The sequence below is a fragment of the Micromonospora olivasterospora genome (genome assembly GCF_007830265.1).
Classification (GTDB): Bacteria; Actinomycetota; Actinomycetes; order Mycobacteriales; family Micromonosporaceae; genus Micromonospora; species Micromonospora olivasterospora.
In genome coordinates, this window is record NZ_VLKE01000001.1 from 1,550,236 (window position 1) to 1,607,339 (window position 57,104).

Consider the following 57,104-nt stretch of genomic DNA (forward strand, 5'->3'; position numbering starts at 1 on the left):
GGTGCCGGTCGGCGAGGTGCACCGGGCCAAGCGGGTGCCCGCGGCCCGGCGGCCGACGGCGGCCGCGGTGGTGGCGCTGGAACTCGCCGCCGACGAGGCGTGGCCGGCCCCGAACCGGGGTCGGCTGGGCGACTGGCGGCTGCGCAGCGCCGACGGCTGGACCGGGCGGGCCAACTCGGCGCTGCCGGTCGGCGACCCGGACCGGCCGCTGCCGGCCGCGCTGGACGCCGTCGAGCGCTGGTACGCCGAGCGCGGGCAGCCCGCCATGGTGAACACGCCGCTGCCGCTCGCCGCGCCGGTCGGCGCCGAACTGGACGCGCGCGGCTGGTCGGGCCGGCCGCCGGTGCTGGTGCAGACCGTGGCGCTGGCCGCGCTCCCGCCCGCCCCGCCGGCCCGCGCCGACCTGCCCCCGGTCGCGCTGGCCGCCGCGCCGTCGGACGACTGGCTCGCGGTCGCCGCCGGCCGCAAGGGGGGCCTGCCCGACGCCGCCCGGCACGTGCTCACCGCCGTGGACCGGGTCCGCTTCGCCGAGGTGTACGCGGACGGCGAACTGCTCGCCGTCGGCCGCGGCACCGTCACCGGTGCGGGGCGATGGCTCGGCCTGACCCTGATCGAGGTGCTGCCGCACGCGCGCCGGCAGGGCCTGGCCACCCGGGTCCTGCGTGCCCTGACGGACTGGGGTGCCGGGCTCGGGGCGACCCACGCCTTCCTCCAGGTCGAGCAGCGCAACACCGCCGCCGTGGCGCTCTACCGGTCGCTGGGCTTCGCCACCCACCACACGTACGTGACGCGGGTGCGGCCCTGAGACGGGCGGGGCGTCAGCGGCGGACCGGGCGGCGGGGCTTGGCCGCCTTGATCTCCGCGTACCGCTGGAGCTGCACGGAGCGGTGGTCGCGGCCCAGCGCGGTGAGGGTGAGAAAGCCGACCAGGACGCCGGCCCCGGTGGCCGCCAGGTAGAGCCAGACCTGGAGGAAGAAGGTGCCCGCGCCGTTGCCGAACGGGTTGGCCCCGACCAGCAGCGGCCCGACGAGGACGGTGAGCAGCAGCGCGATCGCCACGGCGGCCGCCACGTCACCGGCCCAGCGGGACACGGGGCGGTCCTGCCCCCAGCGGAACGCGGTCACGGCGAGGACCACCCCGATCGCGAGGAACATCGCCCACGTGACCCGGTCGGCGGCGCTGTCGTCGCCCTCGAAACCGAGCTTGATGACCACCCGGGCGACCACGTTGACCGCGAACAGCGAACCCGCGAGCACGCCGACCGCCCGCCACCGACCCTTCATCGCACGCCTCCCGCCGCACCGCCCGCCCCGCCGACGGGCTCCTGGCAGGAATGTCTACCACCGCGAGCCGAGCGCGTCATCACCCGTCGCGACGAACCGGCGGCGGGGCGAGGACCTGTCGGAAACCCATGACCGCGAACGTCATCGCCCCCGCGACGATCATCACCAGGCCGACCCAGTTGTCCCCGGAGAGCAGCAGATCCCCCTCGCGGGTCCGCACGGCCGCCGCGCCCATGAGCACGAACCACGGCGTCGCGGGCAGCGCCAACGCCCACCGGCGGCCGACCGCCGCGTGGGCGAACCACGCCAGCGCGACGTTGGCGAGCACGGCCACCGCCACCGACACGCCGATCAGGTGCCCGGCCACCCGGACGGTGGACAGGATCAGCTCCAGCACGCCGGTGACCGTTGCGGCGGCCACGGCCACCACCCCGCCGGCCACCCGCAGGGCCACGTCCAGCAGCCGCCGGTGCCCGCCCGGCGCGGGCGGGGCGGCTTCCGGCGGGACGACCGACATCGGCGCGGCGGGGAGCGTCACCGGACGCCGGCCGCCACGACCGGGGCCCGACCGGCCTCGCCGTCGAGGCCGAGCCCGGCGAAGAGGTCCTCCTCCCAGCCGTACGGGCCGACGCCCGGTCCCTTCTCGCCCACGGCCAGGGTGAAGTACTCCACCCCCATGAACTCGGCGCCGAAGTTCCCCGCGATGGCGTAGAGCCACGAGGTGGCCGGGATCTGGGTGGCGTGCGCCCGCATCGCCGCCTCCTTCGCGGCGTGCCGGTCGGTGGCGTCGACCCGGGCGGCGATCTCCGGGTCCGGGGTGCCGAACGGCAGGTCGTCGATGTGCTCGATGCCGGCGAACGGATTGTCCGACGACTCGGCGAAGTGCGTCATGCCGGCCTCCAGGACGCTGCGCGGCATCGCCGTCCAGTAGACCTTGGCCGGGGCGATCCCCTCGGCGGCGGCCAGCTCGACCGCCCGCATCGCCACCCGGTGCGCCTGGATGTGGTCGGGGTGGCCGTAGAAGCCGTTCGGGTCGTACGTGACCAGCACCTGCGGGCGCACCTCCCGCATGATCTCCAGCAGGTGTCCGGCGGCCTCGTCGAGGTCCGCCCGCCAGAAGGCCCGGGGGTGCTCGTTGGTGGCGAGCCCCATCATCCCGGAGTCGCGGTAGCGGCCCGCCCCGCCGAGGAAGCGGTGGTCGGTCACGCCGAGCGCGGCGCAGGCCTCGGCCAGCTCGCCGATCCGGTACCCGCCGAGCTGGTCGGCCTCGGCGGCAACCAGCTGGGCCAGCTCCGGCACGTGGACTTCGCCCTCCTCGCCGAGCGTGCAGGTCACCAGCGTGACGTGGGCGCCGAGCGCGGCGTAGTGCGCCATCGTCGCGCCGGTGCCGATGGACTCGTCGTCGGGGTGCGCGTGGACCAGCAGGAGGCGGCGGTCGGGCAGCGTCGTCACGACCGTCACTCTAACCGGCGGTTCACCCCCCGCCGTCCCCGACGCGTCCCCGCAGGTCGCCCACATCACCCCCGGGCCCGCTCTACGATCCGACGTGTGGACTTTCCGGAGCTGGCCGCCCGCACCCGCCGGTTCAGCCACGGGGCGCCGCGCGCCGTCTCCGTGGCCGACGACGGCTCCCGGGTGACGTTCCTGCGCTCGGCCGGCCCGGAGGAGCCCGCCGACGCGCTCTGGCTCCTGGACACGGCCACCGGCGAGGAGCGGCTGGTCGCCGAGCCCCGCGCCCTGCTCGGCGCCGACGCCGACCCGGCCGCGCTCTCCCCCGGCGAGCGGGCGCTGCGCGAACGGCTCCGGCTCAGCGCCGCCGGCATCGGCTCGTACGCCCTCGACGCGGCCGGCCGGGTGGCCGTCTTCGCGCTGGCCGGGCGGCTGTTCCGGGCCGACCTCGTGCACGGCGACGTGATCGAGGTGGCGGCCGTCGGGCCGGTGCTCGACCCGCGCCCCGACCCGACCGGCGAGCGGCTGGCGTACGTCACCGACGCGGCCGACGGGGTGCGGCGGGGTGAGCTGCGGGTGGTGGCGCCGGACGGCACCGACACCATGCTGGCCGGCGAGGACGGCGGGGTGACGTGGGGCCTGCCCGAGCACATCGCGGCCGAGGAGTTCGACCGGTACCGGGGCTACTGGTGGGCCCCGGACGGGCGTTCCGTGCTCGCCGCCCGGGTCGACGAGTCGCGGCTGCCGCGCTGGCACCTGCACGACCCGGCGGATCCGGCGAGCCCGCCGACCGTCGTCGCGTACCCCGTGGCCGGCGGGCCGAACGCCGAGGTCAGCCTGCACCTGCTCGACCTCGACGGCGGCTGGGTCGACGTGCACTGGGACCGGGAGACCTACCCGTACCTGACCTCGGTCGACTGGGCCGACGGCAACCCGCTGATCACGGTGCTGCGCCGGTCCCAGCAGCACGGCCTGGTGCTCGCGGTGGACCCGCGCACCGGCGAGACGCAGGTGCACGCCGAGCTGGCCGACCCGCGCTGGGTGGAGCCGATTCCCGGCACGCCGGCGCACCTGCCGGACGGCCGGGTGCTGGTGGGCGGCGAGCTGGCCCACGACGGGTACGACGCCCGCTGCCTGTTCGCCGACGGCACCCTGCTCACCCCGCCCTCGCTGTACGTGCGCCGGGTGGTGGGCCGGCTGCCCACCGGCGGCGGCCCGGCCGACCTGCTGGTCGAGGCGAGCGAGGGCGAACCGAGCCAGCGGCACCTGTACCGGGTCCGGACGCTGATCGGCGGCGGCGTGGACGCCCGGCGGATGAGCGGCGCCCCGGGCTGGCACACCGCCGCGGTGGGGGGCGACACGCTCGTGGTCGGCACGGCCTCGCTGGACCAGTCGGGCACGACCTGGTCGGTGTGGCGGGGCGACCGGGAGGTGGCCAAGCTCCGCTCGTTCGCGGCGACCCCGCCGTACGCGCCCCGGCCGCTGATGGTGCGGGTCACCGACCGGCGGCTGCCCAGCGCGGTGCTGTACCCGACCCAGCACGTCAAGGGCACCCGGCTGCCGGTGCTGCTGGACGTCTACGGCGGCCCGGGGCACCAGGAGGTGACGGCCACCCGGTCGGCCTGGCTGGAGCGGCAGTGGTGGGCCGAGAACGGCTTCGCGGTGGTGACGGTCGACAACCGGGGCACCCCCGGGGTGGCCCCGTCGTTCGAGAAGGCGGTGCACCGGCGGGTCGCCGACGTGGTGCTGCTCGACCAGATCGACGCGCTGACGGCGCTGGCCGGCAAGCACCCCGACCTGGACCTCGGGCGGGTCGGCGTCCGGGGCTGGTCGTTCGGCGGCTGGCTGGCCGGGCTGGCGGTGCTGCGCCACCCGGAGCTGTTCCGGTGCGGGATCGTGGGCGCCCCGGTGACCGACTGGGCGCTGTACGACACCGCGTACAGCGAGCGCTACCTGGGCATGCCGGAGGACGGGGCGGACGTCTACGCCCACCACTCGCTGGTGGAGTTGGCCGCCGAGCCGCCGGTCGAGGGGGAGCGGGCCCGGCCGCTGCTGCTCGTACACGGCCTGGTCGACGACAACGTGGTGGCCGCGCACACGCTGCGGCTGTCGGCGGCGCTGGTGGCGGCCGGGCGCCCGCACTCGGTGCTCCCGCTCACCGGCGCCACCCACATGGCGGCGGGCGGCCTCGCCGAGCGCCTGCTGAAGCTGGAGCTGGACTTCCTCCGCACGCACCTCGGCTGACACGGTGCGGCCCCCTCGCACCGCGTTGGGCGAGGGGGCCGGGTCCGCGCCCGAGGGCGCGGCGTCATCGCGGAACGGTCACTGCTTGACGTACGCGTTCACGAAGGACGGGTAGCCGAAGACGCTGGAGATGAAGATCCCGCCGACCCTGGACCCGTGCACGTTGTAGGCCACGTCCACGAAGAGCGGCACCACCGGGGCGTGCTCCTTCATGATCCGCTGGTCGAGCTTGGCCCACTCCGGCCCCTGCTTGGCCGGCTCCAGGGCGAGGATCCGGTCGAACTCGGCGTTGATCGCCGGGTCGTTGAAGTACGACTGGTTGCTGTTGCCCTCGGCCTTGATGGTCCGGCCGTCGTAGAGCACCGGCAGGATCGACGCGCCGCTCGGCCAGTCCGCCGCCCAGTTGCCGATGTACAGGTCCCAGGGGTTGTCCTTCTTCTTGACCTCGTCGAGCTTCGAGTCGTCCGGGATGTTCCGGACCGTGATCTTGAAGCCGGCCCGCTCCAGGTTGGCCTTGAGCTGGGTGCCCATCTGCTGCTCGGTCGTGTTGTCCGCGACGCCGAGGACCAGCTCCGGGGTCTGGCCGCCGAGCAGCTCCTTGGCCTTGTCGAGGTTGCCGGTCGGCCCGGCCGGGTACGCGTCGTACGCCTGGTAGCCGATGGTGGCCGGCGGCATCAGGGTGGTCAGCGGCTGGGCCACGGTCTGGCCGCCCAGCGCCTTGACCATGCCCTCCCGGTCGATGGCGTAGTTCAGCGCCTGCCGGATCTTCAGGTCGGTGATCCGCTGGTTGTTGATGACGAGCTGGTTGGCGCTCGGCGTCGGGGAGAGGATCGTCCGCGACTTCAGCGCCGCGTCCTGCGCCACGCGGGCGACCAGCGAGGCCGGCACGACGTTGAAGGCGATCGCGCTCTGGTCCGCGCCGTTGTCGGCGATCACCCGGTTGTTCGCCGCGTCGGCGGTCGGGCCGAAGCTCCACACGATCTGGTCCGGGTACTGGTGGCGCACCGCGTCGGTCTTCGGGTCCCAGTGGGGGTTGCGGTCCAGGGTGAGCTGGACGCCGACCTGGTTCTTCGCGACCTTGTACGGGCCGGAGGAGAACGGCCGCTGGTCCAGGTTGACCCCGGTGTCCTGGTCGGGCTTCAGCGGCGCGGAGGTGGGCAGCGACACCGCGAACGGCAGGTCACAGCGGGGCTTGGCGAACTCGAAGCGCAGGGTCTTCGCGTCCGGGGCGGTCAGGCCGGGCGGCAGGGAGCCCTTGTTCTTCTTGAAGTCCCACTTGGTGTCGAACTGCGGGCTGTCGGCCAGCCACTCCTGCACGTAGGTGGGGCCGCCGGTGAGGTCCGGGTCGAAGGACCGGGCGATGCCGTACGCGATCTCCTTGGCGGTGATCGGGCTGCCGTCCTCGAACTTCACCCCGTCCTTGATCTTGAATTCCCAGACCTTGCAGTCGTTGTTGACGTTCGTGCCCGGCGTCTCGGCCAGGTCGCCGACGAGGACCAGGCCGCCCTTGCCGTCGTCCTTCCACGTGGTCAGGTAGCGGGCGAAGAGCGGGTTGGTCATCAGGCCCGCGAACGAGTACGTCCGCTGCGGGTCCAGGTGGGAGATGGGGGTCTCCCGGATGATGGTGAGGGTGCCGCCCTTCTGCGCGCCGGCCACCTCGGCCGCCGGACCCTGCGAGTCCTTCGGGTCGCTGGCGATCACCCCGGTCTGCTGCCGGTTCGTGTCCACCGTGGTGCCCTCGCCCGTGTTCTCCGAGCACGCACCCAACGCCACAACCAGAGCGATCGCGCCGCCTGCGGCGGCCGCCACGCGTGGTCGCATATCCTACCTCCTCCACCCAAATGCCGCCGGGCGGAAACGCCGACGTCCCGAGGATCGTAAAGAAGAAAACCTGCAAGTTGTGTAACAGTTGGCGATAACTTTCATCGCCGGCGCGTGCTGGTCAGCGCAGCCGCACCCGGGGGTCGATGGCGGCGTACAGCAGGTCCACCACGATGTTGGCCACCACCACGAACACCGCGGCGATGAGCACGGTGGCCATGATGGTGGGCAGGTCACCGGCGCGCACCGCGTCCACGGCGGTACGCCCCAGCCCCTGGATGCCGAAGGTCGTCTCGGTGATGACCGTGCCGCCGAGCGCGCCGCCCACGTCCAGCCCGGCGATGGTCACCACCGGGGTGATCGCCGCGCGCAGCGCGTGCCGGCCGTACACCTTGGGTTTGTTCAAGCCCTTGGCCCGCGCCGTGCGGACGAAGTCCTCCGACAGCGTCTCCAGCATCTGGGCCCGCGACAGCCGGGCGTAGATCGCGGAGAAGAGGAAGGCCAGCGCGAGCCAGGCGAGCACCAGCCCGCTCGCCCACTTCACCGGGTTGTCGAACAGCGAGGTGTAGCTCGGCACCGGCAGCAGCCGCAGGTTGTAGACGAACACCAGCAGCAGCACCGCGCCGACGAAGTAGAGCTGCAACGACGCCCCGGTCAGCGAGAAGCCGATGGCCAGCCGGTCCAGCCAGGTGCCCCGGCGCAGCGCCGAGACCATGCCGAGGCCGACGCCGAGCAGCAGCCACAGGATCGCCGCCGGGATCACGATGCTCAGCGTCACCGGCAGCACCCGGGCGATCGTGTCGCTGACCGCCTCGTTGCTCACGTACGACCAGCCCAGGCAGGGCGCGTCGCACCGGCCGCCCTGGGCGCTGCCCAGGTCCCGCCCCGTGACGATGCCCTTCATGTAGCCGGCGTACTGGGTGACCAGCGGATCGCGCAGGCCCAACTCCTGGCGGACCCGCTCCAGCCGCTCCGGGTTGCAGTTCTTCGGGCACATGCCGCTGACCGGGTCCCGGGGCAGGGCGAAGAACATCAGGAAGCTCAGGACGCTGACCGCGAACAGGGTGAGCGTGGCGGACAGCAGCCGCTTGACCAGGAACCGCGCCATCAGAGCCTTCCTTCATTCGCGACTGCGGGGCTCCGCTTCGCTGCACTCCTCGCGCTCATCGGCAGCCTTCCTTCATTCGCGACTGCGGGGCTCCGCTTCGCTGCACTCCTCGCGCTCATCGGGACACCCCCTACCGGGACGACTTCGGATCGAGCGCGTCGCGCAGCGCGTCGCCGAAGAGGTTGAAGGCGAACACGAGCGCGAAGATCGTGATGCCGGGGAAGAAGACGTACGCCGGGTCCGTCTGGAGGTAGTCCAGGCTGCGGTAGATCATCCGGCCGAAGCTCGGCGTCGCGTCGGTCAGGCCGACCCCGATGAACGACAGCGCCGCCTCGCTGGTGATGAACTGCGGCACCGCGAGCGAGAACGACACCAGGATCGGCGCCCAGATGTTCGGCAGGAGCTGACGGAACAGCATGTGCCCCAGCCCGGCGCCGCTGGCCCGCGCGGCCTCCACGAACTCCCGCTCGCGCAGCGCGATGACCTGCCCGCGCACGAGCCGGGCGGTGCTGGTCCAGTTGAACAGCGCGAAGATGCCGATGAGCACGCCGATCTGGAACGCGGGCGGCACCGCCTCGCGCTCGCCGTAGAAGCGCAGCGCGACCGTCGGGGTGATCGCCAGCGCGATGATCAGGAACGGCATCGCGAGGGTCAGGTCCGTGATCCAGTTGAGCACCGCGTCGAGCCAGCCGCCCAGGTAGCCGGCGAGGGTGCCGAGCACGATGCCGATGGCCGCGGTGATCACCGCGGCGGTGAACGCGATGAACAGCGACGTACGCAGGCCGTGGACCATCCGGATGAAGATGTCCCGGCCCAGGCCCGGCTCCAGCCCGAACCAGTGCTCGCCCGTGACGCCCCCGGCGTAGCCGAGCGGCATGCCGAAGCCGTCGAGCCGGTGCTGGAACTGTTCCCGCGGGCCGACCCCGTACAGCGCCTCGATCAGCGGGACGGCGAGCGCCACCAGCACGAAGAACGCCAGCATGCCGGCGCTGATCATCGCCGTCCGGTCCCGGCGCAGCCGGGCCCAGGCGAGCTGGCCGGGCGACCGCCCGACGAAGCCCTTCGGATTCGCCTTCGGGTCGGCGCCGTCGCCGGAGGACTCGATCTCCGCCAACGCCACGCCCTCGACCGGGGACAGGCTCACCTCGTCACCTCCTCGGCGCCGACGCCGACCGCATCCAGTTCGGGAAAGTGGCAGGCGGTGTGCTGGCCGCCCGCCGCGGGCGGCTCCAGGGCCGGCTCCCGCGTGGCGCAGACCTCCTGCGCCTTCCAGCACCGGGTGCGGAACCGGCAGCCCGACGGCGGGTCCAGGGGCGTCGGCACGTCGCCGGCCAGCCGGATCCGACCGCCCGGGCCGAGCGCGGTCACGTCCGGGATCGCCGACAGCAGCGCCCGGGTGTACGGGTGCTGCGGCCGCTCGTAGATGTCCGCCCGGTCGCCGATCTCCACGATCTTGCCGAGGTACATCACCGCGACCCGCTGGCAGAAGTGCCGCACCACGGCCAGGTCGTGGGCGATGAAGACGAACGCCAGCCCCAGGTCGCGCTGCAGGTCGCGGAGCAGGTTGATCACCTGCGCCTGGATCGAGACGTCCAGGGCGGAGACGGGCTCGTCGGCCACGATCAGCTTCGGCCGCAGCGCCAGCGCCCGGGCGATGCCGATGCGCTGCCGCTGCCCACCGGAGAACTCGTGCGGGTAGCGGTTGTAGTGCTCCGGGTTGAGGCCGACCAGCTCCAGCAGCTCCTGCACCCGCTTCTTCACCCCGCCGGGCGGGTCGATGCCGTTGACCTGCAACGGCATCGCCACGATCCGGCCCACCGTGTGGCGGGGGTTCAGCGAGGCGTACGGGTCCTGGAAGATGATCTGGAGGTCCTGTCGCAGCGGACGCAGCTCGCGCCGCCCGGCGTGCGTGATGTCCCGGCCGGCGAACTCGATCCGCCCGGCGGTCGGCTCCAGCAGCCGCACCAGCATGCGGCCGGTCGTGGTCTTGCCACAGCCGGACTCCCCGACCAGGCCGAGCGTCTCGCCGGGGCGTACCTCGAAGTCCAGGCCGTCGACGGCGCGCACCACGCCCTTGGTGCGGAATCCGTCGCGCACCGGGAAGTGCTTGGTCAGCCCGCTGACCTTCAGCAGGGACTCGGTCATCTGGGCCTACCTATGTTCGCGACTGCGGGACTCCGCTTCGCTGCATTCCTCGCGCTCACTACTGGACCCGCCTTGTTCGCGACTGCGGGACTCCGCTTCGCTGCATTCCTCGCGCTCACTACTGGACCCGCCTTGTTCGCGACTGCGGGACTCCGCTTCGCTGCATTCCTCGCGCTCACCGAGCCACCCCCACGTGTGCGACGTCCTCCCGATACAGCCGGGTGCGCTCCTCGGCGGGCAGGTGGCAGGCGACCAGGTGGCCCGCCTCGCCGGCCGGGCGCAGCCCCGGCACCTCCGTCCGCGAGCGCTCGCCGTTGCGGTCCGCGTAGCGGCAGCGGGGGTGGAAGGCGCACCCCGGCGGGAGGTTGATCAGGCTTGGCGGATTGCCGGTGATGGGCACCAGGTCCGCGTCCGCGTCGCCGTGCAGGGACGGCACGCTGGAGAGCAGACCCCAGGTGTACGGGTGCTGCGGCCGCCGGAGCACCTGTTCCACGCTGCCGTGCTCGACGGCCCGGCCGCCGTACATCACCAGCACCTCGTCGGCGACCTGGCTGACCACGCCGAGGTCGTGGGTGATCAGGATGATCGCGGAGTGGAACTCGCTCTGCAGGTCGGCGAGCAGGTCCAGGATCTGCGCCTGCACGGTGACGTCCAGCGCGGTGGTCGGCTCGTCGGCGATCAGCAGGTCCGGGTCGTTGACCAGGGCCATCGCGATCATCGCCCGCTGCCGCATGCCGCCGGAGAACTCGTGCGGGTACTGGTCGTACCGCTTCGCCGGCTGCGGGATGCCGACCCGGCCGAGCATGTCCACGGCCCGCTGCCGGGCCTCCCGCCGGCCGGCGCGCGGGTGGTGCACCCGGTACGCCTCGGCGATCTGCCGGCCCACCGTGTAGTACGGGTGCAGCGCCGACAGCGGATCCTGGAAGATCATCGCCATGTCCCGGCCGCGCAGCCGGCGTACCTCCTCCTCGGGCAGGCCGACGAGCTGCCGGCCGCCGACGGAGATCTCGCCGGTGATGGTCGTGCGCTTGGCGTCGTGCAGGCCGAGGATCGCCAGCGAGGTGACGCTCTTGCCCGAGCCGGACTCGCCGACGATGCCGAGCGTGCGCCCCCGCTCCACGGCGAAGGAGACCCCGTCGACCGCGCGGACCGTGCCGTCCTCGGTGCCGAAGCGCACCCGCAGGTCGCTCACCCGCAGGTACGGCCCCTCACCGCCCCGCTGCTCCGGCACGCTCGGGCCGTCGTCCGGTTGGCCGGACGGCGCCGGTGCGGGCTTGTCCACGACCGCCTCCCTCAGTGACGACGTGAAGAGAACCTACAACACATCACTGAGGGCGAAAATAAGCTACAAGCGGCGAGCTGTCAGCGGGGCCCAGCGTAACGACTCCACAACGCCGTCACTACCCCTGAACTGGGCCTTCCCTCGCCACGACCTGTCGGCCTCCGCCGCACGTCGCACTGCGGGTGCGACGATGATGGTTGCTGACACAGGAGGATTTACGCCGCCGCCGGCATCGAGTGGTACCTGCTGGTCGAGCAGGACACCGGCTCGCTGCACCTCTACCGACGCCGGGGCGCCCACTACGCGGAACACTCGGCGGCGAAACGGGGCGAGGTGCTGGAGCTGACCGGGCCGGTGCGGGCCAGCATCCGCCCGGAGGATCTCGTCCCCTGACCGGCGGCGGTGAGGCGGTCGGGCTGGTCGCGTGACCCGCCCGTTCAGCAGGGGTCAAGATGATTCACCTACATCAAACCTCACTCCGCGCTCGTAATGCACTTGAACATCAAGCCTGGGCGCAGGATGTCGCGGTGCCGGAGTATCGCAGGGTAACTGATACAGAGTGGGTGTACAACGACTTCTGAATGAGGCTGCGGGCATGGCTGATCTCGTCCGATGGCAGCGCGGCCAAGACGTTCTCCAGCGGATTCACGCGGCGCGCGTGGTCGAACCCCTGGACGTCATTTTCCGACATCCCCGTGATGCCTTGAGAGTTGTCGACCGCGAGCGTGGTCGTGGGCATGCCAGCACGGTCCGATGATTGCTCACGCTGCGGGCGGTACAGCATTTTGCGAGCCATCCCGTAGTGAGCTGCGGACAGCTTCCGCCGTTCTTCGTAAATGTCGTGCGCCGCGACCAGGACGGACACGGTCAGGTCGTCGAATGGTTGGGGTTTGGCCATGCTGCGCTGAATGACCTCGGCGAGCGTCGGCGCGTCGGCCGCCTGGTCCAAGCGCTTTCCTTCAGCGGACATCATCGACCCGGACCGAGCGCGCACCCATTGCTTGTGTCTGGTCTGCGGCATACCGAATATGGCGTCCCGTGCCAGCGACTCCACTTCATGTGGGCCGCTTGGAGCCTCCGCCTTAGATTCCCACGGCACACCGAACTGTCGTATCTGGTTCATAAAAACGTCAACGGAGAATTCTCCCCGTGGATCCTGCCCGCGGCTAAACGTCGCCATCCGCTGACGAAAGCTCCGCAGGAACGAGTGACTAGCGAGTAGACGCGACAGTGACTCTTCCGACAGCGCTGACACCGTGCCAGAAACGATCGGGTCCAGCGACCCGTTGGCCGCGGAGCCGAGTGCCGCGCCGACTTTGAATAGTTCCCACAGCATCACTTCGCTGGCAGTGCCGGTCCACGTACGTACCCGTGGGCCGTCGAATATGCCCTCGGACCGGCTGTGCAGGTCACCATCGAGGCGGACCTCGACCGTAGGAACGTTCCAACTGATGATCGACGTGAACGACTGCCACGGTGGGTGCCCAGAAGCAGATTGGACGGCGAGGCCGGCGTAATAGTGGCGGAAAGAAAGGTCGCCAGCCGTCGTACTGTCGAGCACAGCGTCGGTGCGGCCGTGGACTAGTGCGAGTCGTACCAGGGCACTGCCCCAGAAGCCGAGATCGACGAGTAGTCGCCGACAGGTCGGCGGGGGCACGTGGTCCGGGCGCGCCGGCAGCGCAGCGAGACGATGGCTCATGTCGGCGGCGAGCTGCCCGAACGCGGCAAGGCTGTCGAGTGCTTCGGTGATGCGCGCCGGTAGATGATCGAGAGTCCAGCGGGAGATCGGTTCGGAGTAGGTATCCATGCCGGGGCCGTCCATCGATAGAAGCGAGTGGGACGCGAAGGTCGGCGCATCAGGTGAGCACCGGTCATGCGATCGTCATCACCGACTGAGTGATCAGTCAATCATTCGATTGGCCCGTCTGTCTCGCCAGCTACCACCGCTCGCCTCACGGCCAACGCCGCCGCTCGGGCGCGACGAGGACACGTCGTCACGCGCGCGGAGCGCGCCGACCGCGGCGCTCTGCACAGTCTTTGGTTCCACGCCCGACAGCGGTCCTTCCACGAACTGCCCGGCGGTCGCACGTGGCTCCGCCCGCACGAAGACGTCGAGGATGCCGGTCCGGTCGCCTAGGGTCGGGGCCATGACCGGATTCGACGCGGCGTCCGCCGCCGTGCAGGCCGCCCTGGACGCGGGCGCCCGGTACGCCGACGCCCGGGTGATGCACCGCCGGTACGAGTCGATGTCCGCCCGCAACGGCGAGATCGAGGAGCTGACCCAGGACGAGAGCCTGGGGCTGGGCGTCCGGGCGCTGGTCGGGTCGAGCTGGGGATTCCACGCCGTACCCGAACTGTCGGGCCCGGCGGCCCGCGACGCCGGCCGGCGCGCCGCGCGGATCGCCACCGCGAGCGCGCGGGTCCCCGGCCCGCCGATCGACCTGGTGCCGAGCGCGCCGGCCACGGCGAGCTGGTCGTCCCCGTGCGAGGTCGACCCGCTCGGGGTGGCCCTGTCGGACAAGGGCGACCTGCTGGTCGGCGCCACCGCGACGATGGCCGCGCACGGCGCGGACGTGGCCGAGGGGCTCTACCAGATCTGGGACACGGCGAAGTGGTTCGTCTCCAGCGAGGGGCACCGCATCGACCAGCGCACGGCCTGGAACTTCACCGGCGGCGCGTCCGGCTGACCTGTCGGATCGGCGGTTTTCCGGCCCCCGGAGACACGGGGCAACACCCTGCGCGAACAGCCTGCGGAGATCGGCGTAACGTGTGTCAATTAGCTGCGCCGGTACGCCTGGTGCGGTCGGTGGGGCCGCGTGACGTGCAGCGGGATGCGGGTTCGCCGGTCCGCGTGCCGACCGGAACATGATGCCGCCCGTTGAGGGCCCGTCAGGGAGACGACTCGAATGACATCAACGGCAACGAGGCCGCGGGGAGCGCGAGCGCGCGCCGCCATAGCGGCGAAGACGTTGCGGACGGACCGCTGGTGGTTTGCCCCACTGATCACCGTCGTCGGTCTCACCGCCTGGGTCGCGTACGCGACGGTCCGGGTCTTCATGCACGACCACTACTGGGTCGACGCGTACCACTACCTGACCCCGTTCTACTCCCCCTGCGTCACCGAACGGTGCGTCGAGGGCTCCTCGCACTTCGGCAGCTTCCTGCCCGGCTGGTGGATCGTCCCGGACGCGGCGCTGACCCTGCCGTTCCTGCTGCTGTTCCGGCTGACCTGCTACTACTACCGCAAGGCGTACTACCGGTCGTTCTGGCTGTCGCCGCCGGCCTGCGCCGTGCCGGACGGGCACCAGTCCTACGGGGGCGAGACCCGGTTCCCGCTGCTCGGGCAGAACCTGCACCGCTACTTCTTCTACGCCGCCGCGATCATCTCGCTGATCAACACATGGGACGCGATCCTGGCCTTCCACTCGCCGAAGGGCTTCGGCTTCGGCCTGGGCAACATCATCCTGCTCGGCAACGTGGTGATGCTGTGGGCGTACACGATCTCCTGCCACTCCTGCCGGCACATCATCGGCGGCCGGCTCAAGCACTTCTCCAAGCACCCCGTGCGCTACAAGGCCTGGACGGGGGTCTCCTGGCTGAACGTCCGGCACATGCAGCTCGCCTGGATCACCCTCGGCACCCTGGCGCTGACCGACTTCTACGTCATGGCGGTCGCGGCCAACTGGTTCCCCGACCTGCGGTTCATCAACTAGAGGGCCTGACATGACCACCACGAATCGCATCGAACGACACCACTACGACGTGGTCGTGATCGGGGCCGGCGGCGCCGGCCTGCGCGCGGCCATCGAGGCCCGGCTCGCCGGCAAGAAGACCGCCATCATCTCCAAGTCGCTGTTCGGCAAGGCGCACACGGTGATGGCCGAGGGCGGCGCGGCGGCCGCCATGGGCAACGTGAACGCGCGCGACAACTGGCAGGTCCACTTCCGGGACACCATGCGCGGCGGCAAGTTCCTCAACAACTTCCGGATGGCCGAGCTGCACGCGAAGGAGTCGCCGCAGCGGATCTGGGAGCTGGAGACGTACGGGGCGTTGTTCGACCGTACGAAGGACGGGAAGATCTCCCAGCGCAACTTCGGCGGGCACGAGTACCCGCGGTTGGCGCACGTCGGCGACCGGACGGGCCTGGAGCTGATCCGCACCCTCCAGCAGAAGATCGTCTCCCTCCAGCAGGAGGACAAGGCCGAGTTCGGCAGCTACGACGCGCGGATCAAGGTCTTCGCCGAGACCACGATCACCGAGCTGCTGCTCGACGGCGACCGGGTCGCCGGGGCGTTCGGCTACTACCGGGAGTCCGGCGAGTTCGTCCTGTTCGAGGCGCCGGCCGTGGTGCTGGCCACCGGCGGCGTCGGCCGGTCGTACAAGGTCACCTCGAACTCCTGGGAGTACACGGGGGACGGTCACGCGCTGGCACTGCGCGCCGGGGCGACGCTGATCAACATGGAGTTCCTGCAGTTCCACCCGACCGGCATGGTCTGGCCGCCCTCGGTGAAGGGCATCCTGGTCACCGAGTCGGTGCGCGGCGACGGCGGCATCCTGAAGAACTCCGACGGCAAGCGGTTCATGTTCGACTACGTCCCCGACGTCTTCCGCAAGCAGTACGCGGAGACGGTCGAGGAGGCGGACCGCTGGTACACCGACCCGGACAACAACCGGCGCCCGCCGGAGCTGCTGCCCCGCGACGAGGTCGCCCGCGCGATCAACAGCGAGGTCAAGGCCGGTCGGGGTACGCCGGCCGGCGGCGTCTACCTGGACATCGCCTCCCGGCTGCCGGCCGACGAGATCAGACGCCGCCTTCCGTCGATGTACCACCAGTTCAAGGAACTGGCCGACGTCGACATCACGAAGGAGCCGATGGAGGTCGGCCCGACCTGCCACTACGTGATGGGCGGCGTGGAGGTGGACCCGGACTCGGGCGCCGCGTACGGCACCGTGCGCGGGCTGTTCGCGGCCGGCGAGGTCTCCGGCGGCATGCACGGCTCCAACCGGCTCGGCGGCAACTCCCTGTCCGACCTGCTGGTCTTCGGCAAGCGGGCGGGCGGCCACGCGGCCGCGTACACCGACCAGCTCACCGCACGCCCGAAGGTGTCGGTGGCGGCGGTGGAGACCGCGGTGGAGACGGCGCTCGCGCCGCTGCAGCGGGACACCGGGGAGAGCCCGTACAAGCTCCAGCAGGACCTCCAGGCGGTGATGGGGGATCTGGTCGGGATCATCCGGCGGGAGGGCGAGCTGGCCGACGCGCTGGAGCGGCTCGCCGAGCTGCGCGAGCGGGTGGCGAAGGTCAGCGCGGCTGGCGGCCGGCGCTACAACCCGGGCTGGCACCTCGCACTGGACCTGCGCAACATGCTGGTCGTCTCCGAGTGCACGGCGAAGGCGGCCCTGGAGCGTCAGGAGTCGCGCGGCGGGCACACCCGGGAGGACTTCCCGAAGATGGACCCGAAGTGGCGCCGGGTGAACCTGGTCTGCTCGCTGGACGGCGACGCCGTGCGGCTGACCCAAAAGCCGCTGCCGAAGCTGCGGCCGGAGCTGATGAGCCTGTTCGACCGCGCGGAACTGGCCAAGTACCTGACCGACGAGGAGCTGGCCGAATTCGACGCCCTCGCTGAGGAGGCGGGCAAGTAATGGGAACCAAGCGTCACTTCCGGGTCTGGCGGGGCGACGAGAGCGGCGGCGACCTGCAGGACTACCAGGTCGAGGTCAACGAGGGCGAGGTCGTCCTCGACGTCATCCACCGGCTCCAGGCCACCGACGCGCCGGACCTGGCCTGCCGGTGGAACTGCAAGGCCGGCAAGTGCGGCTCGTGTTCGATGGAGATCAACGGGATGCCCAAGCTGGGCTGCATGACCCGGATGTCGACCTTCGAGGAGAACGAGACGGTCACGGTCACCCCGCTGCGCACCTTCCCGGTGATCCGGGACCTGGTCACCGACGTCTCGTTCAACTACGAGAAGGCGCGGGAGACCCCGGCGTTCGCGCCGCCGCAGGGGGTGGCCCCGGGCGACTACCGGATGCAGCAGGTGGACGTCGAGCGCTCGCAGGAGTTCCGCAAGTGCATCGAGTGCTTCCTGTGCCAGAACACCTGCCACGTGATCCGGGACCACGAGGAGAACAAGCACGCCTTCTCCGGTCCGCGCTACTTCATCCGGGCCGCGGAGCTGGACATGCACCCGCTCGACGCCCGGACGGACCGCAAGGAGTACGCGCAGGCGGAACAGGGCCTCGGATTCTGCAACATCACTAAGTGCTGCACCGAGGTCTGCCCCGAGCACATCAAGATCACCGACAACGGGATCATCCCCATGAAGGAACGGGTCGTCGACCGCAGGTACGATCCCCTTGTGTGGCTCGGTAGCAAGATCTTCCGGAGGGGTCAGGTGCCTCAGACCAACGTGACCAGCGCCCAGCACGGCGGCGCGGGGCTCTCCGCAGGGCACTCTGGCGTCCAGCGTGGCGCGTCGGCGCACTTCAGCCCGGCGCCCGGCGGCGTGCACTCGCACGCGGGCGGTTCGCACGACCCGCACGCGGAGGAGCAGGCCCAGACGGGCGTCAACTGGCACCGCGAGGTGCCGCACCCGACCGCTCCGGCGGTGGGGGAGAACGGCCGGCTGCCGCTGACGGAGCTGACGTTCGACCGGGCCGCCGCGCCGTCGCCGTTCGGCGACGACGTGAAGTTCCCGCTCCCGCCGGGGCACCTGAACTTCGCCCACCCGGAGCAGGACAAGCACTGAGCGAAATGACGACGACGGGGGCCACGGCAGATGCCGCGGCCCCCGCCCCGTTCCCGGCCCCTCGTCCCGTTCCACCCCGCGCCGATCTTGCACTTACCGCCCCGACAAAAGCCGCATCGCGCCCATTTCGGGGGCCAAAAGTGCAAGATCGCGGGGAAGGGAGGCGCGGTCAGGGGTTGGTGAGCAGGGGGCGGAGGGCGGCGACGATCGGGGCGTCAGCGGGGAGCCAGGTGACGGTGTCGAGTTCGGCCGCGGAGAGCCAGCGCAGCGCGGAGTGCTCCAGGGCCTTGGGCTGGTCGCCGTGGAGCAGGCGGGCACTGTACACCTTCAGCACCGAGCGGCCGTGGGCCATCCGCACGTTGCGGCCGACCCGCTCGCCGACCTCGACGCGTACGGCCAACTCCTCGGCGCACTCGCGGACCAGCGCGGCGGTCTCGCTCTCCCCCGGCTCAACCTTGCCGCCGGGGAACTCCCACATCCCGGCGACCTCGGGCGGTGCGGACCGGGCGCATGCGAGCACGCGCCCGTCCGCGATGATCGCCGCCCCGACGATGACCTTGATGTCCCGCCGTTCGGCGTGTCCGTTGTCGCTAGCCCGTTCGGTCCGCACGGGCGTTCAGGGTGCCAGATCAATCGGCGGTTTGGGTAGCTTGACCGGCCGCTAGGGCAGTAGAAGTGGGAAGTGTGGGCGTGGACACACCCTCGGGTCGGACGGAAGACTGGAAGCACCGACAAGACACGGGACGGCGACGATTTGGCCACAAGCCGGCAACGACGCCTGGGAGGTGCGGTGATGCGGGTGCTGTTCAGGGGACGCGCGAAGCACGACTACCTGAGCGACGCCCTGAATCTGCTGACCGGGTGGACCAGGGAGGGCGAGCAGATCCGGCGCACGCTGGTGATCGACGACACGCAGCACGCCGCCCTCACCGAGCGGGTGAAGGTGGTCGCCGACGCCCTGCACCTGCGCCCCGAGATCAGCCGCCGGGACGACCAGACCCAGATCCGGGTCGGGCACGGCGACGGGGAGCCGCTGACCGAGGGCGAGGTCCTGCTGGCCGCCCGCATCGAGGACGCGTACCGGGCCGTGGCCGGCTCCTGACCGCCCCGCGACACCGAGCCTGATGCGCGACGGGGAGTTCCTCGATCCACTGCTGGTGCCCGGCTACGACGCCGAGTGCCGCTGGGGACCCGACGACGACTTCTTCCTGGCGGTGGTGAACGAGACGCCCGCTGCCCGCGTACTGGACCTGGGCTGCGGCACCGGCCGCCTCACGCTCGCCCTGGCCGCCGCCGGGCACACGGTCACCGGCGTCGACCCCGCCGGCCCGTCCCTGGCCACCGCGCGGCGCAAGCCCGGCGCCGACCGGGTCACCTGGGTCCAGGGGACGTCCCGGGCGCTGCCCGACCGGGCGTACGACGTCGCCCTGTTGACCAGCCACGTCGCGCAGGTCTTCGGGTCCGACGACGAGTGGAACCGTACGCTCGCCGACCTGGCGCGGGCGCTGGTGCCCGGCGGCCGGCTGGCGTTCGACTCGCGCGACCCGGCCCACCGGGCATGGGAGCGCTGGAACCCGGTTGACTCGCGGCGCCTGATCCGGCTGCCGGACGGCCGCCCGGTGCGGGCCTGGACGGAGGTCACCGGGGTACGCGACGGGGGGGCGGTCGTGTCCGCCGTCGTCCTCTGTGGCGCGCTGGTGGTCGGTTGCGGGGGCCTGTTCGCCCTCTTCGGCCCTGCGAACTACTTCGGCTGCGGCACCGAGCGTCCCGGCGGGATCACCGCCGCCGACCTGGTCGAGCTCTACCGGTTCGACCGCGTCTGACCGGCGGGCGGTTGGCGCAGGCCGCCTACCGTGGGGTGCATGGCCAACGCGACGTACGACCGCAAGGAGCAGTTCCAGCAGATCCAGAGCGGGCTCCTCGACGGTGAGCAGATCATCGCCGTCTACGACGCCATCGGCACCGGGACGGGCTTCATCGGCCTCACCGACCGGCGGGTGATCATCCAGGACCGGTCCTTCGTCGGCAAGCGGTACGCGATCACCAGCATTCCGTACTCGAAGATCACCAGCGTGAGCGTGGTGAGCAACAAGTCGTGGGGCGGGTCGTTCTTCTCCACCGGCGCCATCGCCATCCACGTCGGGACGCACACGTACGAGGTCGAGTTCCGGGGCGCCCAGAAGAGCCACCACGTGCACAACGTGATCCTGCACTACATCTCCTGACCGCGGGCAAGATCGGTTGGGTCCTGATGCAGGGATACTGGTCCGCATGCGCTGGCGAATCTCCACGCCGACCTGGATCCGGCAGGCCGCGGGCGCGCGGCGGCTGCGCCTCCTCGCCCTCGCGGCGCTCGCCGGGGCGGTGCTCGCGACGACCGGTACGGCGGCCAGCGTGGCGTGGGTACGCGGGGACGCCGAGGGGCACCTCTTCGCCGAGCGCGACGTCCCCGAGGCGCCGGTCGCCCTCGTGCTGGGCACCAGGGTCGACCCGGACGGGACCCCGTCGCCGTTTCTCACCGCGCGCCTGGAGATCGCCCGCCGCCTGCTCGCCGCCGGGAAGGTGCAGGCGATCCTGCTCTCCGGTGACAACATGCACCATGACTACAACGAGCCGGACGCGATGCGCCGCTGGCTGCTCGACCGGGGCGTCCCGGCGCGCCGGCTGGTGCCGGACTGTGCGGGCTTCGACACGTACGACTCGTGCGCCCGCGCGAAGCGGATCTTCGGGGTGGACCGGGCGACGGTGGTGACCCAATCCTTCCACCTGCCCCGGGCCGTGGCGGTGTGCCGGCGGCTCGGCGTCGAGGCCAACGGGGTGGGCGACGACACGGCCAGGGCGTACGCCAGGACGTGGCGGGTGAGCGCCACCCGCGAGTACGGCGCGTGCGTGAAGGCGGCGCTGGACGTCCTGTCCCGGCGCGACCCCGTGCACCTCGGCCGCCGGGAGACCGGCGTCGACGACGCACTGGCCGGCGGGTAGCCGACGGGGTGGGGCCTAGCGCGTCGGATCGGTCACGAGGGTGGGAGAGCGCTCGGCAAGCTCGCTGAGCACCTCGGCCGCCGTGGTCGCCTTCATGCGCTCCAACTCCTCGGTGGTGATCCCGACGACGGTCAGGAACCGCGCCGAGCCGTACGGGGAGTCGATGGGCGGCAGTTCGGGATCGGCGGCGAAGGCCACTGCGCGGAGTCGGGTTGTGTCCTCACCGGTGATCGGGCCGCCCGGGTCCATGCGATGCCCCTCGGCAAAGGACTTACCGCTGGTGAACACGTAGCCGACCAGTCGCTCGGGCAGACGCAGGGACCACGCGGGCGGCTGGTCGGCGTCCATGGGGACGCGCATCGTCAGCTCGTATCCCCAGCCGCTGACATCCGGGTTGTCGCTGCTCTTGGCGAACAGCTCGGTCATCCCGAGGGTCACCAGCAACCAGTGGCCGGCGGAGCGGTACGCGCCCAGGCCGTAGAGGCCGTGCCCTGGAAGGTTGTTGGTCCCCCAGTCCAGCGGGTCCTCATCGGCCACCCTGGTCGCCACGGCCGCCTCGATCGCGGCCCAGCCAGGAACCTCGTTTCCCCACCTCGGACATCAGCTGCCCTCGCTAGGCTTCGCGGCGCCGATCGCCTGGGCGCAGCCAGGCGAGATCATCTGTCGAGTGCACTGTGCACTCAGCCGCCATGCCGGTCAACCCGAGAAGGTGACGCAGTAGATCTGCCCTCGGCTGTTCAACCACGCGCCTTCGGCACGACAGTCCGACGGATGGCGCGCGGTCCGGGTGATCTCGGCACTGTGGGCGGTTCCGCAGCCGACCACCTTCGCCCGGCCACTCACCTCGCGCAGCCCGCCGGCCTCGGCAATGCCCGTGTCGTCGCCCGCCAGGAAGCACGTGCCGACGCGGAAGGGACCGGGGTCCTGGTACGAGTGACGGACGCCGAGGAACGCGACCACCCCGAGCGCCACCACCACCGCGGGCGGCGTGATCCACCATGCGATCCGCCGCCGGCGTGCCTTGTCGTGTTCGATGTGGTTACCCACTTCCACCGTCGGGTTGCGCCCCGGCGTGCCTCCGAGCGCAGAGGCAGCCTGCTGACCTGCGAGAACCGCCGGATTCAGACGTTGAAGCGGAACTCCACCACGTCGCCGTCCTGCATGACGTACTCCTTGCCCTCGATGCGGACCTTGCCGGCCGCCTTCGCCGCCGCCATCGAGCCGGCCGCGACCAGGTCGGCGTAGGAGACCACCTCGGCCTTGATGAAGCCGCGCTGGAAGTCGGAGTGGATCACACCCGCGGCCTCGGGGGCGGTGGCGCCGACCGGGACGGTCCAGGCCCGCGCCTCCTTCGGCCCCGCCGTCAGGTACGTCTGGAGCCCGAGCGTGCGGAACCCGACCCGGACGAGCTGGTCGAGGCCCCGCTCGGACTGCCCGATCGACTCCAGCAGCTCGCGGGCCTCCTCCTCGGGCAGGTCGACCAGCTCCGACTCGATCTTGGCGTCCATGAAGACCGCCTCGGCCGGGGCGACGAGGGCGCGCAGCTCGTCGAGGAACTCGGCGTTGGCCAGCTCGGCCTCGTCGACGTTGAAGACGTACAGGAACGGCTTGGTGGTGAGCAGGTGCAGCTCGCGCAGGTGCTCCAGCTCGATGCCGGCCGCCGCCGCGCCCGCGTACAGCGTGGTGCCGCCGTCGAGGACCTCGACGGCCTTCTGGGCAGCGGCCACCGCGGCGGCGCGGTCCTTGCGGAGCTTGGCCTCCTTCTCCAGGCGGGGCAGCGCCTTCTCCAGCGTCTGGAGGTCGGCCAGGATCAGCTCCGTGTTGATCGTCTCGATGTCGTCGGCCGGCGAGACCTTGCCGTCGACGTGCACCACGTTCGGGTCGGAGAAGGCCCGCACCACCTGGCAGATCGCCGACGCGTCCCGGATGTTCGCGAGGAACGCGTTGCCCCGCCCCTGCCCCTTCGAGGCGCCCCGGACCAGGCCGGCGATGTCGACGAACGACACCGGCGCCGGGAGCACCTTCTGGGAGGAGAAGATCTCGGCCAGCTTGCCCAGCCGCTCGTCCGGCAGCCCGACGACGCCGACGTTCGGCTCGATGGTGGCGAACGGGTAGTTCGCCGCGAGCACGTCGTTCTTGGTCAGCGCGTTGAACAGGGTGCTCTTGCCGACGTTGGGCAGGCCGACGATCCCGATGGTGAGGCTCACGGGCCGCCAGTCTACGCGGCCGTCCGGACCGGCCTCCGGCCGCCGCGCGCTCGGCGGGCGGCCGGGCCTCAGGGCAGGTGGCGGCCCCGCCCCCTCCGGCGCGGCGCTCGACAACTCCCGACCGGCCGACGCCGGCTCGGGGGCGCCGATCTGCCGGCGGACGGCCGGGGACAGCTCCCGCGCCGCGGCGGCCGGCAGGGTGAACCGGTGCGCGGCGGCCGGCCCGGCCGCCTCGGACTCGCCGAGCATCCAGCGCACCTCGTCCGCCGTCCAGCCGAGCCGGGGGCGGCCGGCGATCTCCCGGACCAGGCGCAGCCCCACCCGCGTGTCGTCGTCGTAGAAGCGCATACACCAGTGGTGTGCCCACATGCCGAGGGCTCGCCGGCCGGCGGCGTCGAGCGACGCGACGAGCCGCCCGCAGGCCGTGTCCCGGAACGGCCGCCCGGGCTCGGCCGCCCGGTCCCGCTCCAGTGCGCCGTACGCCGCCGGCGCGACCGCCCGCATCCGGTCGTAGAAGCCCTGGACGACCGTACGGTCGAACCGCGCCCGCCCCGACCGCATCAACGGACACCTCGCCCGGCCACGCTCGCCATCGCCGCACCCCTTCTTGAGTTGGTGGCGGGACCGTACCGGCCCCGACCGACACTTTCGGGGACACCGGGCGCGAACGATCCTCTTCCCCACCGGAAGCACCGAGAAGGCGCCCTCCCTGACGAGCCAGCACGGCGAGGTCCGATTTCCGCGAGCCGGGCGGGTCGGCGGCGGGGCAGTATCGGTGCCGTGGAGTTGGACTTCGAGCGTTGCTACCGGGCCGTCGACAGCCGCGACCAGCGGTTCGACGGCTGGTTCTACACCGGCGTGACGTCGACCGGGATCTACTGCCGGCCGTCCTGCCCGGCGAATACTCCGAAGCGGCAGAACGTCCGGTTCTTCCCCTCCGCCGCCGCGGCGCAGGGGGCCGGGCTGCGCGCCTGCCGCCGCTGCCGCCCCGACGCCGCCCCCGGCTCGCCGGAGTGGAACGTCCGGGCGGACACCGTGGGCCGGGCCATGCGGCTGATCGCCGACGGGGTGGTCGACCGGCAGGGCGTGCCGGGGCTGGCCGCTCGGCTCGGCTACACCGAGCGGCACCTGCACCGGATGCTGCGGGCCGAGCTGGGCGCCGGGCCGCTGGCGCTGGCCCGCGCGCAGCGCGCGCAGACCGCCCGAATCCTGATCGAGACGACCGGGCTGGGGATGGCCGAGATCGCGTTCGCGGCCGGGTTCGGCAGCGTGCGGCAGTTCAACGACACGATCCGGGAGGTCTACGCCGCCGCCCCGTCGGAGCTGCGGGCCGCCCGGGGACGGCGGCCGGCGGCCGGCGGGGCGGGCACGATCACGCTGCGGCTGGCGTACCGGCCGCCACTGCACGCGGCGGCGCTGCTGGACTTCCTCGCGCTGCGGGCGCTGCCCGGCGTGGAGGAGGTGCGCGACGGGACGTACCGCCGGGGGTTGCGGCTGCCGCACGGCGCGGCCGAGGCGGCGCTGACCCCGGCGGACGGGTACGTGGCGGCGACGCTGCGGCTGGCCGACATGCGCGACCTGGCGCCGGCGGTGGCCCGGTGCCGCCGGCTGCTCGACCTCGACGCCGACCCGGGCGCCGTGGACGACGCCCTGGCCGCCGATTCCGCCCTCGCCCCGCTGGTGGCCGCCGAGCCCGGGGTGCGTCTCCCGCGCGCCGTCGACGGCTTCGAGATGGCCGTCCGCGCCGTCGTCGGCCAGCAGGTCTCGGTACGCGCCGCCCGCACCACCCTCGCCCGCCTCCTGACGACCGCCGCCACCACCCCCTCGGGTGTTGATCATGGAGTCGACGGCCGTTCTGAGGATCCCGCCGACCGCCAACTCCGTGATCAACCCGGGAGGAAAGGTGGGCTGCGGGGGTTTCCCAGTGCCGGGGAGGTGTTGCGGGTCGGGGATGGCGGGTTCGGGATGCCCGTCGGGCGGCGGGAAACCATCCGGGCGGTGGCCCGGGGCGTCGCCGACGGGTCGCTGGACCTCGACCCGGGCGGGGACCGGGAGGAGAGCGTGCGGCGGCTGCTGGCGGTGCCGGGAATCGGGGCGTGGACGGCCGGGTACGTGGCCATGCGCGCCCTCGGCGACCCGGACGTCTTCCTCCCCACCGACCTGGCCGTACGGCGGGGCGCCGCCGCCCTCGGCCTGCCCGACGCCCCGAAGGCCCTCGACGCGTACGCGCAACGATGGCGCCCCTGGCGCTCGTACGCGGTCATCCGACTGTGGAGAGCAGCATGACGACTGTGGAGAACAGCATGGACAGCACGCTCGACGGCACCGTCGTCGACACGCCCGCCGGCCCGCTGAGCATCCTGACCGGCCCCGGCGGCGCGGTCCGGGCGGCCGGCTTCACCGCCGAGCCGGAGTCGCTCGTACCGCTGGTGCACCCGGCCCTGCGCGGCCCGGTGCGGCACCGGGCCGACCTCGGCCCCGTGACCCGTGCCGTCGCCGCGTACCTCGGCGGCGACCTGACCGCGATCGACGCGGTGCCCGTCGAGCAGCACACCGGGGGCGCGTTCATGGCGCACGCCTGGCGGGTGCTGCGCGAGGTCAAGCCCGGCCAGCCGGTGACGTACACCGGCTACGCCGAACTGGCCGGCCGGCCGGCGGCGGTACGCGCGGCGGCGGCCGCCTGCGCCCGCAACGCCGCGGCCCTCTTCGTGCCCTGCCACCGCGTGCTACGCACCGACGGCGGCCTCGGCGGCTACCGGTGGGGGCTGGACGTCAAGCGGTGGCTCCTCGCCCACGAGGCGACCCCCGGACGGTAGCCCACGGGACGACCCGCGGACAGTGGCCCGCGAGGCGACCCCCGGACGGTAGCCCGCGAGGCGACCCCCGGACGGCGGCGAGGCGCGCGCCCGTGCCGAAAGTTGACAGCTGCGACGCTCACATTTGACGCTACCGTCGGGTAGTGCCTGCGGACAGCGACGGCGACCGGCCACGGGTCGTGCTGCCGGCCGTCGCTGCGGGCCGGCGGGGCGGCGCCCGCCCGCTGCGCAACCTGTGGCGGCTGCGTCCCTACCTGCGCCCCTACGCCACCGAGTTCGGCTGGCTGCTGGCGGCGGCGCTGGCCGCGACCGCCGCCAGCCTGGCCGTGCCGCTGGTCGTGCAGCGGGTGGTCGACGGCCCCATCGCCCGGCACGACCAGGCCGGCCTGGTCCGGCTCGGCGGCCTGGCGTTGCTCCTCGGCCTGGCGGAGGCGGTGCTGATCTTCATCCGCCGGTGGACCCAGTCCTCCTCGTCGGTCGGCATGGAGGCGGCGATCCGGGCCGACGTCTACGCCCACCTGCAACGGCTGCCGGCCAGCTTCCACGACCGGTGGCAGTCCGGGCAGTTGCTCTCCCGGATCACCAGCGACCTGTCGGTGATCCGCCGGTTCCTCTCCTTCGGCCTGCTGTTCCTCGTGCTCAACCTGGTCACCTACGTCGCCGTGGTGGTGCTGCTGGTGCGGCTGCACCCGGCGCTGGGGCTGCTGGTGGCGGCCAGCGCCGTCCCGCTGTTCCTGATCAGCCGCAGGTTCGCCCGGTACTACCATGCCGCGTCCCGCCGGATGCAGGACCAGCAGGGCGACGTGGCGACCCTGGTCGAGGAGACCGCGCAGGGCCTGCGCACCATGAAGGCGTACGGCCGGGGCCCGGAACTGGCGGCCCGCTTCGCCGCCGCCGCCCGGGCGCTGCACGACACCGGCGTCCGCAAGGGGCGGCTGCTGGCCCGCACCTCGGCGCTGTTCGACCTGGTGCCGAACCTGACCCTCGGCGTGGTGCTGGTCGCCGGGGCGGTGGCCGCGGCCCGGGGCGTGCTGACCATCGGCGAGCTGGTCGCGTTCGTCAGCCTGCAACTGATGCTGATCTGGCCGGTGCAGTCGCTCGGCTGGATCATCGCCAACGGCCAGGAGGCGGCCACCGCCGCCGACCGCGTCCAGGAGGTGCTGGACACCCCACCCACCATCGTGGACGCGCCGTACGCGGTGGCCCTGTCCCGAGCGGCGGTCCGCGGCCGGCTGGCCTTCGAGGGGGTGTCGTTCCGCTACCCCGGCACGGCGGAGCCGGTGCTGCGCGAGGTGGACCTGACCGTGGAGCCGGGCGAGACGCTGGCCCTGGTCGGGGCGACCGGCTGCGGCAAGAGCACGCTGCTCTCCCTGGTCCCCCGACTGCACGAGGTCACCGGGGGGCGGATCACCCTCGACGGCCACGACCTGCGCGACCTGCGGCTGGCGTCGCTGCGCCGGCTGGTCGGGGTGGCCTTCGAGGAGCCCACGCTGTTCTCCATCTCGGTCTGGGAGAACCTCACCCTGGGCCGGCCGGACGCCGACGCCGACGAGGTACGGGCCGCGCTCGCGCTGGCCCAGGCCGACTTCGCGTACGACCTGCCGTGGGGGCTGGCCACCCGGGTCGGCGAGCAGGGGCTCTCCCTCTCCGGCGGGCAGCGGCAGCGGCTCGCGCTGGCCCGGGCGGTGCTCGGCCGGCCGGCGTTGCTGGTGCTGGACGACCCGCTCTCCGCACTCGACGTGCACACCGAGGCGCTCGTGGAGTCGGCGCTGCGGCGGGTGCTGCGGGAGACGACCGCGCTACTGGTGGTGCACCGCCCGTCGACCGTCGCGCTCGCCGACCGGGTGGCCCTGCTGGAGCGGGGCCGGATCACCGCCGTCGGCACCCACTCGCGGCTGCTGGCCACGGTGCCGGCGTACCGGGCGGTGCTCTCGGCCGAGCCGCCCACCCCGGTCGCGGGAGAGAAGGCGCACACGCCGGCCGCCGGGCCCGGCCGCGGGCTGGTGCGCTCGTGACCACGGCCGGACCGCGCCGCCCGGGCGCCGAGCCGGCCGGCGAAAGGGACGGCGAGAGGGCTGGCGGGACGGACTCCGAGCCGGTCGGCGGGACGGACGGCGAGAGGGCTGGCGGGACGGGCGGCGGGGACGGCCGTGCGGACGGCGGGTCGGCGGGCGCGCCCGTGGACGACCCGGACGGCAGGGCCGACTGGGACGTGGAGCGGTGGCGGGGGCGGGCCGTCGACCCGGAGGCGGACCGGAGCCGGGCGGAGGAGGGCACGCCGGAGGCGGTGGCGCGACTGCGCGCCCGCAGCCGCGTGCTGCTGCGGGACCTGCTGCGGCCGCACCGGCGCCGGATCGCGGCGGCCGTGGGCCTGCTGCTGGCGCAGAACGCCGCCGCGATGTCCGGGCCGTACCTGGTGATGCTCGGCATCGACCGGGCGATCGGCCCGCTACGGTCCGGGGACGCCCGCCCCCTGGCCGCGGTCGCCGCGGCCTTCGCCGGCGCGGCGCTGACCGAGTACGCGGCCCGGCGCGGCCTGCTCACCCTCTCCGCCCGGATCGGCCAGGCCGTCCTGCTGGAGCTGCGCGAGCGGGTGTACGCGCACTTCCTGCGGCTGTCCGTCGGCTTCCACGAGCGCTACACGTCGGGACGGATGGTCTCCCGGCTGACCAGCGACCTGGACTCGATCGCCGAGCTGGTCGACGGGGGCGTCGACAGCCTGGTCCTCGCCGTGCTGTCCATCCTCTCCGTGGCCGCCGTCCTGCTCTGGCTGGACCCGCCGCTGGCCGCGGTCACCCTGCTGGCGTTCCCGTTCCTGCTCTGGCTGTCCCGGTGGTTCGCCCGGGCGTCGGCCGGGGCGTACCGGCGGACCCGGGAGGCGGTGGCGCTCGTCATCGTCCACTTCGTGGAGTCGCTGCGGGGCATCCGGGCGGTGCAGGCGTACCGGCGGGAGGCCCGCAACCAGCGGATCTTCGAGGCCGTCAACGACGACTACCGGCGGGCCAGCCTGACCGCGTTCCGGCTGATCGCCACGTACTCGCCGGGGATCAAGGTGATCGGCAACGTGACCGTGGCGGCGGTGCTCGGCTACGGCGGCGCCCGGGTGCTCGCGGGCGGGGCCGAGGTGGGGGTGCTCGCCGCGTTCCTGCTCTACCTGCGCCGGTTCTTCGAGCCGATGCAGGAGCTGAGCCAGTTCTACAACTCCCTGCAGTCGGCGACCGCGGCCCTGGAGAAGCTGGCCGGGGTGCTCGACGAGCGGCCGGCGGTGGCCGAGCCGGCGAGCCCGCTGCCGCTGCCCGCCGGGTCGGGGCGCGGGGCGGTGGAGTTCCGCTCGGTCTCCTTCGGCTACCGGGCCGGCGCGCCGATCCTGTCCGCGCTGGACCTGACCGTGCCGGCCGGGCAGACCGTCGCGCTGGTCGGGCCGACGGGGGCGGGCAAGTCGACCATCGCCAAGCTGCTGGCCCGGTTCCACGACCCGGACGCCGGCACGGTCACGCTGGACGGGGTCGACCTGCGGGACCTGGCCGACGCCGACCTGCGCCGCGCGGTGGTGCTGGTCACCCAGGAGAACCACCTGTTCAGCGGCACGGTGGCGGAGAACATCCGGTTCGGCCGTCCGGGGGCCGACGACGCGGCCGTGGAGGCCGCCGCGCGGGCGATCGGCGCGCACGACTTCATCGCGGCGCTGCCCGACGGGTACGACACCGAGGTGCACCGGCGCGGCGGCCGCCTCTCCGCCGGGCAGCGGCAACTGGTGGCGTTCGCCCGGGCGTTCCTCGCCGACCCCCGGGTACTCGTCCTCGACGAGGCGACGTCGTCGCTGGACGTGCCCACCGAGCGGCTCGTGCAGCGGGCGCTGGGCACCGTGCTGCGGGACCGGACGGCCCTGGTGATCGCGCACCGGCTGTCCACCGTGGAGACGGCCGACCGGGTGCTCGTCCTCGACGGGGGACGGATCGTGGAGGACGGCCCACCCGCCCGGCTCGTCGCCGGCGGCGGCCGGTACGCGGCCCTGCACCGCCAGTGGCGCGACTCGCTGGTCTGACCCGCGGCCGGAGGGCCGGCGCAGGGCAGGCCGCCGGGCCCGGGCCGTGTCGCAGCGGGCGTTCCTGCGCAACCTGGCGCGGGGCGAGGCGTACCAGGCGGAGGCGCCGACGCTGTGGGACGTCGGGTTCGCCACCGCCGTCGCCCAGGCGGAGCTGGAGGACCGGGAGCGGCCGGGGGCGTACCACCGGCTGCGGTTCGCCGGCCCGGACGGCCGGGAGGTGCTGATCGACACCACCCGCCCCGAGCTGCTGCCGGCCTGCGTGGCGCTGGTCTGCCACCCCGACGACGAGCGGTACGCGGACCTGGTCGGCGCGGCTGTGCGTACCCCGGTGTTCGGGGTCGAGGTGCCGGTGCGCGCGCACCCGCTGGCGGACCCGGCCAAGGGCACGGGCATCGCGATGGTGTGCACGTTCGGCGACCTGACCGACGTGACCTGGTGGCGGGAGTTGGCCCTGGAGACCCGGGCGGTGATCGGCCGGGACGGGCGGCTGCTGCCGGTGCCGCCGGCCGGCGTGCCGGCCGAGCCGTACGCGGCGCTGGCGGGGCAGACCGTGGCCGGCGCCCGGCGGACGCTGGTCGACATGCTCGCCGACGCCGGCGACCTGGTCGGCGAGCCGCGCCCGATCACCCATCCGGTGAAGTTCTACGAGCGGGGCGACCGGCCGCTGGAGATCGTCACCACCCGGCAGTGGTACCTGCGCAACGGCGGCCGGGACGCCGCCCTGCGCGGCGAGCTGCTGGCCCGGGGCGCCGAGCTGCGCTGGGTGCCGGAGCACATGCGGCACCGCTACGAGCACTGGGTGGCCGGCCTGACGGGTGACTGGCTGGTCAGCCGGCAGCGCTTCTTCGGGGTGCCGGTGCCGGTGTGGTACCGGCTCGACAACGCTGGCGAGCCGGACCTCGCCCACCCTCTCACACCGCAGGAGGCGGCGCTGCCAATCGACCCGTCGAGCGAGCCGCCGCCCGGGTACGAGGAGTCCCAGCGGGGCCGGCCGGGCGGCTTCGTCGGCGACCCGGACGTGCTGGACACCTGGGCCACGTCGTCGCTGACGCCGCAGCTCGTCGGCGGCTGGGCGGACGACCCCGACCTGTTCCGTCGGGTCTTCCCGATGGACCTGCGCCCGCAGGGGCACGACATCAACCGCACCTGGCTGTTCGCCACCGTGGTCCGGTCGCACCTGGAGCACGGGGTGCTGCCCTGGCGGGACGCCGTGCTCTCCGGCTGGATCCTCGACCCCGACCGCAAGAAGATGTCCAAGTCCAAGGGGAACGTCACCACCCCGCTGGGCCTGCTGGAGCAGCACGGCTCGGACGCGGTGCGGTACTGGGCGGCCAACGGGCGGCCCGGGATGGACCTGGCGTTCGACCCGGCGCAGATCCGGGTCGGCCGGCGGCTCGCCACGAAACTACTCAACGCGTCGAAGTTCGCCCTCGGGCTGGGCGCCGCCGACGCGCTGCGGGCCCCGTGCGACAACTCCAGCTCGGCGCGTCTGACGCCGCGCCGCGACCTGGAGCTGTCGGCCACCGAGCCGCTGGACACCGCGATGCTCGCCGAACTGTCCGGCGTGGTCGCCGCCGCGACCGCCGCCTTCGACGCGTACGGCTCGGTGCACCGCTCCCCCTGGCCCACCACGTACGAGGTGGGGCGGGCGGTGCGGGGCGAGGGCGACCCGGAGCTGCTGCGGCTGGCCGGCGACCCGCTGAGCCAGGTGCGGCGGGCCAAGTCGGAGCGGAAGCTGTCGATGAAGGCGGAGGTGCCCCTCGCGGAGGCGCTCGGCCCGGCCGCCCTGCTCGACCGGCTCGGCCTCGTCGCCGGCGACCTGCGGGCCGCCGGCCGGATCGGCAAGCTCGACCTGCTGCCGGACCGCACGACGGAACTGGTCGTCGCCTGCGCCTTCTGAGGTGTCGGGCCCGCCGCCGCGCCGGGAGCGCTCACCAGCCGCGCAGCATGCGGACGCCGAGCAGCGCGGCGACGACGGCGGGCCCGACGAGCAGGGTGACGGCCTGGAGCCGGTACGGCATCCGGTGCCGGGCCAACTCCGCCGCGTTGCCGGCCACCACCACGCCGGCGAGCAGCACAAACGCGCCCCACCAGTGGAACGGGCCCGGCTCGTACAGCCCGGCCCGGATCAGCTGTAGGGTCGCCCCCACCAGGGCGCCGGCGACGGCGAGCAGGGCGACCGTCCGGTGCAGCCCCCGGGCCAGCGGGTCGTCCGGCCGCCACAGGTAGGTGCCGGCGACCGCCAGGCAGGGCAGCATCACCAGCGCGGGCCAGCCCCGCCCCATGACGCCGGCCATCAGCAGCGCCCCGTCGGCGAAGACCAGCGCCCCGAGGCAGGCGACGACGTACCCCGTGAAGGCCCGGCCGCCGCCGCGGGCCAGCAGCGGCCCGCCGCACGCGGCGATCAGCGCGCCGGGGGTCAGCACGAAGCCGGCCCACCAGTGGAACTGGCCGGTCGCCTGCGCGAGCGCCGTGGTCGCCGCCGCGGCCGCCCCGGCGACCGCCAGGCTGGTCGCCCAGTGCCGGGCGCCTGCCGGGTACGACCGCCGGGGCGCCGCCCGGCCCGTGTCCGCCACCATGGCCCCAGCCTGCCCGGTACGCCCGGCCGGGTCCATCCGGCCAGCCCTACCTTTCCCGCCGGGGCGCCCACCGCCGCCCCGGCATTTGGTGACGGTGAGGATTCCGTCGGCGTGCGGACCGTGACGACGGACGCCGCCGACGGAAGAATGGCGTCCATGTCTCTCGCCCTGTCGCGCCGCCGCGCGGTCGCCGCCGTCGCCGCCGTCCTCGCCCTCGGCGTCGCCGCCGGCCTGATGTGGTTCAAGCCGTGGACGTATGTCATCGACACCGAGGTCGACGAGCCGCTGTCGGCGGTCGTCACGGCGCCGCCGTCCTCCCCCACGGCACCCGGCGCCCCGACCGGACCGGCCCTGCTCAGCCAGGGCGAATTCGTCGCCCAGGTGTACGACACGTCGGGCACCGCGCGGATCGTCCGGGGAGTCGACGGCCGGCACCGGCTGGAACTGGTCGGGCTGGCCACCACCAACGGGCCGGACCTGCGGGTCTGGCTCACCGACCAGCCGGTCAGCCCGGGCGATCCGGGGTCGCGGGTCTTCGACGACGGCCGCTATGTCGAGCTGGGCCGGCTCAAGGGCAACCGGGGCAACCAGGCGTACGACATCCCGGCCGGCACGGACCTCACCGGGCTGACCAGCGTCTCGCTCTGGTGCAAGCGGTTCTCCATCTCCTTCGGCGCGGCCCCGCTGCGAGCCGCCGTGTAGCCGGTTCCACGCCACACGGGCCCCGCTGGCCGTCCACCGACGTGGGGTGGCACTCTCGACCGATCGCCGCACTGCTGCGAAACTGTGTGGCGGCCAGTGAGTGGGGGGTTCGATGAGCAACGGGTGGGCGCTGCCCGACGAGGTGCTTCGGGACGCGCCGGCGTACACGCCGCGTCCCGGCGAGCTGGCCGATCTCGAACTGCTGCTCACCGGGGCGTACGCGCCGCTCACCGGGTTCATGACCCGGGCGGACCTGGCCTCGCTGAACCGCCGTGGCCGGCTCGCCGACGGGACGCCGTGGCCCGTGCCGGTGGCCCTCCAGGTGCCTACGGCGCTGGCGGACGGCCTGGATCCGGCCGACCCGCAGCGCCGGGCGCTGGTGCTCACCGACGGCGAGGGCGCGCCGGTCGCGGCGCTGGAGGTCACCGACATCTGGACGGCCCGCGAGGGCGTCGCCGGGATCGGCGGCGCGGTGCGCCGGCTGGGCGACGGCGGCCACGGCCCGTTCCAGCGGCTGCGCCGCAGCCCGGAGGAGATCCGGGCGCTGCTGCCCCCCGGGCGGGTGCTCGGTGTCGTCGCCGACCGGCCGCTGCACCGGCCGCAGCTCGCGCAGATCGCCCACGCCGCCCGTACCCTGGCCGCGCACCTGCTGGTCATGATCCCGGTCGGCGAGGGCGTGACCAACGGGCTGCCCTCCGAGGCGCTGGTCCGGGCGGTCTTCGCCGCCCGGGACCGGATGCCCCCGGCGACGCTGGTCGCGGTGCCGCTGTCCCGGCGCCGCGACGAGATCAGCGACGCCCTGATCCAGGCCCGGGTGGCTGCCGCGTACGGGGTGACCCACCTGCTCTCCACCCGCGAGATGCTCTCCGGGGCCGGGCTGCGGGTGCTGGTTCCCCGCGAACTGGCCTACGACAACCGGGACGGGCAGTGGCGCTGGCGGGAGGACATCCCCCCGCGCAACCGGCGGCTGGCGCTGAGCCAGGCGGAGATCGACGACCTGCTCGACCGGGGCTTCCCGTTGCCGGAGTGGCACACCCCGCCGGCCGTGGCCAAGGAGCTGAGCCGGGCGCGTCCGCCGCGCCGGCACCGGGGCCTGGTGGTGTTCCTCACCGGGCTCTCCGGCTCCGGCAAGTCCACCGTCGCCCGGGGCCTGGCGGACGTGCTGCGCGAGAGCGGCGACCGGACGGTGACCCTGCTCGACGGCGACGTGGTGCGCCGGGAGCTCTCCGCCGGGCTTGGCTTCAGCAAGGCCGACCGGGACCTGAACGTCCGCCGGATCGGCTGGGTCGCCGCCGAGATCGCCCGGCACCGGGGAGTCGGCATCTGCTGCCCGATCGCCCCGTACGCCCAGGCGCGGGCGACCGCCCGGGAGATGGCGCACGCGGCCGGCGCCGGGTTCGTGCTGGTGCACGTGGCGACGCCGATCGAGGTCTGCGAGCGGCGCGACCGCAAGGGCCTGTACGCCCGGGCGCGCGCCGGCCTGCTCACCGGGATGACCGGCGTCGACGACCCGTACGAGGAGCCGACCGACGCCGACCTGGTGCTCGACACGACCGAGCTGACGATCGAGGAGGCCGTGCGGGCGGTCATGCACCACCTGACCGAGACCGGCTGGGTGGAGCCCCGCCTCCAGTCCACCTGATCCCCGCGCCGGTCCCGGTCCGGGTCCCCGGTTCCTGGTCCGGCGCGGCGGGAGACGACGCCGCTTCCGCGCCGGCCACCGTACGCGCTAGTGTTCGCATTTGTTGGAACACGTTCGACCGCGTGCGAGGCGGCGCGGAGAAAGCCGGAGGTGCGGGTGCTCGCGCGGCAGCGGCAGGCGGCCATCCTGGAGCGGGTCCGGGCGACCGGCGGCGTACGGGTGACCGAGCTGGCCGCCGAGTTCGGCGTCTCCGACATGACCGTCCGGCGTGACCTGGAGGCGCTGCACGAGCGTGGCCTGCTCGCCAAGGTGCACGGCGGCGCCACGGTGCCCGGCGCCGGCTCGACCGACGAGCCCGGCTTCCGCGCGAAGTCGGTGCGCCAACTGCCGGAGAAGGCCGCGATCGCCGCCCGCGCCGCCGCGCTGGTCCCGCCGGGCTCGGCGGTCGCCCTCTCCGCCGGCACCACCACGGCCGAGCTGGCCCGCCGGCTGGTCGACGTGCCGGGGCTGACCGTGGTGACCAACTCCCTGCCGGTCGCCGAGATCCTGCACGCCGGCGGCCGGCCGGACCAGACGGTCGTGCTGACCGGCGGCGTGCGGACGCCGTCCGACGCGCTCGTCGGGCCGCTGGCGGTCACGGCGATCCGCTCGCTGCACCTCGACCTGCTCTTCCTCGGCGTGCACGGGATCGGCGAACGGGCGGGCTTCACCACGCCCAACCTGATGGAGGCCGAGACCGACCGGGCCCTGGTGGCCGCCGCCGACCGGCTGGTCGTGCTCGCCGACCACACCAAGTGGGGCACCGTCGGCCTCTGCTCGATCGTCGAGCTGTCCGCGGCCGACGTGCTGGTCACCGACGACCGGTTGGCGCCGGAGGGCCGCCGGGTACTGGGCGAACGGGTCGGCGAGCTGGTGCTCGTGCGGCCGGGCCGGCCGGCGAGGGAGGGGACGACGGAGTGAAGCGCACGTCGATCGAGCTGGCCGACGGCCGGGAGCTGATCTACTTCGACGAGCGGGACGACGCGGTCCGCGACCAGCCGGACCGGCGGGAACTCCCGCCGCCGCCACGCGCGTCGCAGCTGCGGTACGACCCGCTCACCGACGAGTGGGTGGCGCTCGCCGTGCACCGGCAGACCCGCACCTTCCTGCCCCCGGCCGACCAGTGCCCACTGTGCCCGTCCCGGGGCGACCGGCTCAGCGAGATTCCGTCGCCCGACTACGACGTCGCCGTCTTCGAGAACCGGTTCCCGGCCTTCAGCGGACGCGTCGGCGAGGAGCCGGCGGAGATCACCCCGTTCACGCCGGTCCGGTCCGGCCAGGGCCGGTGCGAGGTGGTGTGCTTCACCGACGACCACGACGCCTCGTTCGCGCGCCTGCCGCCGAGCCGGGTACGCACGGTACTCGACGCCCTCGCCGACCGGACGGCGGCGCTCGCCGAACTGCCCGGGGTGGAGCAGGTGTTCTGCTTCGAGAACCGGGGCGTGGAGATCGGCGTGACCCTGCACCACCCGCACGGGCAGATCTACGCGTACCCGTTCGTCCCGCCGCGCACCCGGGCGATGCTGGGCGCGGCGCGCCGGCACGCCGAGCGCACCGGGGGCGGCAACCTGTACGCGGACGTGCTCGCCGCCGAGCGCGCAGCCGGGACGCGCGTGGTGGCCGCCAACGAGCACTGGACGGCGTACGTGCCGGCGGCCGCCCGCTGGCCGTTCGAGGTGCACGTCGCCCCGCACCGGCCGGTGCCCGACATCCCCGCGTTGACCGACGAGGAGCGGGACGCCTTCGCCCCGCTCTACCTGGACCTGCTGCGCCGCTTCGACGGGCTGTTCGACCTGCCGATGCCGTACATCGCGGCCTGGCACCAGGCCCCCGTGCGCGTCGAGCGCGAGCTCGCGCATCTGCACCTGCAGCTGTTCAGCATCCGGCGCGCCCGGGACAAGCTGAAGTACCTGGCGGGCGCGGAGTCGGGGATGGGCTCGTTCATCAGCGACGTCGCCCCCGAGCGGGCCGCCGAGCTCCTGCGCGCCGCCTGAGACCGCCGGCGTTCGCGGGAGAGAGCGGGGCCGGGACAGTGCGGGGGCCCGGGACAAGGGCGGGGACCTGGGCCAGGGCGGGGACTCCGGACAGGGCGCGGGGGGCCCGGGACAGGGCCCCCCGCAGGGAAGGGACGGCTTGGCTGTGCGCGACAGCCGGGAAAGCTGGCTGATCCGCACCCGCTCCGCGGGGCGTTCCCGGTCAGCCTCCCTGGACGCGACTGGCACCACGTCCAACCAGCTCAACGAGCCACGTCACCCACGGTGACGCCGCCGGCACGAGGCGGCGGTTCGGATCCGGCGCGGAACGACGGAGCCCGCCGGCACGGGCGCCGGCGGGCTCCGTCGCGGTCGCGGTGGATCAGGCGGCGAGCTTGCGCGCCAGGTTCTCGTCCAGCGCGTTCATGAACTCGTCGGTGGTCAGCCACGGGGCGTCCCGCGAGATGAGCAGCGCGAGGTCCTTGGTCATCTGGCCGCCCTCGACCGTGTCGATGATGACCTGCTCCAGGGTGTTGGCGAACTCGGTGACCGCCGGGGTGCCGTCCAGCTTGCCGCGGTGGGCCAGGCCCCGCGTCCAGGCGTAGATCGAGGCGATCGGGTTGGTCGAGGTCTTCTCGCCCTTCTGCCACTGCCGGTAGTGCCGGGTGACGGTGCCGTGCGCCGCCTCCGCCTCGACCGTCCGGCCGTCGGGGGTCATCAGGACCGAGGTCATCAGTCCGAGCGAGCCGAAGCCCTGCGCGACGGTGTCGGACTGCACGTCACCGTCGTAGTTCTTGCAGGCCCAGACGAAGCCGCCCTCCCACTTGAGCGCGGCGGCGACCATGTCGTCGATCAGCCGGTGCTCGTAGCTGATGCCGGCCGCCTCGAACTCCGCCTTGAACTCGTCTTCGTAGACCTCGGCGAAGATGTCCTTGAACCGGCCGTCGTACGCCTTGAGGATGGTGTTCTTCGTCGACAGGTACACCGGGTAGCCGCGGTTGAGGCCGTAGCGCATGGAGGCGCGGGCGAAGTCGCGGATGGAGTCGTCGAAGTTGTACATGCCCATGGCGACGCCGCCGCCGGGGAACTTGGCGACCTCCATCTCGACCGGCGCGGAGCCGTCGGCCGGGGTGTAGGTGATGGTCACCGTGCCCGGGCCGGGGACGACGAAGTCGGTGGCCTTGTACTGGTCGCCGTGGGCGTGACGGCCGATGACGATCGGCTTGGTCCAGCCCGGCACCAGCCGCGGCACGTTGGACATGATGATCGGCTCGCGGAAGACGACGCCGCCGAGGATGTTGCGGATGGTGCCGTTCGGCGACCGCCACATCTTCTTCAGGCCGAACTCCTCCACCCGGGCCTCGTCCGGGGTGATGGTGGCGCACTTGACGCCGACGCCGTGCTCCTTGATGGCGTTGGCGGCGTCGATGGTGACCTGGTCGTCGGTCTCGTCGCGGTACTGGATCGACAGGTCGTAGTAGTGCAGGTCGACGTCGAGGTAGGGCAGGATCAGCTGCTCCCGGATCTGCTTCCAGATGATCCGGGTCATCTCGTCGCCGTCGAGCTCCACGACCGGGTTGTTTACCTTGATCTTCGCCATCGGCCGGCGCTCCTCTCGGGGGACACGTGCTCAAGCAGTACGAGCGTACTGGAAACCGGACGGCGCCCCCCAGCCGGCCTGGTGTCGGCGGCCGGAACCGGGGTGCGCGGCGCGGTGGACCCCTGGCACCATCGGCCGATGCCACTGAGCCGCACCCTCGGGTCTATCACGGTCACCGCGCTCGTCGACGGGGAGGGGCCGTTCTTCCAGCCCCGCGAGCAGGCGTTCCCGGGCGCCACGGCGGAGCACTGGCGGGCGGCCGACGCGCGGGACCCGGGCGCGGTCACCCCGGACGGGCGGCGGTGGCTGCCGTTCCGCTGGGTGGTCGACGGCGAGGCCCGGCTGGCCCCGGCGGTACGCCTGCTGCCCACCCCCGGGCACACCCCTGGCCACCAGTCGGTGCCGGTGGCGGCCGGGGACGAGCGGCTGCTGGTCACCGGCGACCTGCTGGTGCACGCCGTGCAGCTCGTCGATCCGGAGCTGGCGTACGCCCACGAGATGGACCCGGCGACCGCCCGCACCTCCCGGACGACCCTCCTGCGCGCCCTGCCGGGCACAACCACCCTGTCCACCCCTCACCTGAGCGCGGCCTTCGCCCCCCTCCGCGCGGGTTGACCAAGAGGTTTGCGTCGGAATTCGGGTGCCCGGACGACGCAAACCTCTTGATCGACGGTGCGAAGCCCGGGCGGGACGGGGCGGGCGGGAACAGCGGGAGGGGCGCGCCGCGTGGCGGCACGCCCCTCCCGTCGGCGGTGCTCAGGTCACATGGTGGCGATGTCGCCCTGCTTGGCGCGGACGGCCTCGGCGGCCTCCTTCAGGGCGGCCAGCTCGTCGGCGTCCAGGTCGGTCTCGACGACCCGCTTCACACCCTCAGCGCCGATCGCGGCCTCGACACCCAGGTACACGCCGGAGATGCCGTACTCGCCGTCGACCCAGGCGCAGACCGGCATGACCTCGCCCGAGTCCTCCGCGACGGCCTTGGCCATCCGGGCGGCTGCGGCCGACGGGGCGTAGTACGCCGAGCCGGTCTTGAGCAGCGCCACCACCTCGGCGCCGCCGTTGCGGGTCTTGACGACCAACTCCTCGATCTGCTCGGCCGGCATCACCTCGCGCAGCGGCTTGCCGTCGACCGTGCTGCGCGACGGCACCGGCACCATGGTGTCGCCGTGCGAGCCGAGGGTCAGCGTCTTCACGGACTTCACCGGCACGCTCAGCGCCTCGGCGACGAAGTTGGTGAACCGGGCGGTGTCCAGCATGCCGGCCTGGCCGAGCACCCGGTTCTTCGGGAACTGCGTGGCGAGCTGGGTGAGCGCGGTCATCTCGTCGAGCGGGTTGGACACGACGATGACGACGGCGTTCGGGGCGTACTTGGCGACGTTCTCGGAAACCTGGCGGACGATCTTGGCGTTCGTCTCCAGCAGGTCCATCCGGCTCATGCCCGGCTTGCGCGGCAGGCCGGCCGTGATCACCACGACGTCCGAGCCCTCGATGGCCTCGTAGCCCTCGCCGTTCGGGCCGGTGGTGACGCCGACGAGCTTGGTCTCGAAGCCCTCGATCGCGCGCGACTGGTTGAGGTCCAGCGCGAGACCGGCCGGCTTGCCCTCCACGATGTCGGTGATCACGACGGTGTCGAAGACGTCGTACTCGGCCAGGCGCTGCGCGGTCGTGGAGCCGTAGAAGCCGGCCCCGACGACAGTGACCTTCTTACCCATGGTCGTCCCACTCCCTGCTACCAGTCGGTTTTCCGGACCGTATCAGTCATCCTGACACCGGACAGGCCAGGGGCAACGGCCAACGGCCGGATGGGGTGAACGTCACCGCCCGTCCGGTTCGCCGGTCGTACGCCCGGCCGCATGGCCGCCGCGCCGGCCCCGGGCGGGCCTCAGCCGCGCTCGGCCCGCTCGACCACGTTGGTCAGCAGCATGGCCCGGGTCATCGGGCCGACGCCGCCGGGCATCGGTACGAGCTTGCCGGCCACCTCGGCGACCTCCGGGTCGACGTCGCCCGTGTAGCGGCCCTTGCCGTCCGCGCCGATCACCCGGGTGATGCCCACGTCGACCACCACCGCGCCCGGGTTGATCATTTCGGCGGTGAGCAGGCCCGGCACCCCGGCGGCGACGATGACGATGTCGGCGGCCCGGGTGTGCGCGGCGAGGTCGAGCGTGCCGGTGTGGCACAGGGTCACGGTGGCGTTCTCGCTGCGCCGGGTGAGCAGCAGGCCGAGCGGGCGGCCCACGGTGTTGCCCCGGCCGACCACGGCCACCCTGGCGCCGCGCAGCGCCACGTCGTGCCGGCGGAGCAGCTCGACGATGCCGCGCGGCGTGCACGGCAGCGGCGCGTCGTAGCCGAGGACGAGCCGGCCGAGGTTGACCGGGTGCAGGCCGTCGGCGTCCTTGTCCGGGTCGATCGCCTCCAGCGTCCGCTGGGTGTCCAGGTGGCCGGGCAGCGGAAGCTGGACGATGTACCCGTGGCAGGCCGGGTCGGCGTTCAGCTCGGCCAGCACCTCGTCGAGCTGCTGCTGGGTGGCGTCGGCCGGCAGCTCGCGGCGGATCGAGGCGATGCCCACCTCGGCGCAGTCGCGGTGCTTGCCGTTGACGTACGCCTGCGAGCCGGGGTCGGCCCCGACCAGGACAGTGCCCAGCCCGGGGATCGTGCCGCGCTCCGCCAGCGCCTTGACGCGTACCCGCAGCTCGTCCTTGATCTCCGCCGCGGTCGCCTTGCCGTCCAGGATCGTCGCCGTCACGCCCAGATCGTCTCACGGCCGGGGCTCGCCGTTCCGCCGACCCGTGTCCGGCGCCCGACCCGAACGGGCCGGGCCGACCGGACGGGCGGCACCGGACGGGCGGCACCGGACCATAACGATCCGTCACGTGACACTGGTCACGCAGGGTAATTCCCGCCATATGTCGGGATCGGGCGCCGAGTCCGGGAGTGCTCTGGACCCGACGGGCGGGCCAGCCTGGAGGGGCGGAACCGGTTCAAGGCGTCCGGGGCCGAGCTGCGCCGGAACATGCAGATGGTGATGCAGGACCCGTACCCGTCGCTGAACCCGCGGATGACGGTCGGCGACATCATCGGCGAGCCGTTCGAGATCCACCCGGACGCCGCGCCGAAGGGCAGCCGGCGCCAGCGGGTGCAGGAACTGCTCGACGTGGTTGGCCTCAACCCGGAGCACGTCAACCGGTACCCGCACCAGTTCTCCGGCGGCCAGCGGCAGCGCATCGGCATCGCCCGCGCGCTGGCCCTGCGTCCGGAGATCATCGTCTGCGACGAGTCGGTGTCGGCCCTGGACGTGTCGATCCAGGCCCAGGTGATCAACCTGCTGGAGAAGCCCGCCCGCGCCGCACCTGCCGGCGGCGGGGCGGCCCTGGCACCATGGGGGGATGCGACGGCATCGGGGCATCTCAATGATCGCGGTGGCGGCGGCCCTGACGGCGGCGAGCTGCACGGACGCCGGGGAGCGGCCCGACGGCGACAGCACCGAAGGCCGTACGACGGCGGTCGCCGCCCCGCCTTGCCCGGCCGACCACCGCTACGGCACCGGTCTCGCCGAGGTCGCGGGCACGCCTGGCGTCTTCTGGGCGCTGCTCTTCATCGACGGCGCGGAGCTGCGCGCGGGCCGGTTGACGAAGATCGCCTTCCGGATCACCGGCCACGGCGACCTGACGCTGGCCGCCGAAGGGCCGGACGGCGCCCGCGTGGAACCGGCGGACGTCACCGGGCACACGGGCGGCAGCACCTGGCAGCGCCCGGGCGACGAGTGGGGCAGCCAGTGGACGTTCCCCACGGCCGGCTGCTGGACCGTCCGGGCGGAGCGCACCGACGGCACCCGGGCCGCGCTCAGCCTCCGCGCCGGCTGACCAGCCGCCCGGAAGGCGACGCGACGGTGCCGCCGCCGGGCGGGCACACCTCGTGGGCGGCCTGTGGAGCTGAGTCGTCTACGACATCGCCTCCCGACGTGCCGTCGCAGGTCGGACGAGTCGCGCGCGACATCAGCTCCACAGCGCCGACGGCACAACCCCGCTGCGCTCCCGGTCGGGGTCATGTAAGGAACTCCGGTGCTTGATCAGCCCGGTGGTCCTGGGATTGGATGAGCATCCCGGTTGGTCCGGTGGGTGGCGACGAGTTGGGGTCTGAGGGAGAGCCTCGTACCGCTGATTGCTACCGCTGGTCTGGCCACGGATGTCCCGGATGAGGGAAGTGGGCCGGCCCTGCGAGGCCGGGTCCGGTTGCAGCACATGAGTGGGAGCCGTCGTCGGACTGCTCTGCCTCCTTGGGACCGTGGCTGGCGTGCGGTGTTGACCTGCGCGGATCGCCGGAGCAGGTAGATGTTTATGTGCCGGGGAGGCGGTAGATGCAGCGCAGGTTGGTCGGTATCGATTTGGGGATCGCGTCGGCGCACACGGTACGGGTGCGTGACGAGGCCGGACGGGAGGTGTGCCGGCGGCGGTGCGAGCCGACGGTGGACAGCTTGTCGATGATCGAGTCCGCGGCGTTGGCCGGGGCGGCGCCGGGCACGCGGTTGGAGGTGGTGATCGAGCCGACCGGGCCGGCGTGGCTGCCGATCGCGGTGTTCTTCACCGCTCGGGGGCACCTGGTGTTCCGGGTGTCGAGTGCGAAGGCGGCGGATCTGCGCCGGTTCCTGTCGCGGCATGCGAAGTCCAACGGCATTGACGCGGACACCCTGGCCCGCTTGCCGTTGATCGACCCGGACGGGCTACGGCCCCTCGAACTGCCGGATGCGGCAGCGGCGGCGTTGGACCGGCGGGTGCGCGCGTGTGACCGGCTGACCATGGCCGCGTCCGAGCACAAGGTGCGGATCAAGGACCTGGTCCGGCAGGTGATGCCGTGCACCCCGCTGACCGGTGATCTGGGCAAGGCCGACCTGGCGGTGCTGGAACGCTACGCCGACCCGCGTGCCCTGCTGCGGCTGGGCCGGGCCCGGCTGACCGCGCTGATCGTCAAGGCGTCCCACAACCACCAGGGCGCGGCGCGCGCCGAGCAGTGGCTGGTCGCCGCCCAAGCGGCGGTCGACCTCTACGGTGATCACCCGGCGGTCGCGTTCACCGACCTGGCCGCCGAGATCGCCACCGAGGTGCGGCTACTACGCGCCATCACCACCGAGCTGGCCGCGCACGCGGCCGAACGGGAGACCTGTTACCGGTGGGTCGACCCGATGCAGCTGGCCCGTAGCCTGCCCGGCCTGGCCGAGGTCGGCGGACCGGCGATGACCGCGGTCATCGGTGACGCCACCCGGTTCCCCACCGCGGCGCACTTCAAGTCATACCTCGGGCTGGCGCCGCGCGCGTCAGAGACCGGTGACACCGACCGCAAGGGCCAGCCGATGTCCAAGGCCGGCTCCCGGCTGGCCCGGGCCACTCTGATCCGGGCCGCGGACTGGGCTCGCAAGCAGGACCCGCAGCTCGCGCGCATCTACCACCAGCAGATGGTCGAACGCGGTGCCGAACACCTCAAAGCCAGCTGTGTGGTCGCGGCCCGGCTCGCCGAGCGGCTCTGGACCGTGATGCGCCGCCGCATGCCGTATGTCATCTGCGACGTCGACGGCACGCCGGTCACCCCACAGCAGGCGAAACAGATCATCGCCCAGCAGTGGACCGTGACCGAGGAGATCCGCCGCAGGCGGCGCAGCACCAAGCGCAGGGCGGGGAAGGCCCCTCACCAAGCCCTCACGGGACATGATCAAAAAGACGCTCGAAGCGTACGAACGAGGCGACCTTCCCCACCCGAATCCTCCGCGACACCGTCACGGACCGTCAAGCAACCCGCCCTCTTGACAACCGATCCTCGATAGGGAATCAGTGGAAGAAGTGGCGGGTGCCGGTGAGGTACATGGTCACACCGGCCTCCTTGCACGCGGCGACGACCTCCTCGTCCCGGATGGAGCCGCCGGGTTGGACGATGGCGCGTACGCCGGCCTCGATGAGGATCCGCGGGCCGTCGGCGAACGGGAAGAACGCGTCCGAGGCGGCGACCGCTCCCCGGGCCCGGTCGGCGCCGGCGCGGGTGACCGCGAGCCGTGCGGAGTCGACGCGGTTGACCTGGCCCATGCCGACCCCGACGGTCGCGGCGTCCCGGGCCAGCAGGATCGCGTTGCTCTTCACCGCGCGCACCGCCCGCCAGGCGAACGCCAGGTCGCGCAGCGTCTCCTCGTCGGCCGCCTCGCCGGTGGCCAGCCGCCAGGCGGCCGGGTCGTCGCCCTCGGCGTCGATCCGGTCGCGCATCTGGACCAGGATGCCGCCGGTGACCTGCCGCCACTCGGCCGGCAGCGGGTCGAACGCGGGGGCGTGCAGGAGCCGGATGTTCTTCTTCCCCCGCAGGATCTCGACCGCGCCCTCCTCGTAGCCGGGGGCGACCAGCACCTCCGTGAAGATGTCGGCGACCTGCCGGGCCAGCTCGACGCTCACCGGTCGGTTCACGGCGATCACCCCGCCGTACGCCGACACCGGGTCGCAGGCGTGCGCCTTGCGGTGCGCCTCGGCCACGTCGGCGCCGACCGCGATCCCGCACGGGTTGGCGTGCTTGATGATCGCCACCGCCGGCTGGTCGGCGAAGTCGTTCGCCGCCCGCCACGCGGCGTCCGCGTCGACGTAGTTGTTGTAGGACATCTCCTTGCCGTGCAACTGCTCGGCCTGGGCCAGCCCCGGCGGGCTGGCCGGGTCGGCGTACAGGGCGGCGGCCTGGTGCGGGTTCTCGCCGTAGCGCAGCACCGCGCCACGGCGCAGCGTCAGCCCGGCGAACCTCGGCCAGCCCTCGGCGTCCGGGGCCAGGGTGACGGCGCACCACTCGGCCACGGCCAGGTCGTACTCGGCGATCGCGGCGAACGCGCGGGCCGCCAGCACCCGGCGCTCGGCCAGCGTGTAGCCGCCCTCCCGCAGGGCCGCCAGCAGGGCCGGGTACGCCGCCGGATCGGTGACCACGGCGACGGAGGCGTGGTTCTTGGCCGCGGCCCGGACCATCGCCGGGCCGCCGATGTCGATCTGCTCCACGCACTCGTCGACGTCGGCGCCGGAGGCGACCGTCGCCTGGAACGGGTAGAGGTTGGACACGAGCAGGTCGATCCCCGCGATGCCGTGCTCGGCGAGCTGGGCGGCGTGCGACTCCTTGCGCAGGTCGGCCAGGAGGCCCCCGTGGATCTTCGGGTGCAGCGTCTTGACCCGGCCGTCGAGGATCTCGGGGAAGCCGGTCACCGACTCGACCGGGGTCACCGGCACGCCGGCGCCGTCGATGGTGGACGCCGTGCTGCCGGTCGAGACGATCTCCACCCCGGCCTCGTGCAGGGCCCGGGCAAGCTCGACGAGGCCGCTCTTGTCGTACACGCTGACCAGCGCCCGCCGGATCGGGCGGCGCTCGTCCTGAGTGGAACTCACGGGACCGTGACCTTTCTTCCGGTGATCGTCCAACCTTCGCGGACCAGACGGCCGACCTGCTCGACGAGCTGGCGCCGCTCGGCCTCCTTGATGCGCTCGGTGAGCGTCTCCTCGTCGTCGTCGTCCAGCACGGGCACGGCGACCTGCGCAACGATCGGGCCGGTGTCCATCCCGGCGTCGACGAAGAAGAGCGTCGCCCCGGTGACCTTCACGCCGTAGGCGAGGGCGTCACGGGGGCCGTGGATGCCGGGGAACGCCGGCAGCAGCGTGTTGTGGGTGTTGAGGTAGCGGTCGCCGAACGCGGCGAGGAAGTGCGGGCCGACCAGCTTGAGGAAGCCGGCGGAGATCACCAGATCGGGCCGGTGCTCGGCGACCCGCGCGGTCAGCGCCGCGTCCCAGTCCGCGCGGGTCGGATGGTCCCTGACCCGCTCCACGAAGGTCGGCACTCCGGCGGCGGCGGCCCGATCCAGGCCGGCGATCCCGTCCCGGTCGGCGCCGACCGCCACCACCCGCGCCCCGTACGCGGGGTCGGTGGCGGCGTCGAGCAGCGCCTGGAGGTTGCTGCCGGAGCCGGAGACGAGGACGACGAGGCGGGCGGCGGACGCGGGCTCGGTCACCCGGCAACCCTATCGGGCAGGTCGAAGGGGTCGACGGGCGGGCGCACGGACGGCGCGGAGGCGGCCAGGATGCGGACAGCGGAAAATCGGTGACAACCATTGTCGCCGACACCCTGTACGCTCCCGTCGCTCGGGGCCCGCCGCACGCCCGGCGCGCGTCCGGCCCCGCACCCGTCAGTGATCCGACACGTGCACTGTGTCGACGAAACAAGGAGTAGGCAGGAATGCAGCCCGGTTACCAGGCGCCCCAACCGCAACAGATCAATAACAACATGACCATGTCCATCGTGGCCATCTTCTTCTTCTGGCCGCTGGCCATCCCGGCCATCATCAACGCCTCGAAGGTCAACGGGCTGCTCCAGCAGGGCGACTACGCGGGGGCGCAGGCGGCGGCCGCCGAGTCGAAGAAGTGGTCCAAGTGGGCCCTCATCGTCGGCATCGTGTGGTTCGTGATCGTCATCGTGTGCTGTGCGCTGGGCGGTCTGGCCGGAATCATGGGTGCGGACACGAGCACCAGCAGCTACTGACAGCACCCTCAGGCAAGGAGCACCAGCGAATGCAGCCCGGTCAGGACCCGTACGGCCAGCAGCCCAACGACCCGAACCAGCCGCAGTACCACGACCCGTACGGCCAGCAGCCGCAGGCTCCGTACGGTCAGCAGCCCACGTCGGGGCAGCCGTACGGGCAGCCCACCTCCGGGCAGCCGTACGGGCACGACCCGTACGGCCAGCCGCCCCAGGCGCCGTACGGCCAGCAGCCCACCTCGGGGCAGCCGTACGGGCAGCCGACGTCGGGGCAGCCGTACGGGCAGGACCCGTACGCCCAGCAGCAGCCATACGGCGCGGCCCCGGCGTACCCGGGCGCCGGCTACCCGCAGCCGCAGGGGCAGCAGAACACGCTGGGTCTGGTGTCGATGATCCTCGGCATCGCGTCGATCCCGCTGGCATGCTGCCTGTTCCTGGGCATCCCCGTCGGCATCGCCGGGATCGTCACCGGCTACCTCGGCCGGCAGAAGGCGGCCCAGGGCCTGGCCAACAACGACAGCCAGGCCAAGACGGGCCTGATCTGCGGCGCCGTGGGCGCGGCCCTCGGCATCGTGGTGCTGATCCTGAACGTCGTGTTGAACGTCAGCCTGCCCACCAGCTGAGGCGGGCCGACGCGGCCAGCAGGGGCGCTCCGGATCTCCGGGGCGCCCCTCTCCGCGTCCACGACCCGGCCGCGCCCGGGCGGAGGCGTCAGGAAGGGGCCCTTCCCTTCGCCAGGGCGCGGGTGGCGGCGGCGCCGAGCAGGGCGCCGACCGCGATCACGGCGGTCGCCACCCCGGCCACCTGCCACGGCACCGGGCCGATCTCGGCCAGCCGGCCGCCGCCCAGCGACCCGCCGGAGGCCGCCGCGAGCGCCCCGAGCAGCAGCCCCGCGACCGGTCCGGCGAGCGCGGCCGGGCCGAGCACCGCCGGCCACGACACCTGGGCCCGGTCGTCGGCGGCCAGCCGGAGCAGCCGCCGGGCGAGCAGCCAGCCGGCGGCCATGCCGGCCAGGACCGGCACCGCGAGCAGGCCGGCGCCGAGCCCCTCGACCGGCCCGCCGGGCAGGCCGGCCAGCAGCGGTACGGCCGGCAGCGCGCCGACGGAGACCTCGCTGGTTCGTACGGCCGTGTCGGTGCCGACGGCGAACCCCGGCCCGAGCAGGTAGCTGGCCGACCAGATCGTGGCGTTGGGCGCGTAGGCGAGGCTGACCAGCGTGATCCCGGCCTGGCCGGCCACCCCGGTGCGGTACGCCCCGATCAGGTCCGCGGCGTCCCCGCCCCCGGTGGCCACCGCCAGCCCGGCTGCTGCGGCCCCCGCGCCGAGCAGCAGCAGGCCGGCGACCAGACCGGTGCGTAGGCCGTCGCGTGCCACGGCGGGCGCCCGGGCGGCGAGGAACCCGGCCACTCCCGTGGTGCGGACCGCCCCGGCCAGGGCCGCGAGCGAGCCGACGAGCGCGAAGGTCACCCCGGCGCGGACCGGGGACACCCGGAGCCCGCCCGCGCTGACCAGCACGGCGGCGAGCGCGCCGAGCAGGGCGTACCCGACGCCGACGGCGCCCGCGGCGGCGAGCGCCTGGCGCGGGGATCGCCCGCCCCGTGCGCCGATCGCCCGGCTCGTGTGCACACCGGCCCGGGTCAGCCGCCAGACGGCCAGCCCGGCCAGCGCCAACGGGGCCAGGCCGAGCGACCCGGCGTCGGTGGCCAGCGGCACGCCGTGGCCGAGCAGCCACCCGGCCAGCCCCGCGCGCAGCGCCCCGGAGACGGCGCCGGCGTCCTCGCTGAGCTGGGCGAGGCCGAGCACCAGCGCGACGGGCAGGTACGACGTGAGCGCGGCCCCCACGGCGGCGACCCCGGCGGCCACCGCGAGCGGCGCGCGGCCGCGGGACGCTTCGCCGGCCCGGGCGCGGGCACCCGGGCCCCGGGCACGGGCGTCGGGCCGGTCGTCGGCGCCGACCCCGGCGGCCGGACGGCGGGGCTGGTCAGGGGTGACGGAGGACATCGGCTCTACTCTGGCATGCCGCGCGGGCGTCGGCAGTCCGATACCCGCGCGGGCCCGCCACGAGTTCGGTGATCCACCGCTCCGCGCCCCGGATCCGGGCTAGCCTCGGCCCAGTACGCGACCTTTTCCCGTCGCGGCAGTGACCGCTCGGAGGAAGCCGTGAACACTCCGTATCCGCCGCCCCCACCGCCACCGGCGGCCGCCGGGCGCGACCGCACCACGCTGTGGGGCGTGCTGGGCATCGTCCTCGGCCTGCTCTGCTGCGGCATCCTGGGGATCATCTTCGGCTACCTGTCGATTCGGGACGCCAGGCGGTACGGCAAGTCGCCCGTGCTCGGCTATCTCGCCATCGCGTTCGGCGTGATCAACATCATCGCCGGCGCCATCCTGCGGTCCACCGGCAACCACCCGTTCTACCGCTGACCGGACGACGCGAGGGGGCCGACCGTGCGGTCGACCCCCTCGGCGCCTCGACTCGGCGGTTCAGCCGGCGGACATGATCTCCCGCATCAGCTTGGCGGTCTCGGTCGGGGTCTTGCCGACCTTCACGCCGACCGCCTCCAGCGCGTCCTTCTTCGCCTCGGCGGTGCCCGCCGAGCCGGAGATGATCGCGCCGGCGTGACCCATGGTCTTGCCGGGCGGGGCGGTGAAGCCGGCGATGTAGCCGACCACCGGCTTGGTCACGTTCGCCTTGATGAACTCGGCGGCCCGCTCCTCGGCGTCGCCGCCGATCTCGCCGATCATCACGATGGCGTCGGTGTCCGGGTCGGCCTCGAACGCGGCGAGGGCGTCGATGTGGGTGGTCCCGATGATCGGGTCACCGCCGATGCCGACGCAGGTCGAGAAGCCGATGTCGCGCAGCTCGTACATCATCTGGTACGTCAGGGTGCCGCTCTTGCTGACCAGGCCGATCCGGCCGGACCCCGTGATGTCGGCCGGGATGATGCCGGCGTTGGACGCGCCCGGCGAGGCGATGCCCGGGCAGTTCGGCCCGATGATGCGGGTCCGCTCGCCCTTGGCCACGTTGTACGCCCAGAAGGCGGCCGTGTCGTGCACCGGCACGCCCTCGGTGATCACCACGGCCAGCGGGATCCCGGCGTCGATCGCCTCGATCACGGCCGCCTTGGTGAACTGCGGCGGCACGAAGATGACGGTGACGTCGGCGCCGGTCTCGGCCATGGCGTCGGCGACGGTCGCGAAGACCGGCAGCGCCGTCCCGTCGAAGTCGACCGTCTGGCCCGCCTTGCGCGGGTTGGTGCCGCCGACGACGTTGGTACCGGCGGCGAGCATCCGCCGGGTGTGCTTGGAACCCTCGGAACCGGTCATCCCCTGCACGATGACCTTCGAGTCCTTGGTCAGCCAGATAGCCATGATCAGACCCCCGCAGCGGCCAGCTCGGCGGCCCGCTCGGCCGCGCCGTCCATCGTGTCGACCCGCTGCACCAGCGGGTTGTTGGCCTGGTCGAGGATCGCCCGACCGGCCTCGGCGTTGTTGCCGTCGAGGCGGACCACGAGCGGCTTGGTGACCTTCTCACCCCGCTGCTCCAGCAGGGCCAGCGCCTGCACGATGCCGTTGGCGACCTCGTCGCAGGCGGTGATGCCGCCGAAGACGTTGACGAAGACGCTCTTCACCGCCGGGTCGGACAGGACGATCTCCAACCCGTTCGCCATCACCGCGGCGCTCGCGCCGCCGCCGATGTCGAGGAAGTTGGCCGGCTTGACCCCGCCGTGCCGCTCGCCCGCGTACGCGACCACGTCGAGGGTCGACATGACCAGGCCGGCACCGTTGCCGATGATGCCGACCTCGCCGTCGAGCTTGACGTAGTTGAGGTCCTTTTCCTTTGCGGCCTGCTCCAGCGGGTCCACCGCGGCCTGGTCGACCAGCGCCTCGTGGTCCGGGTGCCGGAACGCCGCGTTCTCGTCCAGGCTCACCTTGGCGTCCAGGAGCAGCAGCTTGCCGTCCCCGGCCTTGGCCAGCGGGTTCACCTCGACCAGCGTGGCGTCCTCGGCGACGAACGCCTTCCACAGCCCGACGGCGGCCTCGACGACCTGGTCGGCGACCTCGGCCGGGAAGCCGGCGGCGGTCACGATCTCCCGCGCCTTGGCCTCGTCCACGCCGGTGTTCGCGTCGATCGGCGCCTTGACGACCTTCCCCGGGGTCTCAGCGGCGACCTGCTCGATGTCCATGCCGCCGGCGACGCTGGCGATGCAGAGGAAGGTACGGTTCGCCCGGTCGAGCAGGTAGGAGAAGTAGTACTCCTCGGCCACGTCCGCGGTCACCGTGATCATGACCTTGTGGACGGTGTGTCCCTTGATGTCCATGCCCAGGATGTCGGTGGCCCGGGCCACCGTCTCATCCGCGCCCTCGGCCAGCTTGACGCCGCCCGCCTTGCCTCGGCCGCCGACCTTCACCTGCGCCTTGACGACCACCCGGCCGCCGAGGCGGTCGGCGATCGCCCGCGCCTCCTCCGGGGTGTTGGCGACGCCGCCGGCCAGCACGGGCAAGCCGTGCCGCTCGAACAGGTCCCGCCCCTGGTACTCGTACAGGTCCACGATTGCGCGTCCCGTCCCGTCTCCGCGGCGCGCCGTCGCGCCGCCACCAGCGTTGTGAAAACAGTTTGACGCCTGTCATCAGTTGACACAGGCCATTGCCGCAGCCTAGCGAGGCCGGCACGGCGGGCAACCGAGCGGGTGCGCGGTGTGCCGTACTCCACACGCGCGGGAATCCCGGAGCGCCCCGGCTCGGGACGGCCCCCGCTGGTCCCGCCGGACGGGCCCGGCGGAAATCTCCGGAGGATGTTCACCCGGGTGCGTAACCCCGGCGTGAGGGCGTCGTTGAGTCTGATGTCGGAGCGCTGGTCAGCGCGATGACGGGAGACGGCCGATGCCCTGTCGGTCGAGGGGTGGCGGCGGGGCATCGTGCATAGAGGGGCCGGACGTGTGAGGGGTGCGTCCGGCCCCTCCCCCCGTGTCCGGGGAGAGATGACGGCGCCCGCTGGCGAGGGTGGGTCAGCCGACCGGCTGGGCCACGTTCGCCCGGACCCACTCCACGATCGACTGGGTGGTCGCGCCCGGGGTGAAGATCTTGGCGACGCCGAGCTGCTCCAGCTCGGGGATGTCGGCGTCCGGGATGATGCCGCCGCCGAAGACGACGATGTCCCGGGCGTCCCGCTCGCCGAGCAGCTCGATCACCCGCCGGAACAGCGTCATGTGCGCCCCGGAGAGCACCGAGAGCCCGACCGCGTCGGCGTCCTCCTGGATCGCAGTCTCCACGATCTGCTCCGGGGTCTGGTGCAGGCCGGTGTAGATGACCTCCATGCCGGCGTCGCGCAGGGCGCGGGCGACCACCTTGGCCCCGCGGTCGTGGCCGTCGAGGCCCGGCTTCGCGACGACGACCCGGATACGAGAGCTCATCAGCGGACACCTTTCCCGGCGCTACGACTGTCACCTGAACGAACGGTAACCCGCCCGGCCGCGAGCGGGGAATCCGGGCGGCGGCAGTGGGCAGCGTAGGCGGCGCGGGTGCGGCCGGGTAGGCCCAGCACGCAGCGTCACGCTCCGCTACACAGAAGACATGAAACGGGGCACACAACCAACGCGACGAAAGCTGACGATACAGGATGGAAACGGACAGATCGACACGCCAATTCCGCCGTTTGGCTTGTGACCGGCCTGCCGGTTGGCTACCGTGTCCACGGTTGTCATCAGGTCCACGGACGGGTGACGACGCGGCCAGCCGGGGTTCACCACCGCTTCACGGATGCCGGCCGGCCGTATCGGAACCCCGACAACGGAGGGTGTGCGTGCGCCAGCGCCTGTCGTCTGAGCCCGATAGATATCGCGGTCGCCGCCGCGTACCCACGCCTCCGCGGAGCCGCTACGCCGCCGTCGTCACCACCGCGTTCGTCGGTGCCGGCGTGGTGGCGCTCGGCGCGGGCGCCCTGCCGGACGCCAAGAGCGTCAGCCCAGCGGTCCTCGACGAGCTCAAGCAGGCCTCCGTCACCAGCCAGGACGCGGCCTCGCGCGCCGACTCCGCCGAGCGCGCCTCCCGGTCCGACCGGCCGGCGACCACCGCCGCCGCCGCCGAGCAGGACGTCTGGCTGCTGCCCCTGCAGGGCTACGACTTCAACTCCCCGTACGGCATGCGCTGGGGCAAGCTGCACACCGGCGTCGACCTGGTCGCCCCGGAGGGCACCCCGTACGTCGCGATCCACGACGGCACCGTCACCAAGGCGGGCTGGTTCGGCGGCTACGGCTACACGGTCATCGTCAAGCACGCCGACGGCAGCGAGGCCATCTACGGCCACTCCTCGTCGCTCACCGTGCAGGAGGGCCAGCAGGTCAAGGCCGGCGACCAGCTCGGCCTGGTGGGCAACACCGGGCACTCGTACGGCTCCCACCTGCACCTGGAGATCCATGTCAAGGGGGAGCCGCTGGACCCGGTGCCGTGGCTGCAGAAGCGCGGAGTGGACATCAAGCTGCAAGTCGAGGCGTTCTACACGGAGGCAGCGGCCTCCTGACGCTGCGCCTCGCCCGTTTGACCGCCCGGATCGAGCGATCCGGGCGGTTTTTCGTTGCCGGCCGCGGCCGAATGTCTACTGCGCCACAGCCGCGACTGTGACCGGCGACACGCCGTACATGATCACTTATCGGGACAGGGCGCACCCGTGGGGCACACAACGGGCGGAGGCCCGGGGGTGCCGCCGCCCGCGCCCCCGCCCCTGGACAGCGGCCGGGCCGACGCGGACACCAGTATTTCGGGGTCCGTCCCACCCCGAGACGTGAAGGTCCGCCCGTGCAGGAAGAGAACATCCTCGCCGAGAGCACCACCGACACCCCGGGCCGCCACCGGCTGCGCCCCCGACGCGGCCGCCGAGCCCTCGTCGTCGGCGCGGTCGCGCTGGTCGGGCTCGGCCTGGCCGGTGTCTCCGCCGTCACCGCCGGCCGCGGAGGCGACGAGCCGGCCCCCGCCGCCGTGACGCTCGACGCCCAGAACCGCACCGAGGACGCCGCCCGCGCCGACCGCTCCACCCGGGGTACGGCGACCCCGGTCACCCCCTCGGCCGACGCGGCCGCCCCGACGCCGAGCCCGTCGACCGCCAGCCCCAACCCCACCACGTCGGCCGTTGCCAAGCCCACCGCCAAGCCGAAGCCGAAGACGACCAGCAAGCCCGCCCCCGCCTGGGTCATCCCGATGAGGGGCGCCCAGATCACGTCCTGCTACGGCCCGCGGTGGGGCACCCTGCACGCCGGCATCGACTTCGCGATGCCCACCGGCACCCCGATCCACGCCGCCGCCGCGGGCACGGTGGTCAAGGCCGGCGACGTCGGCGACGGGTACGGCATCTCGGTCTTCGTCGACCACGGCAACGGCTACCTCACCCACTACGCCCACCAGAGCCGCACAGCCGTCAGCGTGGGGCAGAGGGTGAAGGCGGGTCAGGTCATCGGCTACGAGGGCGCCACCGGCGACGCCACGGGCCCGCACCTGCACTTCGAGGTGCACAAGGGCCAGATGTGGAACCAGATCGACCCGGCGCCGTTCCTGCGCGCCCGGGGCATCGACGTGGCCTGCTGACGCACCACGCCGGCTGAGCGGGCTCGCCCGGCCCGGCGCTACGCCGGACCGGGCCGGCGCCGGCTCAGAGCTTGTCGATCGGCGCGTGCCGCAGCACCAGCCACATTGTCTGGTCGCCGAAGTCGATCTGGGCGCGGGCGCCGGGGCCGTGCCCCTCGACGGCGAGCACCCGGCCCAGGCCGTACCGCTGGTGGTTGACCCGGTCCCCGGCCGCCACCTTCGGCGCCTGGGGCAGCTCGCTGGCGGTGGACAGCCGGCTGGCGTCCACGCCGAGCCGCTTGGCCAGCTGTGCCGCTCGGGGCGTACCGCCGGTGAAGCCGCCGCGCCCGCCGCCCGCGCCGCCCGCGCGGCCGCCGACCCCGCCGCCGCCCCCGGCCCACGACGTGTACGACCCCTCGGTGCGCTCCCACCGGACCAGCTCCGGTGGCAGCTCCTCCAGGAACCGCGACGGCGGGTTGTAGGCCGGCTGCCCCCACGCCGAGCGGGTCACCGCCCGGGACAGGTAGAGGCGCTGCCGGGCCCGGGTGATGCCCACGTACGCCAGCCGGCGCTCCTCCTCCAGCTCCCGGGTGTCGCCGAGGGAACGCAGGTGCGGGAACACGCCGTCCTCCAGCCCGGTCAGGAACACCACCGGGAACTCCAGCCCCTTGGCGGTGTGCAGCGTCATCAGGGTGACCACGCCCTGGTGGTCGGGATCGTCGCTGGGGACCTGGTCGGCGTCGGCGACCAGCGCCACCTGCTCCAGGAACCCGGCCAGCGTGGCCCGCTCCCCCTCGGCCCCCAGCGCCTCGACCCGCTCGGTGTACTCCCGGGCGACGCTGACCAGCTCCTGCAGGTTGTCGACCCGGCCCGCGTCCTGCGGGTCCAGGCTCTCCTCCAGCTCGGTCAGGTAGCCCGAGCGGGTCAGCAGGGCCTCCAGCACCTCCTCCGGGGTGCCCGACTCGGCCAGCTCCCGCGCGCCGTCGAGCAGGGCGACGAACTCGGCGATGCCGTTCGCCGCCCGGGTGGAGATGCCCGGGGCGTCCTTGGCCCGGCGCAGCGCGGCGCCGAAGGAGATCCGGTCGCGGCTGGCCAGCGCCTCGACGCACGCCTCCGCCCGGTCGCCGATGCCGCGCCGGGGGGTGTTCAGGATGCGCCGCAGGCTCACCGTGTCGTCGTCGTTGACCACCGCCCGCAGGTACGCCAGCGCGTCGCGGACCTCCTTGCGCTCGTAGAAGCGCACCCCGCCGACCACCTTGTACGGCAGCCCGACCCGGATGAACACCTCCTCGAAGACGCGGGACTGGGCGTTGGTGCGGTAGAAGACCGCGACGTCGCCGGGTCGGGCGTCGCCGGCGTCGACCAGCCGGTCGACCTCCCGCCCCACCCAGTCCGCCTCGGCGTGCTCGGTGTCGGCGACGTACCCGACGATCTGCTCGCCGGCCCCGGCGTCGCTCCACAGCCGCTTGGGTTTGCGCGAGGTGTTCCGGTCGATCACCGCGTTGGCCGCGTTGAGGATGGTCTGGGTGGAGCGGTAGTTCTGCTCCAGCAGGATCGTGCGGGCGTCGGTGTAGTCCCGCTCGAACTCCAGGATGTTGCGGATCGTCGCGCCCCGGAACGCGTAGATCGACTGGTCGGCGTCGCCGACCACGCACAGCTCGGCCGGATCGACGCCCTCGGTGCCGGAGACCAGCCCCTTGATCAGCACGTACTGGGCGTGGTTGGTGTCCTGGTACTCGTCGACCAGGACGTGCCGGAAGCGGCGGCGGTAGCTCTCCGCGACGTGCGGGTGGGACTGGAGCAGGTGCACCGTCGTCATGATCAGGTCGTCGAAGTCGAGCGCGTGCGCCTCGCGCAGCCGCCGCTGGTAGAGCGTGTACGCCTCGGCGAGCGCCCGCTCGTTGGGGCCCTTGGCCCGGGCGGCGAACTCGTCGGGGTCGACCAGCTCGTTCTTGAGGTTGGAGACCTGGGCGGCGAGCCCGCGCGCCGGGTAGCGCTTCGGGTCGAGATCCAGCTCGCGGGCGACGAGCTGCATCAGCCGGCGGGAGTCGTCGGCGTCGTAGATCGAGAAGGTCGACTTCAGGCCGGCGTGCTCGTGCTCGGCCCGCAGGATGCGCACGCAGGCGGAGTGGAACGTCGACACCCACATCAGCCGGGCGCGGGGGCCGACGAGCTGCGTCACCCGGTCCTTCATCTCGCCCGCGGCCTTGTTGGTGAAGGTGATCGCGATGATCTCGCCAGGGTGCACGTCCCGGGCGGCGAGCAGGTACGCGATCCGGTGGGTGAGCACCCTGGTCTTGCCGGAGCCGGCGCCGGCCACGATCAGCAGCGGCGAGCCGCCGTGGGTGACGG

51 protein-coding genes and 3 pseudogenes (2 of these 54 only partly in view) are annotated in these 57,104 nt (G+C 73.0%); 29 read left to right on the plus strand and 25 right to left on the minus strand.

The annotated features are described in order from the left end of the window. Positions 1–805, plus strand: partial view of a GNAT family N-acetyltransferase gene (locus JD77_RS06915; RefSeq protein WP_145773546.1) — the 3' portion only. Its footprint begins 152 nt before the window's first position; only the last 805 of its 957 coding nucleotides appear in the window; its start codon lies beyond the left edge, outside the window; its stop codon occupies positions 803–805. Between the two features lie 13 nt (positions 806–818). On the opposite strand, the gene JD77_RS06920 is transcribed toward JD77_RS06915, so the two are convergent. The 3 genes from JD77_RS06920 to mshB form a co-directional block, all read right to left on the minus strand. After that, positions 819–1,283 (minus strand): hypothetical protein, encoded by a 465-nt coding sequence (locus JD77_RS06920; RefSeq protein WP_145773547.1) that lies wholly within the window; start codon positions 1,281–1,283, stop codon positions 819–821. A 79-nt stretch (positions 1,284–1,362) separates the two neighbouring features. After that, a complete protein-coding gene (locus JD77_RS06925; RefSeq protein ID WP_145777451.1) occupies positions 1,363–1,800 on the minus strand; it encodes a hypothetical protein in 438 nt (145 codons plus the stop codon). A 17-nt stretch (positions 1,801–1,817) separates the two neighbouring features. After that, complete coding sequence (gene mshB, locus JD77_RS06930) at positions 1,818–2,744, minus strand: N-acetyl-1-D-myo-inositol-2-amino-2-deoxy-alpha-D-glucopyranoside deacetylase (RefSeq protein ID WP_211372504.1); 927 nt, start codon at positions 2,742–2,744, stop codon at positions 1,818–1,820. An 87-nt stretch (positions 2,745–2,831) separates the two neighbouring features. Here mshB and JD77_RS06935 point away from each other — a divergent pair, with 87 nt between their 5' ends. Next, complete coding sequence (locus JD77_RS06935; protein WP_145773549.1) at positions 2,832–4,976, plus strand: S9 family peptidase; 2,145 nt, start codon at positions 2,832–2,834, stop codon at positions 4,974–4,976. Between the two features lie 78 nt (positions 4,977–5,054). Here JD77_RS06935 and JD77_RS06940 read toward each other — a convergent pair whose 3' ends face one another. The 5 genes from JD77_RS06940 to JD77_RS06960 form a co-directional block, all read right to left on the minus strand. Continuing rightward, positions 5,055–6,797, minus strand: coding sequence for an ABC transporter substrate-binding protein (locus tag JD77_RS06940; protein WP_145773550.1), 1,743 nt, complete (start codon positions 6,795–6,797; stop codon positions 5,055–5,057). Positions 6,798–6,918: 121 nt separating this feature from the next. After that, positions 6,919–7,905 carry an ABC transporter permease gene (locus tag JD77_RS06945; protein WP_145773551.1) on the minus strand — a complete coding sequence of 329 codons (987 nt, stop codon included), beginning with the start codon at positions 7,903–7,905 and terminating at the stop codon, positions 6,919–6,921. Between the two features lie 130 nt (positions 7,906–8,035). After that, positions 8,036–9,049 (minus strand): ABC transporter permease, encoded by a 1,014-nt coding sequence (locus tag JD77_RS06950; RefSeq protein WP_145773552.1) that lies wholly within the window; start codon positions 9,047–9,049, stop codon positions 8,036–8,038. Further along, entirely contained in the window at positions 9,046–10,050 is a 1,005-nt protein-coding gene (locus tag JD77_RS06955) for an ABC transporter ATP-binding protein (RefSeq protein ID WP_145773553.1), read from the minus strand. Before JD77_RS06955 ends, JD77_RS06950 begins: the two co-directional genes overlap by 4 nt. A 175-nt stretch (positions 10,051–10,225) precedes the next feature. Next, the gene (locus tag JD77_RS06960) at positions 10,226–11,281 is read right to left on the minus strand and encodes an ABC transporter ATP-binding protein (protein WP_246141231.1); all 1,056 of its coding nucleotides are present in this window, start codon (positions 11,279–11,281) and stop codon (positions 10,226–10,228) included. Between the two features lie 264 nt (positions 11,282–11,545). On the opposite strand from JD77_RS06960, the gene JD77_RS06965 reads away from it, so the two are divergent. Then, on the plus strand, positions 11,546–11,725 hold the full coding sequence (locus tag JD77_RS06965; RefSeq protein WP_145777452.1) for a PDDEXK family nuclease: 180 nt from the start codon (positions 11,546–11,548) through the stop codon (positions 11,723–11,725). Between the two features lie 109 nt (positions 11,726–11,834). Here JD77_RS06965 and JD77_RS06970 read toward each other — a convergent pair whose 3' ends face one another. Beyond that, positions 11,835–13,139, minus strand: a complete 1,305-nt coding sequence (locus JD77_RS06970) for a hypothetical protein (RefSeq protein ID WP_145773555.1) — start codon at positions 13,137–13,139, stop codon at positions 11,835–11,837. A 340-nt stretch (positions 13,140–13,479) separates the two neighbouring features. Here JD77_RS06970 and JD77_RS06975 point away from each other — a divergent pair. From JD77_RS06975 to JD77_RS06990, 4 genes and pseudogenes are all read left to right on the plus strand, one after another. Next, positions 13,480–13,983 (plus strand): annotated as a pseudogene (locus JD77_RS06975) (PmbA/TldA family metallopeptidase); the annotation flags it as partial. Positions 13,984–14,238: 255 nt separating this feature from the next. After that, positions 14,239–15,045 carry a hypothetical protein gene (locus JD77_RS06980; protein ID WP_145773556.1) on the plus strand — a complete coding sequence of 269 codons (807 nt, stop codon included), beginning with the start codon at positions 14,239–14,241 and terminating at the stop codon, positions 15,043–15,045. 10 nt (positions 15,046–15,055) lie between these two features. Beyond that, complete coding sequence (locus tag JD77_RS06985; protein WP_145773557.1) at positions 15,056–16,972, plus strand: fumarate reductase/succinate dehydrogenase flavoprotein subunit; 1,917 nt, start codon at positions 15,056–15,058, stop codon at positions 16,970–16,972. Beyond that, positions 16,972–18,078, plus strand: a complete 1,107-nt coding sequence (locus JD77_RS06990; RefSeq protein ID WP_145773558.1) for a succinate dehydrogenase/fumarate reductase iron-sulfur subunit — start codon at positions 16,972–16,974, stop codon at positions 18,076–18,078. The genes JD77_RS06985 and JD77_RS06990 overlap by 1 nt, the downstream gene beginning before the upstream one ends. A 169-nt stretch (positions 18,079–18,247) precedes the next feature. On the opposite strand, the gene JD77_RS06995 is transcribed toward JD77_RS06990, so the two are convergent. Next, positions 18,248–18,688 (minus strand): (deoxy)nucleoside triphosphate pyrophosphohydrolase, encoded by a 441-nt coding sequence (locus JD77_RS06995; protein ID WP_145773559.1) that lies wholly within the window; start codon positions 18,686–18,688, stop codon positions 18,248–18,250. A 183-nt stretch (positions 18,689–18,871) separates the two neighbouring features. Between JD77_RS06995 and JD77_RS07000 the strand changes: the two genes are divergently transcribed. The 4 genes from JD77_RS07000 to JD77_RS07015 are packed head-to-tail and all read left to right on the plus strand — an operon-like array spanning position 18,872 to position 21,060. Next, the gene (locus JD77_RS07000; protein WP_145773560.1) at positions 18,872–19,180 is read left to right on the plus strand and encodes a 4a-hydroxytetrahydrobiopterin dehydratase; all 309 of its coding nucleotides are present in this window, start codon (positions 18,872–18,874) and stop codon (positions 19,178–19,180) included. 22 nt (positions 19,181–19,202) lie between these two features. Next, positions 19,203–19,901: a class I SAM-dependent methyltransferase gene (locus tag JD77_RS07005; RefSeq protein WP_145773561.1), complete on the plus strand. Its 699-nt coding sequence runs from the start codon at positions 19,203–19,205 to the stop codon at positions 19,899–19,901. A gap of 39 nt (positions 19,902–19,940) precedes the next feature. Continuing rightward, positions 19,941–20,303, plus strand: coding sequence for a PH domain-containing protein (locus tag JD77_RS07010; RefSeq protein WP_145773562.1), 363 nt, complete (start codon positions 19,941–19,943; stop codon positions 20,301–20,303). A 46-nt stretch (positions 20,304–20,349) separates the two neighbouring features. Further along, on the plus strand, positions 20,350–21,060 hold the full coding sequence (locus JD77_RS07015) for a SanA/YdcF family protein (protein ID WP_145773563.1): 711 nt from the start codon (positions 20,350–20,352) through the stop codon (positions 21,058–21,060). Positions 21,061–21,075: 15 nt separating this feature from the next. Here JD77_RS07015 and JD77_RS07020 read toward each other — a convergent pair whose 3' ends face one another. From JD77_RS07020 to JD77_RS31910, 4 genes and pseudogenes are all read right to left on the minus strand, one after another. Then, positions 21,076–21,609, minus strand: a complete 534-nt coding sequence (locus JD77_RS07020) for a suppressor of fused domain protein (protein WP_145773564.1) — start codon at positions 21,607–21,609, stop codon at positions 21,076–21,078. Positions 21,610–21,756: 147 nt separating this feature from the next. Beyond that, positions 21,757–22,107: a hypothetical protein gene (locus tag JD77_RS07025; protein WP_145773565.1), complete on the minus strand. Its 351-nt coding sequence runs from the start codon at positions 22,105–22,107 to the stop codon at positions 21,757–21,759. A gap of 74 nt (positions 22,108–22,181) precedes the next feature. Beyond that, complete coding sequence (ychF, locus tag JD77_RS07030) at positions 22,182–23,267, minus strand: redox-regulated ATPase YchF (protein WP_145773566.1); 1,086 nt, start codon at positions 23,265–23,267, stop codon at positions 22,182–22,184. Positions 23,268–23,420: 153 nt separating this feature from the next. Continuing rightward, positions 23,421–23,828 (minus strand): annotated as a pseudogene (locus tag JD77_RS31910) (hypothetical protein); the annotation flags it as partial. Between the two features lie 219 nt (positions 23,829–24,047). Here JD77_RS31910 and JD77_RS07040 point away from each other — a divergent pair. From JD77_RS07040 to JD77_RS07060, 5 genes are all read left to right on the plus strand, one after another. Further along, positions 24,048–25,553 carry a DNA-3-methyladenine glycosylase 2 family protein gene (locus JD77_RS07040; protein ID WP_145773567.1) on the plus strand — a complete coding sequence of 502 codons (1,506 nt, stop codon included), beginning with the start codon at positions 24,048–24,050 and terminating at the stop codon, positions 25,551–25,553. 17 nt (positions 25,554–25,570) lie between these two features. Continuing rightward, positions 25,571–26,083: a methylated-DNA--[protein]-cysteine S-methyltransferase gene (locus tag JD77_RS07045; RefSeq protein ID WP_145777453.1), complete on the plus strand. Its 513-nt coding sequence runs from the start codon at positions 25,571–25,573 to the stop codon at positions 26,081–26,083. 143 nt (positions 26,084–26,226) lie between these two features. Next, a complete protein-coding gene (locus tag JD77_RS07050; RefSeq protein WP_145773568.1) occupies positions 26,227–28,098 on the plus strand; it encodes an ABC transporter ATP-binding protein in 1,872 nt (623 codons plus the stop codon). A 164-nt stretch (positions 28,099–28,262) separates the two neighbouring features. Continuing rightward, on the plus strand, positions 28,263–30,128 hold the full coding sequence (locus JD77_RS07055; protein ID WP_145777454.1) for an ABC transporter ATP-binding protein: 1,866 nt from the start codon (positions 28,263–28,265) through the stop codon (positions 30,126–30,128). Positions 30,129–30,174: 46 nt separating this feature from the next. Further along, entirely contained in the window at positions 30,175–32,031 is a 1,857-nt protein-coding gene (locus JD77_RS07060) for a class I tRNA ligase family protein (RefSeq protein WP_246140556.1), read from the plus strand. 31 nt (positions 32,032–32,062) lie between these two features. On the opposite strand, the gene JD77_RS07065 is transcribed toward JD77_RS07060, so the two are convergent. Next, positions 32,063–32,710 (minus strand): hypothetical protein, encoded by a 648-nt coding sequence (locus tag JD77_RS07065; RefSeq protein ID WP_246140557.1) that lies wholly within the window; start codon positions 32,708–32,710, stop codon positions 32,063–32,065. Positions 32,711–32,866: 156 nt separating this feature from the next. Here JD77_RS07065 and JD77_RS07070 point away from each other — a divergent pair, with 156 nt between their 5' ends. The 4 genes from JD77_RS07070 to galT all read left to right on the plus strand — a co-directional run bounded on the left by JD77_RS07070 (position 32,867) and on the right by galT (position 37,087). Continuing rightward, positions 32,867–33,412: a DM13 domain-containing protein gene (locus tag JD77_RS07070; RefSeq protein ID WP_145773570.1), complete on the plus strand. Its 546-nt coding sequence runs from the start codon at positions 32,867–32,869 to the stop codon at positions 33,410–33,412. A 112-nt stretch (positions 33,413–33,524) separates the two neighbouring features. Beyond that, positions 33,525–35,054, plus strand: coding sequence for an adenylyl-sulfate kinase (gene cysC, locus JD77_RS07075; RefSeq protein WP_145773571.1), 1,530 nt, complete (start codon positions 33,525–33,527; stop codon positions 35,052–35,054). Between the two features lie 156 nt (positions 35,055–35,210). After that, positions 35,211–36,014 carry a DeoR/GlpR family DNA-binding transcription regulator gene (locus tag JD77_RS07080; protein ID WP_145777455.1) on the plus strand — a complete coding sequence of 268 codons (804 nt, stop codon included), beginning with the start codon at positions 35,211–35,213 and terminating at the stop codon, positions 36,012–36,014. Next, a complete protein-coding gene (gene galT / locus JD77_RS07085; RefSeq protein ID WP_145773572.1) occupies positions 36,011–37,087 on the plus strand; it encodes a galactose-1-phosphate uridylyltransferase in 1,077 nt (358 codons plus the stop codon). Before JD77_RS07080 ends, galT begins: the two co-directional genes overlap by 4 nt. A gap of 361 nt (positions 37,088–37,448) precedes the next feature. Here galT and JD77_RS07090 read toward each other — a convergent pair whose 3' ends face one another. Then, the gene (locus JD77_RS07090) at positions 37,449–38,666 is read right to left on the minus strand and encodes an NADP-dependent isocitrate dehydrogenase (protein ID WP_145773573.1); all 1,218 of its coding nucleotides are present in this window, start codon (positions 38,664–38,666) and stop codon (positions 37,449–37,451) included. A 138-nt stretch (positions 38,667–38,804) separates the two neighbouring features. Between JD77_RS07090 and JD77_RS07095 the strand changes: the two genes are divergently transcribed. Further along, positions 38,805–39,281 carry an MBL fold metallo-hydrolase gene (locus tag JD77_RS07095; RefSeq protein ID WP_145773574.1) on the plus strand — a complete coding sequence of 159 codons (477 nt, stop codon included), beginning with the start codon at positions 38,805–38,807 and terminating at the stop codon, positions 39,279–39,281. A gap of 146 nt (positions 39,282–39,427) precedes the next feature. On the opposite strand, the gene JD77_RS07100 is transcribed toward JD77_RS07095, so the two are convergent. Both JD77_RS07100 and JD77_RS07105 read right to left on the minus strand, forming a co-directional pair. Further along, complete coding sequence (locus JD77_RS07100) at positions 39,428–40,378, minus strand: malate dehydrogenase (protein WP_145773575.1); 951 nt, start codon at positions 40,376–40,378, stop codon at positions 39,428–39,430. A 170-nt stretch (positions 40,379–40,548) separates the two neighbouring features. Then, positions 40,549–41,409: a bifunctional methylenetetrahydrofolate dehydrogenase/methenyltetrahydrofolate cyclohydrolase gene (locus JD77_RS07105; protein ID WP_145773576.1), complete on the minus strand. Its 861-nt coding sequence runs from the start codon at positions 41,407–41,409 to the stop codon at positions 40,549–40,551. Between the two features lie 204 nt (positions 41,410–41,613). On the opposite strand from JD77_RS07105, the pseudogene JD77_RS07110 reads away from it, so the two are divergent. The 3 genes and pseudogenes from JD77_RS07110 to JD77_RS07120 all read left to right on the plus strand — a co-directional run. After that, positions 41,614–41,997, plus strand: a pseudogene (locus tag JD77_RS07110) (ATP-binding cassette domain-containing protein); the annotation flags it as partial. A 52-nt stretch (positions 41,998–42,049) separates the two neighbouring features. Further along, entirely contained in the window at positions 42,050–42,526 is a 477-nt protein-coding gene (locus JD77_RS07115) for a hypothetical protein (protein WP_145773577.1), read from the plus strand. 494 nt (positions 42,527–43,020) lie between these two features. Then, the gene (locus JD77_RS07120; RefSeq protein WP_145773578.1) at positions 43,021–44,478 is read left to right on the plus strand and encodes a transposase; all 1,458 of its coding nucleotides are present in this window, start codon (positions 43,021–43,023) and stop codon (positions 44,476–44,478) included. 4 nt (positions 44,479–44,482) lie between these two features. Here the strand turns inward: JD77_RS07120 and purH are convergent, their stop codons facing one another. Beyond that, on the minus strand, positions 44,483–46,054 hold the full coding sequence (gene purH / locus JD77_RS07125) for a bifunctional phosphoribosylaminoimidazolecarboxamide formyltransferase/IMP cyclohydrolase (RefSeq protein WP_145773579.1): 1,572 nt from the start codon (positions 46,052–46,054) through the stop codon (positions 44,483–44,485). Further along, on the minus strand, positions 46,051–46,671 hold the full coding sequence (purN, locus tag JD77_RS07130; RefSeq protein WP_145773580.1) for a phosphoribosylglycinamide formyltransferase: 621 nt from the start codon (positions 46,669–46,671) through the stop codon (positions 46,051–46,053). Before purN ends, purH begins: the two co-directional genes overlap by 4 nt. 224 nt (positions 46,672–46,895) lie before the next feature. Between purN and JD77_RS07135 the strand changes: the two genes are divergently transcribed. After that, a complete protein-coding gene (locus JD77_RS07135) occupies positions 46,896–47,198 on the plus strand; it encodes a CD225/dispanin family protein (RefSeq protein ID WP_145773581.1) in 303 nt (100 codons plus the stop codon). A gap of 29 nt (positions 47,199–47,227) precedes the next feature. Then, complete coding sequence (locus tag JD77_RS07140) at positions 47,228–47,818, plus strand: DUF4190 domain-containing protein (RefSeq protein ID WP_145773582.1); 591 nt, start codon at positions 47,228–47,230, stop codon at positions 47,816–47,818. Between the two features lie 88 nt (positions 47,819–47,906). On the opposite strand, the gene JD77_RS07145 is transcribed toward JD77_RS07140, so the two are convergent. Then, positions 47,907–49,196: a cell division protein PerM gene (locus JD77_RS07145; protein ID WP_145773583.1), complete on the minus strand. Its 1,290-nt coding sequence runs from the start codon at positions 49,194–49,196 to the stop codon at positions 47,907–47,909. 159 nt (positions 49,197–49,355) lie between these two features. Between JD77_RS07145 and JD77_RS07150 the strand changes: the two genes are divergently transcribed. Continuing rightward, a complete protein-coding gene (locus JD77_RS07150; protein ID WP_145773584.1) occupies positions 49,356–49,619 on the plus strand; it encodes a DUF4190 domain-containing protein in 264 nt (87 codons plus the stop codon). Between the two features lie 60 nt (positions 49,620–49,679). On the opposite strand, the gene sucD is transcribed toward JD77_RS07150, so the two are convergent. The 3 genes from sucD to icmB all read right to left on the minus strand — a co-directional run bounded on the left by sucD (position 49,680) and on the right by icmB (position 52,609). Continuing rightward, positions 49,680–50,567 carry a succinate--CoA ligase subunit alpha gene (gene sucD, locus JD77_RS07155; RefSeq protein WP_145773585.1) on the minus strand — a complete coding sequence of 296 codons (888 nt, stop codon included), beginning with the start codon at positions 50,565–50,567 and terminating at the stop codon, positions 49,680–49,682. Between the two features lie 2 nt (positions 50,568–50,569). Next, a complete protein-coding gene (gene sucC, locus JD77_RS07160; protein WP_145773586.1) occupies positions 50,570–51,748 on the minus strand; it encodes an ADP-forming succinate--CoA ligase subunit beta in 1,179 nt (392 codons plus the stop codon). Positions 51,749–52,204: 456 nt separating this feature from the next. After that, positions 52,205–52,609 (minus strand): coenzyme B12-dependent isobutyryl CoA mutase small subunit, encoded by a 405-nt coding sequence (icmB, locus tag JD77_RS07165; protein ID WP_145773587.1) that lies wholly within the window; start codon positions 52,607–52,609, stop codon positions 52,205–52,207. Positions 52,610–52,998: 389 nt separating this feature from the next. Between icmB and JD77_RS07170 the strand changes: the two genes are divergently transcribed. Both JD77_RS07170 and JD77_RS07175 read left to right on the plus strand, forming a co-directional pair. Next, positions 52,999–53,715 carry a M23 family metallopeptidase gene (locus JD77_RS07170; protein ID WP_145773588.1) on the plus strand — a complete coding sequence of 239 codons (717 nt, stop codon included), beginning with the start codon at positions 52,999–53,001 and terminating at the stop codon, positions 53,713–53,715. Positions 53,716–53,990: 275 nt separating this feature from the next. Beyond that, positions 53,991–54,773 (plus strand): M23 family metallopeptidase, encoded by a 783-nt coding sequence (locus JD77_RS07175; RefSeq protein WP_145773589.1) that lies wholly within the window; start codon positions 53,991–53,993, stop codon positions 54,771–54,773. 64 nt (positions 54,774–54,837) lie between these two features. On the opposite strand, the gene pcrA is transcribed toward JD77_RS07175, so the two are convergent. Then, positions 54,838–57,104 carry the 3' portion of a DNA helicase PcrA gene (gene pcrA / locus JD77_RS07180; RefSeq protein WP_145773590.1) on the minus strand. It continues 136 nt past the right edge of the window, so the window shows 2,267 of its 2,403 coding nt (coding positions 137–2,403); the start codon falls outside the window, past its right edge — the gene reads right to left on this strand; it ends in the stop codon at positions 54,838–54,840.

Bases quoted from the DNA above. Each gene is read 5' to 3' on its own strand.
- JD77_RS07090 (WP_145773573.1), bottom strand. From the start codon at position 38,666: ATGGCGAAGATCAAGGTAAACAACCCGGTCGTGGAGCTCGACGGCGAC.
- JD77_RS07065 (WP_246140557.1), bottom strand. From the start codon at position 32,710: ATGGTGGCGGACACGGGCCGGGCGGCGCCCCGGCGGTCGTACCCGGCA.
- JD77_RS06955 (WP_145773553.1), bottom strand. From the start codon at position 10,050: ATGACCGAGTCCCTGCTGAAGGTCAGCGGGCTGACCAAGCACTTCCCG.
- JD77_RS07100 (WP_145773575.1), bottom strand. From the start codon at position 40,378: ATGGGTAAGAAGGTCACTGTCGTCGGGGCCGGCTTCTACGGCTCCACG.
- cysC (WP_145773571.1), top strand. From the start codon at position 33,525: ATGAGCAACGGGTGGGCGCTGCCCGACGAGGTGCTTCGGGACGCGCCG.
- JD77_RS07145 (WP_145773583.1), bottom strand. From the start codon at position 49,196: ATGTCCTCCGTCACCCCTGACCAGCCCCGCCGTCCGGCCGCCGGGGTC.
- JD77_RS07000 (WP_145773560.1), top strand. From the start codon at position 18,872: ATGCGGGTGCTGTTCAGGGGACGCGCGAAGCACGACTACCTGAGCGAC.
- JD77_RS07045 (WP_145777453.1), top strand. From the start codon at position 25,571: ATGGACAGCACGCTCGACGGCACCGTCGTCGACACGCCCGCCGGCCCG.
- JD77_RS07095 (WP_145773574.1), top strand. From the start codon at position 38,805: ATGCCACTGAGCCGCACCCTCGGGTCTATCACGGTCACCGCGCTCGTC.
- JD77_RS07015 (WP_145773563.1), top strand. From the start codon at position 20,350: ATGCGCTGGCGAATCTCCACGCCGACCTGGATCCGGCAGGCCGCGGGC.
- JD77_RS06920 (WP_145773547.1), bottom strand. From the start codon at position 1,283: ATGAAGGGTCGGTGGCGGGCGGTCGGCGTGCTCGCGGGTTCGCTGTTC.
- sucD (WP_145773585.1), bottom strand. From the start codon at position 50,567: ATGGCTATCTGGCTGACCAAGGACTCGAAGGTCATCGTGCAGGGGATG.
- icmB (WP_145773587.1), bottom strand. From the start codon at position 52,609: ATGAGCTCTCGTATCCGGGTCGTCGTCGCGAAGCCGGGCCTCGACGGC.
- JD77_RS07070 (WP_145773570.1), top strand. From the start codon at position 32,867: ATGTCTCTCGCCCTGTCGCGCCGCCGCGCGGTCGCCGCCGTCGCCGCC.
- JD77_RS07135 (WP_145773581.1), top strand. From the start codon at position 46,896: ATGCAGCCCGGTTACCAGGCGCCCCAACCGCAACAGATCAATAACAAC.
- JD77_RS07005 (WP_145773561.1), top strand. From the start codon at position 19,203: ATGCGCGACGGGGAGTTCCTCGATCCACTGCTGGTGCCCGGCTACGAC.
- JD77_RS06985 (WP_145773557.1), top strand. From the start codon at position 15,056: ATGACCACCACGAATCGCATCGAACGACACCACTACGACGTGGTCGTG.
- JD77_RS07140 (WP_145773582.1), top strand. From the start codon at position 47,228: ATGCAGCCCGGTCAGGACCCGTACGGCCAGCAGCCCAACGACCCGAAC.
- JD77_RS06940 (WP_145773550.1), bottom strand. From the start codon at position 6,797: ATGCGACCACGCGTGGCGGCCGCCGCAGGCGGCGCGATCGCTCTGGTT.
- JD77_RS06990 (WP_145773558.1), top strand. From the start codon at position 16,972: ATGGGAACCAAGCGTCACTTCCGGGTCTGGCGGGGCGACGAGAGCGGC.
- JD77_RS07010 (WP_145773562.1), top strand. From the start codon at position 19,941: ATGGCCAACGCGACGTACGACCGCAAGGAGCAGTTCCAGCAGATCCAG.
- JD77_RS06980 (WP_145773556.1), top strand. From the start codon at position 14,239: ATGACATCAACGGCAACGAGGCCGCGGGGAGCGCGAGCGCGCGCCGCC.
- JD77_RS07120 (WP_145773578.1), top strand. From the start codon at position 43,021: ATGCAGCGCAGGTTGGTCGGTATCGATTTGGGGATCGCGTCGGCGCAC.
- JD77_RS06925 (WP_145777451.1), bottom strand. From the start codon at position 1,800: ATGTCGGTCGTCCCGCCGGAAGCCGCCCCGCCCGCGCCGGGCGGGCAC.
- JD77_RS06945 (WP_145773551.1), bottom strand. From the start codon at position 7,905: ATGGCGCGGTTCCTGGTCAAGCGGCTGCTGTCCGCCACGCTCACCCTG.
- JD77_RS06970 (WP_145773555.1), bottom strand. From the start codon at position 13,139: ATGGATACCTACTCCGAACCGATCTCCCGCTGGACTCTCGATCATCTA.
- JD77_RS07115 (WP_145773577.1), top strand. From the start codon at position 42,050: ATGCGACGGCATCGGGGCATCTCAATGATCGCGGTGGCGGCGGCCCTG.